Genomic DNA, 57,671 nt, shown 5'->3' with positions numbered 1-57,671 from the left:
TCTATTAAGAAAAATACTATTGCTGTAGAACAAGCACAAATAATGTTTTTAGATAATTTTTTAAAAACAAGTAATAATGAAGCCTTTACAGGTAAACATATTATACAAACTAACAGAGGAAATTTTAAAGTTTGTTTTGAAATAGATAATAGTCTTCCAAATATAGATGCATATGAGCTAGAACTTAAAGCTTCAGAAATTAATTTATCTGCTAAAAATATAAGTGCTTTACGTTATGGTAAACAAACTTTAAACCAATTAATATCTTACGCTAAAGATAAGCACAACTCATTGCCTACCCTTAAAATTAGTGATTGGGCTGATTTTGAAAAGAGAGGTTACATGTTAGATATAAGTCGGAACAAAGTACCTAAAATGGAAAGTTTATATCAGTTAATAGATCAATTAGCAATATGGCGAATTAACGAGTTACAACTTTATACAGAACATACTTTTGCTTATCGTAATCATCCCATTGTATGGAAAAATGCGAGTCCGCTTACAGCCAGCCAAATTCAACAACTCGATTTTTATTGTTTAAAAAAAGGAATAGATTTAGTACCTAACCAAAATTCTTTTGGACATATGGAAAATTGGTTAAAACATGATGAATACTTAAGTTTAAGTGAGTGTGAAACCAATTGTAAAACAAAATGGGGTAATAAAAAAAGGACTGCCCTCGCCCCTACAAACCCTGAATCATTTAAATTAATACAAGAGTTATATGCAGAGCTTTTACCCAACTTTTCTAGCAATTATGCTAATATAGGAGGTGATGAAACTTTAGAGTTAGGTTTAGGTAAATCAAAATCATTATGCGACTCTATTGGTAAAGGAAAAGTATATTTAAATTTTTTAAAAAAGTTAAACACTGAGATTATAAAAAATGGAAAAAAAACTCAGTTTTGGGGTGATATTGTACTAAATCATCCTAAATTAATAAAGGATATTCCTAAAAATATGACTGCTTTAGTTTGGGGTTACGATGCTACTTATCCTTTCGATAAAAATTTAGCTAAATTCCATAAAGCTAACTTAAATTTTTACGTGTGCCCTGGTACGTCTAGTTGGCGTTCTGAAATTGGTAGAAACGCCAATGCCTTTATAAATCTTAAAAAAGCTGCAGTAGCAGGAAAAAAATATAAAGCCAAAGGTTATCTCATAACAGATTGGGGAGATTTTGGGCATTTTCAACCAAAATCTGTCAGTTATCCCTCCTTAATTTTAGGAGCTAATTATGCATGGAATTACTCTGATAAAACAGAAAAAAATTTAGCCTTTCTTTTAAACAAGTTTGTATTTAAAGATGCTACAGGTTATGCTGCCAAAGCTGTCTTAACTTTAGGAAATTCTTACTTAAAAGCTAAAATACCTGAAGGAAATGCTAACGCTTTTCATTTAATGATTAGACGATTTAGATGGACTATAAAAGGACATTACCAAACCAAACATATTACCAAAAGTGGTTTATTAGCTTCTAAAGTTGAAATTAAAAAAGGACTCGCATTATTACATAAAGCACAACCAACAGCTTTAGATTCTTTAATCGTTATTAAAGAACTAGAACAAGCTTCTAAACTGGCTCTTTTTGGAATTGATTTAGGTTTAGCAAGATTAACAGCTAAAAATACGGCTACAAAAAATATTCCCCAGAAAAAAAGAAAGGAATTAGCTTCTGAACTTACAACTTTAATAGAAAACCATAAAACAATTTGGTTACTTAGAAACCGAAAAGGAGGGCTACAAGATTCTACCGAAAAACTAGAAGACTTACTAAATTATTTAAAAGGATGACAGAAAAACAAAAAATGCTAAATGGTGACTACTATAATTCAAGAGATCCTGAATTAATTAAAGTTTACCACAAAGCCAGAAAGTTATTAAAAGAATATAATTTCTTAAATTCAGAGTTAACACTAGAACGAGATAGAATTTTATCTGAACTCTTTGCTTCAAAAGGTAATGGAGTTTGGATAGAAACGCCTTTTTTTTGTGATTATGGTGAAAATATTTCTATAGGAGAAAATACTTTTATAAACACTAACTGTATGTTTTTAGACAATAATAAAATTACCATTGGTAAAAATTGTTTAATAGCTCCTTATGTACAAATTTATACCGCTACACACCCCATAAAAGCTTCTGATCGTATTATTAACTCCAATAACACAACTCATTATCTAACTTCAACCAAACCAGTAACTATTGGAGATAATGTTTGGATTGGTGGTAATTCTATAATTTTTCCTGGAGTATCTATTGGAAATAATGTAACTATTGGTGCTGGTAGTACTGTTACTAAAAACATCCCCAGTGATGTGCTGGCTTTCGGCAACCCATGTGAAATAAGAAAAAAGTTAGATAGTTAACTATTAAAAAATAAAGAAGTTTATTCCTTAATATATTACGAAATCAATATTTTCAATATCTGATCCTCTAAAAGCTCCAGTAATACTATCTTCTAATTTTTGAGGTAAAGTTACCTTTTTTAACTTTTTGCTATCCTTAAAGGAGTCGCTCCCTAAGGTTGTTATGTGCTCTGGAATTGTAAGTTCTTCAAAATTATTTTCAGCAAAACAATCATTACATAATTTAGTGACCGATTTTGGTAAATCTATACTCGTAAGTGCATTTCCTACAAAGCAAAACATATGAATTGTTGTTAATGATCCTTTTATAATGAGTTTTTCAATTTTATTTCTTCCAAAAGCTCCACCTCTTATTTCTGTAACTTTTGACGGTATAACTAACTCTTTAATTTCATTTTTATAAAAGGCATCCTCGTCTATATATTCTAAAAATTTTGGTAAGGTTACTGCTTTGAGCCCTTTATCATCAAAAGCCTCCCTTAATATATACGTTACAGGTTTATTGTTTATATAGTCGGGCATCACAACACTTGTTGATTGTCCTATATAATCTAAAATTGCAATACCTCCGTTGAACTCTCTAAAAGAATACTCTTCATTTTTTAAAATCGTAACCTGCTCTTTCATTCTGTTTATTTTGTTTTATTGATAATTACAAATACTAAAATTATATAGAAGAAAGTGATTTTTGAAAAGTAATTTGTTTTCGTTGCTGTTGTTTTTATATTCGTTTCAAAAAATATTGTTTTATAGTATGAAAAAACTACTCACAACAATATTTCTTATAATTTAAATTTTTCTTTTAGTTAATCAGGAATCAGGCTCTGTAATAACTGATAGTAAAACAAAGGAAAAAATCCGGTATGTAAATTATTTAAATAGTTTAAGTAAAACACCGACAAATTGTTAAAAAAGAAATAATAAACTTTTATCTATGAATAAAATTGAAATAGCAAAAAAATATATAATGCATCTCCAAAACAGAAACATAAAAGAGCTTATTAGTTTATTTAATAGTAATGGGATTGTTGAATCACCTATTTATGGAATAAGAAAAGCCGACGAATTTTATCTTGAATTAAATAATGACACTTCTAACTCTGAACTTTTCATAAAAGGAATTTTTGAACAAAATGACTCTAATAATTTAGCACTCTACTTTACTTACAAATGGACTTTAAAGAATAATAAAAAAGTAGAATTTGATGTTGTTGATATTATTGAGTTTGATTCTGAGTACAAAATAATGAAACTAAAAATAATTTATGACACAGTGACTTCTAGAAAATTAGTCAATGAATTAAAAAAATAAAAACTATGAAATGAATACCATGATTTGCGGAATTGGAACGTCTAAAATTTTAAGTACTGAAATAGAAATAGTAAAGTATCCCTTTAAACCTTCATTAGTATTTCCTAATAAAAAAATTAAAGCTTGTGAAATAGACGCTATATGCTACCAATCTTATCCTCCTTTAATCAAAATTAAGGATGAAGTAATTTTTATCCAAAAAGAAAAAGCTGAACTTTTAAAAAGTTTTGTTAAAAAAAACAATATTACAACCTTTAAAGAGTCTAAAAACTGGAATTGGCTGTTAGAGCCTTACCTTGACACAGTTTATACACATGAAGATGATTTAAATATAATTAACTTGTTAAATACAAACGGTATTTCTACCCCTGAAATCTTGCAAATAAGAAATGAAGTAGGTAAACAAATGTATAAATACAATTTTAACACCATGCTTTGGAATTGGTTTAGCTTAGGGCTGCCTGATGTTTTAGCTGCAATGAGAGTAAAATATAGAGAAAAAGAGTTTGCTAACTTTTATAAAAGAGCAATGGAAATTGAGTTAAGAAAGCCCTATCTAATTAAATAGCACACCAAACTTTTAGGAACTAAATTAGTTAATACTATTTTCACGTAACATTAACACAATTAAATTGCGCACAATTTAATTGTAAGGTATTTTTGTGTTGTTATTTAAGTAAATTATGTCAGAACAATTAAAATTAAAAAATCAAGTATGTTTTCCTGTATATACACTTGCCAAGGAAATTATTAGTTTATACAGACCTTTATTAAAAGAGGTAGATTTAACCTATCCTCAATATTTAGTAATGATGGTTTTATGGGAAGAAGGCAATCAAAGTGTATCTGAAATTGGCACTAAACTAAACTTAGACAGTGGCACTCTTACTCCTTTATTAAAAAGACTAGAGCAAAAACACCTTATAGAAAGGAAAAGAGAAACCACCGATGAACGTGTTGTAAAAATTAACCTTACAGATAAAGGTAAAAGCATACACAAAAAAGCAACTTGTATTCCTGATCAAATGATGACTTCATTAAATGTTTCTACAGAAAAATTAATAGAGCTTAAAAACACAATAGAATATATTTTAAATCAAATCAATAAATAATGAAAACAATTTATAATATCAGCGCCAAAGCAACTGGTGGAAGAAATGGACATGTAAAAAGTGAAAACGGAGTTTTAGAACTTGATGTTAGACACCCTAAAGCCCTTGGAGGCGCTAATGACGACTATCCAAATCCTGAAATGCTTTTTGCAGCAGGATATTCGGCTTGTTTTGACAGTGCATTAAACCTAGTTATTAAAAAATCTAAAATTAACACTGGTACAACTACCGTTAAAGCAACAGTAAGTATTGGCCAAATAGAAAATGGAGGCTTTGGACTTGCAGTAGCCTTAGATGTAAATATTCCTGAAGTTTCTTTAGAAGAAGCTAAAAATTTAACCGAAAAAGCACATCAAGTATGTCCTTATTCAAATGCTACAAGAGGAAATATTGAAGTAACATTAAATACAACAAATAATTAAATATTAATACAATGTCATTAATAGAAAACCTTAACTGGAGACATGCTGTAAAAGCTTTTGACCCAAATAAAAAAGTAAGCGAAGAACATATTGAAAAAATTATAGAAGCTGCTAGATTAGCACCAACCTCATCAGGACTACAACAGTTTAGAGTCATTTCAATATCTAATCAGGAAGTTAAAGAAAAATTAGTACAAGGAGCCTTAAACCCTGACTCTATGAAAGACTGCTCACATGTATTAGTTTTTGCTGCTTGGGATAACTATACCGCAGAAAGAATAGATAAAGTATATGATTTTACTACTGATGAAAGAGGTTTACCTAGAGGAAGATTTAGCAGTTATACAGATATGCTTAAAAAAGCATATTTAAATCTTCCTAATGAAGTTAATTTTGCACATACCTCAAGGCAAACTTATATTGCTTTAGGCTTAGCTCTAGCACAAGCAGCAGAGTTAAAAGTAGACACTTGTCCTGCTGAAGGATTTGACAATAAAGTGGTTGATAAAGTTTTAGAGTTAGATAAAATAGGCTTAAAAAGTGTATCATTGATGTACATTGGATATGCCGATGATGAAAAGGACTGGATTAAACCAATGAAAAAAGTTAGAATTCCTAGAGATGAGTTTGTTATTGATGTAAAATAGTACAGCAATAAACACCGTTTTATTAAAAAGTAAAACACTTAACTAAATGCTTTTCTTACAGCTTTGCCTGTTTATAGAAAAGCATTTGTTTTTTATTAATATAAATTCCATACTTCATTTTACAATGAAATAAGATATAAAAACGCCATGTACTTTTACACTTAAATAAACACGTAAGTAACTATAAACACTTTAGAAAACACATTATTAATCTATTCAATAAAAAAAACGCTCTTTTGCTCATCAATATTTAGATTGGAGTAATAGAGGACATTATATTGCAGGAGCATTGGGAGCTTCTCTTCTCAAAGCAATGATTAAAAAAGATTGGTTACGTAAAAAACCAAACTCTAGAGAAATTATTATTACCTCTTTTGGTAGAATAGAATTGAAAAATAAGTTAAATTTAGAGGTATAAAACATAATACTAACTTCTTTGAAAAAACTACTTTACTTACTTCTCTTTCTTCAACTTCCAGTTCAAGCACAACAAATATTATTCGTTGGAAATAGTTTAACCTATATGAACAACATGCCTAAAATATTGGAGTATATTGGTAAACAACATAACATGGTGTTACTATTAAAACCAAGAGCTTATGTTACCCTAATTACGCTATTATTGATCATATTAACGAAGGAAAACTTCAAAAATTACTAGCTAAAAAACAATTCGATTATCTAATTATTCAACAAGGTCCTTCCTCACAAGCAGAAGGAAAAAGAATGCTAGTACAAGATGGGGCTACAATAAAAGCCTTTTGCGAGCAATATAACACCAAACTTGGTTACTTTATGGTATGGCCATCCGTTAGATATTACCATACTTTTGATAAAGTAATTGAAAATCACAAATCTGCCGCCAAACAAAATAATGCTTTGTTATTTCCTGTAGGTAATCTATGGAAAGAATACAATACTTATAAAGGCAAAGAGTCTTTATATGTCCTAGATAACTTCCACCCTTCTACTGTTGGAAGCTTTTTAGCTGCCCTTACTATTTTTCATCAATTATATCCAACAAAAAACCTTCAACAACTCCCTTTTAAAAAGTATAAAAAATGGGTAGCTGATGAAGATTCTTTTAACTTATTAATTCAGTTGGTACAAAAGTATTAGGACTTCATACACTTTTTCAACACCTGTTCTGCCCTTTGTACATTAAATTTAGGATAAAATTTTTCTTTTATTATTTCCTCCTTACCTAGCTCTATCGCTTTTTTAATATTATTACAAAAAGGCTCTGTAGATTGACCAAAAAAACGTGCTGCTCCTATATCTGACTCTGCTTTACTTAAAATAACTCTCGGATTATTAGGAGCTATTTTCAATGCTTTTTCATACAACGCCACATTTTTCATCGACATCGTCATTCCATATTTCTGTCCATCAAAAGCCATATATGAAACATGCAATAATGCCTGTGTAATTAATATTTCAGGGTTTTCTGATGAAATAGATTTTGCTGTATCTAAAAACTCTTGTGCCTTATTTAATTTAGCTATTAACGTTGGTTCTTCTTTTATTTGAAAACTTTCTAAAATGTTAATCATTCCTGCGTAATAAGACGGCAACCAGTTGTCTTTTTCTGCTTTAGAAATACGTTCGAATAATTGAGCTGCTTCCGTTGTTTTATTTGCTCCCCATAACTCAAATGCCTTTGTCATTCCTTTTTCGTATTTACTTTGTGCTGAAACACTTATTGTAAATACTAATAGTACTAATGTGATTATTTTTTTCATCTTTTTAATCTTAATTGTTTTGTTTTTATTACTCTACAGGAAGTAGGATATCTTCAATACTCTATCAAGTAGCTAATTCTTCTTTTGTTAATTTATATTAATTACTAATGATATGTCTTTATTTACCAAGAATTTGGCGTCTTTATATTTTGGAGGTCCCATAAATCCTTTTGCATCGTTAGAAACTCCTATTGGCTCTTTTGGTATTCCTATAAAGTTTGTATCCATTTTTTTATTATTATTTATATCATGAAAGCAAGAAACCGCATATGTGCCTTTTGGAATATCGTGAAACTCAACCCTAGCCTTTTTATTAGTAATCTTTACGATCTCTCCCTTATACCCTTCTTTTAAAAAACTTTTCTCCGTATTGTATAATGCCACAAATAATGCACCTTTATCTGATTTTATCCCTTTAAAATCAATTGAAACTGTATGTGTATTTTGAGCTACCATAGCTGTTAAGCACCCAAATAAAATTATCATTGTTAAAATTGTTTTTTTCATCTGTCTCGTATTTGTTTTAGATAATATTGATTATTATTTTGACTATTCAAATATCTCTTGATTTTCGTTAATTATATAAAAAAGAATACTGAATCGTTATTTTTAATTACTCAATTGTTGTTATAAGTTATTTAACTGGTTGTCCTTTTTATTATCACTAATCGTCCAAAAGAATCCTACAAAAAAGAAACTATCCGCTGATGGTATTATAGCTTGTCGATTAAAAGTCCCAGCTGGATTTGGTGTGTTTTTATAATTATATCCAAACACATTTTGTGTTCCTAAAACATTATTTACTGAGAAATACAAAATTTTTTGCTGACTAATTAAGTACGCCCAGTTCAAACTTACAGAATTATAATTTTTAGTTTTCTGATTCAAAAACCCACTTTTATTAGGGTTTGTATAACTTCGTCCAGATGCAAAATTATAACTCATTCCTACTTGACTTTTCCAATCTGCAATCCAGTGTTTTGCTACGACTGATAAGTTGTGTTTTGATGCAAAGTTTGGTGTAGCTTTTACTGGGTAGTTTTTATAATCTCTTTCAGTATCTAAAAACGAATAGGAAACCCAATAATCTGTGTTTTTTACATTTTTATTATCTCTCCAAAAAATATCTATTCCTTTTGAATACCCTTCTCCTAAGTTTGAGAAATTTGAATAGGGTAATGCTCTATCAGTATCATATTTTACTAAATCTTGATACTTTTTATAATATCCTTCTATTCTTAAAATCTGTTTGTTTTTAACATACTGATAGTTTGCTATAAAATGAGAAGTATTCTCTGCTTTAAATTGCATGTTGAATTTTAAATATTCATTTTTCGGATTTTGATAAAAGCGTCCGTAAGCAAATGAAAACTGTGCATTTTCTCCTGTTTTATAAGCTATAGAAGCCCTTGGTGAAATGGTGAACTCATCTAACAATTCAGAGTTTTCCATGCGTACTCCTACTTTCGTTGCTAACTTTTTACTAAAAAAGATATCTGCTTCAATAAAACTTCCAAAGATATTATTGTCAAATCCGTACGTAGTATTTCCATTCGTTTCACTTCTATAATCTTCAGAGAAATCGGTTATAAAATATTCTGCACCAAAATTCAGTTTAAATCGGTTTGAAAATCTCTTTTTCAACGTTGCCTTAACATGAGCTGAGTTTTCATTATCTACAACCTTATCATCCAATATGTTTATCTTTGAATTATCATTAGTAAACGATGCTCCTCCTGTAACTGTCCAGTTATTAGTTAAATGTTGTTTATAAGATCCATTGAAATACACGTTTCTATTTTTCAACCCAAAACGAAATCCATCTTCATAATTAATATCCTCTTGAATCATATCAAAATCAGTATAACTATAAGCTCCGTACAACTTCAACAAAGACTCATTTTTAAATCTAAAACGATATACAGCTTCACCGTTTAATGATTGCACTGGCTTATTCCAAGTATTTCTATCGGGAAATAATTTTTGATAGGGTGCTAAATTGATATAGGATGCGTTCACACTTAGTGAGCTTTTTCCAAATATCTGAGTGTTTCCTACTCCTAAACCAACTGTCATTAGTGAGATATCTGTCTTCTCTTTTACTGCTTCGTCATTCGTGTTTAGTAATAAAACACTTGACAATGCTTGACCGTATTCTGCTGAATATCCTCCTGTTGAAAACGTAATTCCTTTAAATAAAAACGGAGAAAATCGACCACGTGTAGGAATGTTACGTGCCGAAGGACTATACGGAGTAAACACTCGAACTCCATCTATAAAAATTTGTGTTTCCTCCGCCTCACCTCCACGCACAAACAAACGTCCATCTTCACTAACCGAAGAAGTCCCTGGCAAGGTTTGCAAGGCTCCAACAAAATCTCCCAGTGCGCTTGCGGTGGTTACTACATCTAAAGGTTTTAACGCTGTTACTTTGGCGTTATCTCCGGCTTCAAAAGTTCCAGCATTTATAGTTACTGCATCCAACGTATTTACATCTTCACGAAGTATTATTTTTAAATTTTTAAACGTTGATACTTCAGCTGTTTTTATATACGTTTCAAAAGAAATAAAAGACACTGTTAATGTTTGTTCTCCTTCTTCTGAAGTTGTAAAAGAGAAGTTTCCTTTTTCGTCAGACGAAGTTCCGTCATAAGTTTCCTCTAAATATACATTTGCTCCTTCAATAGGATTTCCTTTAGTATCAGTTACTTTTCCTTTAATAGTAGTTTGTGCAATTAATAATGTATGCGTTAAAAAACATACAATAAGTAATAAATGTTTCATTTTGTTCGTTTTTGACACCACAAAACTGCTTTCTTTTCAATCTTTAACACAAAAAGAAATACTCAACTGTATAATTTTACGGATGAATTGTTTTGCAAATCAAAACTAAGATTACTTAACTCTCCTTATTTTACCTTTCTTGCTTTTATTTATTCAAATCTTGCTAAATTTTAATATGTAAGGCCTACAATACTTTTGATAAAGTTGTACTTTTACATAGTATAAATTAACAATAATGGCACACGATTTAAGTGACTATAGAAAATCTTACGAAAAAAGAGAGTTACTAGAGAATAATTGTCCTAAGAATCCTATTGAATTGTTTAGGGATTGGTTTTTTGTTGCAGATGAATCTGAAATGGTAGAGGAAGCAAATGCTATGACGATTGCGTCTATCGGGTTAGATGGCTTTCCAAAAAGCAGGGTTGTTTTATTAAAAAAATACACTTGGGAAGGTTTTATTTTTTATACCAATTACAATTCAGAGAAAGGAAAGGCTATTTTAAATAACAATCATGTATGCCTATCTTTTTTTTGGGCTGGTTTAGAACAACAAATTATCATTAAAGGAAAGGCTGAGAAGCTTGCTGAGAATTTGTCTGACGGGTATTTTGAATCGAGACCAGATGGAAGTAAATTAGGTGCTTGGGCTTCTAATCAAAGTGAGGTAGTTACCTCTCGTAATGAGCTAGATAACAATCTTGCTTCTTTTGAAAAAAAGTTTGAGAATCAAGAAATCCCTAGACCTAAACATTGGGGTGGTTTTTTAGTAAAACCAGTTTCTATTGAGTTTTGGCAAGGGCGCCCTAACCGTATGCACGATCGCATTCGATACACCTTACAAAAAGATTTTTCTTGGAAACTTGAACGTTTAGCTCCTTAGTTTTATATTTACATAGCTTTTTATAATTAAATGAAAACACTTTATATTGTTCGTCACGCAAAATCATCATGGAAATATGAGAGCGTTAAAGATATTGACAGACCTTTAAAAGAACGTGGTATTAACGATGCCCATCTTTTATCTAAGTACCTAGCGGAAGAAATAAAAAGACCTGACGTATTTCTTTCTAGTAGTGCCAACAGAGCACTTCATACAGCTGTTATTTTTTGTGAGAACTTTGGATATCCTTTATCCAATCTTAAAATAAAACGTCAATTGTATAGCTTTAGTGATGGTTATTTAGTAAAAACAGTAAAAGCTCTTGACGATAGCTTTAACAGTGCTATTGTTTTTAGCCACGACCATGGTATAAATAGTTTTGTAAATAAATTTGGAAACAAACCTATTGCACATGTAACTACTTGTGGGGTTGTTGGAATAGAGTTTGATACAAAGCATTGGAAAGATATTAAAAAAGGAAACACAGTTTTAGTCGAGTTTCCTAAAAACCATAGATAAATTAGTACATTTTGAAGATAAAGAAGTACGGCGCTATTGATATAGGATCTAATGCAGTAAGGTTATTAGTAGCCAACGTTATTGAAGAAAAAAATAAAGAACCACAATTTAAAAAATCATCCTTAGTTCGTGTTCCTATTCGTTTAGGAGCGGACGCTTTTGTTTCTGGAAAAATATCAGAGGCGAATACTCAAAGAATGCTTGATGCAATGCAAGCCTTTAAATTAATCATGAAAATTCATGGTGTTGAAAAATACAAAGCCTGTGCTACCTCAGCAATGAGAGAAGCTGAAAATGGAGTAGAAGTTGCCGCTACTATTTTAGAAAATACTGATGTTAAGATTGATATTATTGACGGAAAAAAAGAAGCAGCTATAATTTCTTCAACAGATTTAAATCAATTAATAGAATCTGATGCTACTTACTTATATGTTGATGTTGGTGGGGGGAGTACAGAGTTTACTTTGTTTTCTAAAGGAAAAATTATTAACTCTAAATCTTTTAAAATAGGTACTGTACGTTTACTTAATAATACAAAACCTGAAAATAAAGCGCTTTTTAAAAAGGTTCAAAAATGGATTGAAGAAAATACTGGTGACTATAAACGTATTTCTTTAATTGGTTCTGGAGGAAATATTAATAAGCTATTTAAAATGTCTGGTAGAGATAGTGGTAAACCTATTTCATACATTTATCTTAATGCTCAGTACCAATTCTTAAAAAAGATGAGTTATCATGAACGAATCTCGGAATTAAGTTTAAACCCTGATAGGGCCGATGTAATTATTCCTGCTACAAAAATATACTTATCTGCCATGAAGTGGAGTGGTGCAAGAAAAATATACGTTCCTAAAATTGGGCTTTCTGACGGAATAATTAAAAGCCTATACTTTAATAAACTTTAGATTTACTATTACTTTTTATTTGTGACTCTTTTGGAATTGTAGTGTCTTAATAAGTATAAGTAATATTTTATTTACTATACTTCTCTAACAAGTAATCAAAAAAAACCGAGCTATTTGCTCGGTTTTTTATTTTAGTTTCTTCTTATTTGTACTTTGTCTGTTTTTAACTCTTTCTGTATCCAACTTCTCAGTTCGTTTTCATTTTTTACAAGAATAGAGTCCTTTAACTTTGCATTCCATTTTACTGATACTACTGTTGCTGTATCTACTTTTATAAAGTCGCTTGAAGATAGAACTTTAGCTAAACTCATTTCTTTTATATCATTGAATCTAATTTTTGCCTCTGTACTAATTTTACTAAAAGGAATTGAATTCTTATCTCTATATAAAGCTTGTTGTTCAATCGTTTGATTTAAATTAGATATGGTTCTTTTTAAATCATCAATCTCCATATGTAAACCTTTTATAACATTGTCTTTTTCATCTAATTCTTTTACAGCTCTATCATAAGCATCTACTACTCTATCAACACTTTTAGCTTTATTTTCATTTATAACTAAAGAATAAGAATCTATTTTAGGAAAAGCCTTTAATTCGTTACGTAAAAATGACTCTGTTGCATCACTCACATCACCATTAAAAAACAAGCTTATTGTTTTATCTTTAACTTCTAGTCTTTCACGCTGTAGCCATAAGTTAGGATTATCGTATACTTTTGCTTTTAAAAACCTTTTATAGTTTGCGTCTATTACACTCTCATTATACACTCCTACAAAAGTAAATACCGCTGGAACCATTACTAAAAAGGCTATAAAAGACGCTATTTGCGCTATTCTTTTACGTTTGGCTGAATTTACATAACGAATCATAGTAAAACCTAACAGTTTTAATACTAAGAAAGTTGCTAAAGCGATAAAAATAGTATTAATTGTAAACAAGTACATCGCACCAAGAAAGTAGTCAAAATTACCTATTGCCAAACCATACCCTGCAGTACACAAAGGCGGCATTAAAGCTGTTGCAATTGCTACACCAAAGATTACAGAAGCAATTGTTCCTTTTTTGGTTCGTGCAATAATTAATGCTAAACCACCAAAAAAAGCTATTAATACATCTCGAATATCTGGTCTTACCCTACCTAATAACTCCGAAGTTTCTTCACGAAGTGGAAATATAAAGAAAAATAGAAATGCAGTTAATAAGCTCAATACAATCATAGTTGCTAAGTTTATTAACGATTTTCGTAATGTGTCAATATCATTAATAGCAATAGACATTCCTACTCCTAAAATAGGTCCCATTAGTGGAGATATTAACATGGCTCCAATTACTACTGCTGTTGAGTTTGCATTTAAACCAATAGATGCCACAAAAATAGAACAGATTAAAATCCAAGCTGTGGCTCCTTTAAAAGAAATATCACTTTTTATTGCTTCTATTGTTGCTTCTTGGTCTGTATCATCTCTAAAATCGAGTAACTCTAAAATAAACTTTTTTACTTTTTCCCATAAACCTTTTGCATCTTGCTGTATCGCTTGCTTCGATTGCTCCGCTGCTGCTTCTTGTTTATTTTCTTCCATAAATTCTAATTTTTGTTAACTTTGGAAAGATACGAAATTCAGTAATTAGTAAAGGCTAAAAAACTCTGAGAAACAAACTATTTTAGTTTACCTAAATAATTTCGTAACAAAGACTAATCTTTTTTTAATAACCTCACTAAAAAAATTAAGGTTACTCTAAAATAAATAAATCGTTATTATAAACTATTTCTCTGATACCCAGTTTATATGGTAATATTTGTTCAGAGTACTCTTTGTATAAGCTAGGGTTTATTTCTCCTGTAAAGAGTAGCTTTCCTTCCTCGTTATATGTTTGTATTGTTATAATTTCGTCTACTTTACTCATTTTTAAGTATACTTCAGATTGATATCTAGAGTTGGCTTTTAAATATACTATTCCTGTTACTAATTTACCTTTTGAGAAAACTGCAGTATATTTAGGTTTGTTTTTTTCATATTGAACAACTTCTCCTTCTAATTGGTTATTTAATTCCTTATACGTTAATAGCAGCTGGTTTTGCAAATTGTAAACAGTGGTACTCGTTTCTTTTTCTGATATATATTCGGTAATTATTTTTTGATTTTTATTTTGTTCTATTTTCTTTACTAGAGCACCATTTTTATATGTTTTTTTGGTTCCATAAAGGTCATTCTTTTGCCCTTCAAAAGGCTTTCCTTTCTTATATAATAATCGAGATATTTCTTTACCTTTTTCATCATAATAAATACTATATCCTTCTTTTTTATTTTCGTAATAATTTTCTTCTTTTTGTTTTTTACCTCTTTTATAATAAATAAAAGTTCCATGCTTTTTATCGTTTACGTAATTTCCAGTTTCCTTTAAAGTTTTTTCGTCGTATTCAAACTTTTTATAAACTCCTTCCTTCAATCCATTTTTTACATTTATTTCTATTCGATCTTTATAATCATACATAACCCCTGTAGGTTTTTGATTGGTAAAAGTCGCTTGCCCTATTAACTTTTCTTCTTTAGAGTAAAATTTAGCTTCCGAATTAACATCTATATCTTCTCTTAAAACATATTCATTATTCCTTGAGTTATATACTTTTTGATATCTTTTTGATTTTATAAGTTTTCCTTTATTTAACTCTTTAACTTCTTCTATTTGATCTGTTTTATAGAAATACTTGTATTCTGTTCCTGTTTTAGTTTTAAAGTTATAATTAGCGATAACTTTTCCGCTTTTATCGTAATAAATTGCTGTTAACTTTTTTCTGTACGAATTAAGTTGATAGGTTACTTCACTTTTTTTTCCTCCATTAATATAGTAGCTAATGATTTTTGATAAACTTCCATCTTCGTAGAATCTTGTTTCTTTATAAAGAGCGTTACCTTCTTTATAATCATACTTTGTTCTTTCTACTACTTCTCCATCTTTAAAGCTCTCTTTTTCTGAAATTTTGTTTCGATAGTTTTTCTTATACAGAGTACCTTCAATAGGAGTTGGCGAGTAATAACCTGCTTCTAAAGCTCTAGAGTTATAATAACCTTCTTTTAGCTTTACTTTTAGTCTTCCTAACTTCTTTCCTGAAATATCATAATAGGTAATTTCCGAATTTTTTAAATGCGAAAATACCAATGTAGTATCTTTATAATATTCAACTACTTCTTCTGCTATTCCATTTTTGTAAGTAATATCTTGTTTATTACCTCCTTTATTTTTTACAACTCTACCTTCTAATTTATCATTTATTTGTTCTAACACCCCTATTTGAGTACCTTGATCATCGTAGCTTATTACCTTAACAAGGTTCCTTTTATCTCCAAATTCTTCTTTTTTAATTAGAATACCTTGTTTGTTAAATGTTTCAACCTTTTTTAATTTTCCTTTTTCATAAGTATTTATTTTTTTTACCACTGCTGTCTTGGTGAAAAAAAACAAGTATTTCTTTCCTTCATAAGGAGTTTTATAATTTAATTCTTCTTCATACTTGTATTGTATAGCCCCTAACTTGGTGTTTTGTTCATCATAAAATGTTTCTGTTAAAGTACTTTTATTAAAACGATTACGAGTAATTCCATTATGATAAAAGTATTGTGTAAAAACTGGATTTCCTTGTTCATATTCTGCAATATATTTAACACGCATTGGGTTATAATAATAGCTTACTTTTTTACCATCTCTATATGCTCTTTTATCATAAGTTATCTGTCCTATTTTTTTTCCTTTTTTACCATAATATATTTCTTTAGTTATTTTTCCTTTATCATAGTAATGCTCATAACGAATATCATTTTTATCTCCTTCAAAAAATATTCTTTTTGTTATTTTTCCATTCTCGTAGGTAACCTCTTCGATTGCTATAGTCGTTTTTTTGTCTTTACTTTCTGTATAATAAGTAGATATTCCTTTTAGTTGCTTATCATCAAAACTCATTTTCTTTATAAGTTTTCCTTCTTTAGTATACCAAAAGGCTTGTTGCAAATAAATACTATCTTTATACTTAGAAAGTCCTGTCATTTGTAATGTACCATCAATATAAAAGTCATTAACACGATATAGTTTTCCCTCCTTTTGTATAGGGTTTCTATAAAAAGAAGCATTTTCTTTATTGGTTTCTTTCCAGTTTTTATCTAACCAAAGTGTGTCTTTTTGAGCTTTAGCTATAGTTATACAACACAATAATAAAGCAATTGTAAAAAAGGATTTCATGTATTAATTTTATATGTTTTTAATTTAAATGTTAGTTGTGACGTGCAACATTTTTTTTGAGTTTCAAAAATACAGTAATTTCAGAACGTTATTAAAATATACGTAAACCATATTTAGTTACAAATCCAAAAATATAGGGCTTTTGAGTATTACCAAAAGCCCTATATTTATTATTGAAGTTCTACTAATTTTTATAGTAATGTTTAAAAACTATTAAATCTTTAACTTACTTTTTAAATTCGGTGAAACTGCATCTTTATGTAATAAAACAGATATTGTTTTCAATTTAAAATAAGGAACTGACATATATACATACCCCTGATTTCCTTGATTTTTACCCCAAGAGTTCTTTACTTTAAAATAGGTATTTCCTTTTTGATCTTTTACCAAACCTACAATATGCATTAAGTGATCGTCCGTTGTATTAAAGTTTTCAAATTCTGCTTGACGTAAACCTGATGTAATAGTTCTTTCTTCAACTATTTCTTTTAATGCTTTTTCATTTTCTGTGCTACTTGCAGGAATTACTGCTACTCCATTTTTTGATGAAAATGTTTTTTCTGAAACATCACAATCTAACTCTACGGTGTATCCTTTTTTAATTGCGTTTTCTGTTACTGCAACTAATTCATCTAAAGAAACATTATAAAATGCTCCGTTTGAAAAATTATCTGGAATATTTAAGATGAATTGATCATATTTTTTTGCATGCTCAAAAGAACTAATCGTTACATAGTTTGAAGGATCTATTTTTACATACTCTGCAAACGTTTTAGGAGTATATTTTTTTCCTTCAAAAGTAAATTCCTTTTTATTTTTTCCTAAGTATACATCCAAAACACTTTCTACTGATTGCTTCCACTTTGGACTTAATTCTCCTGCTGGATTTTTGATATAAGCATCCAACATCGATTTTAACACCGTAATCATTTCTGCATGATTATGTCTATCTTGGCCAAGATCTAAACCAGTAAAAACTTGCTCAGGTACTAATCCGTATTTTTCTACAGAATTAATAACATCATGTGCCAAACCTCCTTCACTAAATTGTGCTTTTCCTTGGCGGTATAAATAATTATTTGCTTTATCAGAATACGTATTACGAACCGTATACATTTCAGATAAATCGATGTTTTTACCTGTTAATCTGATAATTTCTGATTCTAAAAAAGAGGTTGTAGAAAAGCTCCAACATGTTCCTGTTCTTCCTTGGCTTTTAACTTCAGTATCTTCAATGTCTTTTACTGTTGAAAACTGATACTTTTGTGCTGAAGTTGAAGTTATACTTAAAAAAGTAAATGCTGCTCCTAATAGAATTTTTTTCATATTTAAAAATCTTATGATAATTTAAGCAAGCAATTTACTCTTTTTAAAAGACTATTAAACTTCAAAACTGTTAAAAATCTACAATAACACCTATACGAGGTAAGGCTCTACCTGTTGTACTTTCTATTTCTTCTAGTAAATATCTTGAACTATCGTTAGGATCGGTCACTCTTCCATTTCCATCTTCAATAGGTAATAAAAATGGTTGCTGTTTAGAGCTACTAGCATATATATTTTGAACATCTAAATACAAGTTAATAGCCGCTTTTTTTAAGAACCATGTTTTATCTACACGTATATCTAATTGTGTATACGTATCTAATCTTTCTGTGTTTAGTTTGGTATAATCTAAAATTCCGCCGTTTTGCACATCGTAATTATCTTTTAAAGAAGAAGCGTCTAAATCGTATGGCGTATAAGGTTTACCACCAACTAATCGAAATTTCGTTCCTATTTCCCAGTTTCTGTTTAGTTTTTTTCCTGCTGTAATTGTTAGTAAGTGTTTATTATCCCAAGTTGAGGGAATATAGGCTCCTTGTGCATCTTTAAATTCACTTCTCACAAAAGTATACGACGCTATTCCGTACAATCCACTATACGATTTCTTTTGTGCTAACAACTCAAAACCATATGCTCGACCCTCAGTGGTTGAACTTACTGCTTCGTTTCCTATAATACCAAAATCAGCACCTAGGTTTGCCAGACTTATCTGGTTTCTTATTGAAAATGGATAGTTTTTATATCCTTTATAAAACCCTTCAAAAGTTATTTTTGAACTTGTATCAGGCTTATAACTCAATCCACTTACAAAATGATCTGATTGTATGTACTTCAATCCATTTTTATTCTCAAACTCTCCTATATCATTTTTATATCCTAATACTGTATACGATGGTAATTGATAATAACGACCTACTGAAGAACTCACCGTCCATTTTTCAGATAAATTATAACTTAACGACAATCGTGGTGAAAATTGGTTAAATGGATTTTTCATTTCTGAATTGTAATCAATCCCGTCCATTCTAAAACCAAAAGAAACTCCTAACTTTTCATCTAAATATCTTTTTGATACTTGTCCGAAAACTCCATATTTCACAAAGTCTATGGCTGAATTAAAATTATAAATAATAACTCCATCTGAATTAGCATTTTTTTGATAATTACTATTCGTATACCTCGCTGTTTCTAAATTAAAACCTAAGTTAAAATCAATTTTGTTAACAGTTTCAAAGCTATTTTCATATCGTAATTTATTTTCTATTTCTTTAGATGAATAATCTAACAATAAGTTTGCTGGTATTTCTTCATTTAAAAAGTACTTTACTGCCTTGTTTTTCCATTCATTTCTACTTAATACAACTAAGTGTGTCGAGTTTGGAGCAAAGTACTTATAACTGGCTCCTACCGTATAATTCCATTGACTGTTTACGGGAACAGAGTTTAAAATAACTTTATTTCTCTTTATCGTTTCTAAATCTGTTTCACCATCATTTACCTCTTTATTAATTTCAAAATCATCAATAGCACCCAAAGCAACTATTGATAATTCACTGTTTTTTGATAATTGCGATTTAACATTCACTTGAAAATCGCTGTATGTTGGTAAAAAAGGAAGTTTTATCAACTTAAATAAAAACTGTAAATACGATTGTCGAGCAGAAAACATAAAGGTTGTGTTCTTTCCTAATGGACCATCTAAGGTAATTCCTGCGTCCGAAGTTCCAATAGTTGCCCTTGTATTTAGTGAATTTGGGTTTCCTCTTTTTTGAGTAAACTCTATAACAGAACTTAAAGAGTTACCCCTATTAGCAGGAAAAGCACTTGAATAAAAATCTACCTTACGAATTAAATCTGCATTCATAATTCCAACTGGTCCACCAGTTGCTCCTTGTGTTTGGAAGTGGTTTATTACTGGAACTTCAATTCCATCTAAATAAAACTTATTTTCAGAAGTTGCTCCTCCTCTAATAATAATATCATTTCTAAATCCAGGATTAGAAGCTACACCAGGAAAAGACTGAATTACTTTTAACACATCTCTATTACCTCCTGGGTTCTTTTCTATTTCTGCTATACCCAAACTTTGAAGCGATAAAGGGCTATCTACAGACTCTTTAAATAGTGGTGCTTGTATTTGAACTTCTTTTAACTGTGTTGCATCTTCAATTAACGCTAAGGTTATATATGGCGAATTATCTTTAGTAACTAAATACTCGTCAGAAATTAACGTTTTATAACCTACAAACGATGCTTGTATTTTATTATACCCTAAAGGAACATTACTCAATTCAAACTCTCCATTTTCATTTGAAACTGTCCCTATTTCTGTTCCGTGTACTAAAATATTTACAAAAGGAAGCACTTCTCTTGTTTTAGAATCAATAACCTTCCCTGAAATTCCTCCTTCATTTTGGGACATTCCAGTAAACGACTGAAGTAAAACTAAGAATATCAACACTTTTTTCATATCAAAATATTTAAGATTTAACAAAAATACACATTATGTTTAACAAAAAACAAAAAATATTAAACAACATAATTATACAAATAAAAAAACTCAATCGATATGATTGAGTTTTCGTGGGGAGAGCAGGATTCGAACCTGCGAAGTCGTAAGACAACGGAGTTACAGTCCGTCCCATTTGGCCGCTCTGGAATCTCCCCAAAGCTTTTTAAAAAAAGCTTCTCATTTATTAAGAGAAGCTTTATAGTGACCGGGCTGGGGCTCGAACCCAGGACCCTCTCCTTAAAAGGGAGATGCTCTACCAACTGAGCTACCCGGTCATTTTTTGCTTTTGCTATTCTGCGTTTGCGGGTGCAAATATAGAAGCTTTTATTGTTCCCACAAACATTTTTTAGAAGTTTTTTTGAAAATTTTTTAATGTTTTTTGTTACCTATTAATTAACAGAAAGTTACCTAAACATCATTTAAGTATGCTTTTCTTACTTTTTTAAATAAATTAGATGAATACACAAAATCTACCACTGCTTCATTATCTGTTTTGAAGATTTCTTTATGTGATCCTTCCCATGCTTTGACTCCATTTTTTAGAAAAACAATCTTATCTCCTATTTCCATCACCGAATTCATATCATGTGTATTTATTACTGTAGTAATTTTATACTCATCGGTAATTTCTTGAATTAGGTTATCTATAACAATAGACGTTTGCGGATCTAAACCTGAATTAGGTTCATCACAAAACAAATATTTAGGCTTCATTACAATTGCACGGGCAATTGCTACACGTTTTTGCATTCCTCCAGATAATTCAGCAGGAAACTTTTTATTTGAATTTTCTAAGTTTACACGGTTCAACACAAAATTCACCCTGTCTAGCATTTCACTTTCGGGTTGTTTGGTAAACATTTTTAAAGGAAACATTATATTCTCTTCTACTGTTTGAGAATCAAACAAGGCACTTCCTTGAAATACCATTCCTAATTCTTGACGAAATTGACGTTTATCTTCTATCGTCATATCAGTATTCGCAAGTCCATCATAAACAATGGTTCCTTGCTCTGGTGTGTGTAAGCCAATTAATGATTTTAAAAATACTGTTTTACCTGAACCACTCTGACCAATAATTAAACTTGTTTCTCCTGGTTTAAATGAAGTTGTTATCCCCTTTAAAATCTCAACACCATTAAATCCTTTGTGTAAATTGTTTACTTCTATCATTAGGTTAATAACATTTGAGTTAAGAAATAGTTCGCTATAACAATAAGCACTGTAGTCCAAACTACAGACTGTGTACTTGCTTTTCCAACTTCTAATGAACCTCCTTTTACATAATATCCATGATAGGAAGGCACTGTGGCAATTAAAAAAGCAAAAACCACTGTTTTTATCAACGCATAGGTTATAAGAAACGGATCAAAATCTAATTGAACTCCTGCTATATAATCTGCTCCAGAAAACAAACCCGATAATACCCCTGCCATCCATCCGCCAAAAATTCCTAAAAACATTCCTAGAATTATTAAAAACGGATAAAAGAAAACTGTAGCTATTATTTTAGGAAGCACTAAATAGTTTAATGAGTTAATTCCCATCACCTCAAGTGCATCAATTTGCTCTGTAACACGCATAGTTCCAATACTTGAAGTTATATACGAACCTACTTTACCTGCTAAAATAATAGAACAAAATGTAGGTGCAAACTCTAAAATTACTGATCGTTTTGCTGCAAAACCAATCAACGATTTTGGTATAAACGGACTTTCTAAATTCAATGCTGTTTGCAAGGCGATTACCCCTCCAATAAAAAACGATATAAAAGCTATAATTCCTATCGACTTATGCCCCAACTCATCTACTTCTCTAAATAAAGCTTCCCGAAATACTCTTGCTCTTTGTGGCTTTGAAAAAACCTGTTTTAGCATTGAAAAGTATTTACCTATATGCTCAATGTAATTCATTAAATGAAATATATTTTTTCTTTTTGCTAAAGTATTAAAAAACCATTAACTCATCGCCTTATTTATAAGTTTTAGCTTGCTTTTTATGTACCTTTGAGTTTTAATTTTCAAAAAACAAAATGAGAAAAATAGCTTTTTTAGCAGCTATAATATGTTTAACCAGCTGCTCTGTTAATAAAAAAACAAATACTCGAAAACCAAAACTAGTAGTTGGTGTTGTTGTTGACCAAATGCGTTACGATTACCTTACTCGTTTTGCTAATAGATATGGTAACGACGGTTTTAAACGTTTACTTAGAGAAGGATACTCTTTAGAAAATGCTCATTACAATTATATTCCTACTTACACTGCTGTAGGGCATACTTCTATTTACACAGGAACAACGCCTACTAATCATGGAATTATTAGCAACCATTGGTATGATAAATATTTAAAGAAAACTATTTATTGTGTTGATGATAATAACTATAACACTGTTGGTAATAACGGTGAAGGAGGTAAAAAGTCTCCTTACAGAATGTTAACTACTACAGTAACCGATCAGTTGAAACTAGCTCAAAACATGAATGGCAAAACCATTGGTATTGCCATAAAAGATCGTTCTGCTATTTTACCTGCAGGACACACAGCTAACGCTGCTTATTGGTTTGACGGTGGTGATAAAGGGCAATGGATTTCTTCTTCTTTTTACTTAAATGAATTACCTACTTGGGTACAAGAGTTCAATGCTTCAGGGAAAGCTGATGAATATTTAAGTAAACCATGGGAAACTTTATATGATATTAGTACGTATACCCAAAGTATTGATGATGATAATAACTTTGAAGTAACTTTCAAAGGGGAGGAAAAGCCAGTTTTTACGCACGACATTCCAACGTTAAGAAAGAGCAATAATAATTACAGTATAATAAAAGGGATTCCTGCTGGTAATTCTATTACTACTGATTTTGCTAAAGCGGCTATTATTGGTGAAAACTTAGGAAAATCTGAGTACACTGACTTTTTAGCAGTTAGTTATTCTTCAACCGATTATGTTGGACATCAGTTTGGAGTTGCTTCCAAAGAAATTGAAGATACGTATTTACGCTTAGATCAAGATTTAGCTGATTTATTTAAGTTTTTAGACACACAGGTTGGAAAAGACAACTATACATTATTCTTAACTGCCGATCATGCTGCAGTACAAGTTCCTTCATACTTAGAATCTTTAAAAATACCTGCTGGTTATGTAAAGCCTGTTGCTTTCAAAAACTTTTTAAATGAAATTACCTTAAAACATTTTAAATCGGATGAAATCATTGAAAACGTTTCAAACTTTCAAGTGTTCTTAAATAAAGATAAGATTAGAGAGTTAAACCTTGACTATGAAAACGTAGCACAAGCTATAGCGGATGAAGCAATTAATCATAAAAAGATTTATAAATCGGTAACTGCTAGAACCATGCAAACTACTACGTTTACTAACGGAATTTTACATGTTTTACAAAATGGTTACAATCAAAAGTTTTCGGGTGATGTTATTTTAATCCCTAATCCGTCAACTATTGCTAGTAGTTCAAAAAAAGGGACTACGCATGGTTCTGGATACTCGTACGATACACATATTCCGATGATTTTTTATGGAAACGGAATTAAGCAAGGTGTTTCTAAAAAGAAATACGAAATTGTAGATATTGCTCCAACGATTTCTAATTTATTACAGATAGAATTCCCTAACGGATGTTCTGGAAAGATTATTGAAGAGGTTCTTGAATAGGAAACTTAGAAATGAGAAAAGAGAGACTAGAGAATAGACCGTAAAAAAACTCCAATTTGATGAAATCAAATTGGAGTTTTTTCATTGATACATTTTCAAATTACCAAATTGCTACATTACACAAAACTAATTTGGATTGTTTAATATAATTAGCGCTGCTATAACTCCTGGGACCCATCCACAAAGTGTTAATAAAAACACTATTATAATTGATCCACAACCTTTACCTATCACTGCCAACGGTGGAAAAAATATTGCTAATAAAACTCTTAATAAACTCATAGTACTTTTTTAGTTAGTATACTTAAAAGACGAGTTAATTAGAATTTTGTTACACTTGTGTTAAAAACATATAAGTTTACTTAATCTAACTAATATATTCTGCTAATGCATGCAAACTGCTTTAAAAGGAAATTATTTGCTGTGATATAGGAATGTCAATATATTTGAGAATTATTTAAATTTAAATTCAAAAAAATTGACATTTTCGAAAAAGAATATTTTGTATCTATTAAGAGTATTTTGTAGGTACTACATTGCCCTTCAAATGTTTTCTTATGCATTTGCTAAAATCCTTAAAACACAATTTAATTTAGGTTTTTCATCAACCATTGATGAGAATGTAAACAGCTTTAATGGTTTAATGCTCACTTGGCATTATTATGGTTATTCTAGAACTTATGGATTAATCATTGCTGGCGTTCAAATAGCATCAGCTTTATTCTTATTATTTAGAAAAACTGAACGTATTGGAGTCATACTTTTTCTCAGTTTCATGGTTAATATCTTATTGATAAATTACTTTTATGAAATTGATGGCGCTAAACCTATGTCAATTAGATTGACAATCATGGGGTTCTTCCTTTTGCTTTCAGATTGGAAAGCCTTGACAAACTACTTTTTAAAATCTACCTCAAAAGAGTCTCTTATTCCTGAATTAATACCTACTAAACTAAAAGTTTTTTATTGGGGTAAATTTCTAATCATTCCTTGTATGATACTATATGGGTATATACACATCAATAACCTCAAAGAAGAATACATGGTTAAAAACGAGCTTTTTGGAGTATGGGAGATTACCCCAAGAAATACTAAAACCAAAATTGACAAACTTTATATTGAATTTAACAATAGAGTAAAGGTTAGGGATACATCTGATAATTTCTATTATGGAAAAATAGAACTCGATGATAAAAACAAAAATTTAAAGCTAAAAGTAAAACATTACTCCGATAGAGCCTATAACTTTATTCAAGATAGTTTAAAAAAATTGACTATTAAAGAAGATAATCTTAAAGAAACTAAGAGTAATATTCGAGAGTATTATAACTCCAGAAAAAATACGCTACCCATAGAACTGTGTTTTAAATATGAGTTAAAAAATGATTCTTTGAATTTAATTGGAAAAAGAAGAAACACTTATTTAAATATTACTCATATGTATAAAAATTAATACTTTATCAACATAAATAATAGCTGCTTAATTTTAAGCAGCTATTACACTACTAGTTTATATCCACCTAGCCTACACAAACCACTACATCAACTTTCCAAAGAAGACCGCATTTATCAATAGTTTATTCGTTCCAAACCAAAAACCTCTAAAATTGGTATTGTCTGTAAAAACGATTACCCTTCCACTACCTAAGCGTCCTGCTTTAAATGGAACGGTGTTTTTCAATTCCTTTAAATTTTCTTTTGAAATATAACCACTCAATAACGGATTGCTTGTATACTGAATTGGATTGTTAAAACTCTTCGCATCTGGTTGAATAAACTGTTTTGTATTTCTAAACAAAGCTATTTTATCATTTTTGTATCCAAAATTGATTGGATGTGAACGATCAATCTTTGCTTCAAAAATTGCTCCTCCAATTACTTGCGCTCCAAATTGTAACGAACGATTTTCAAATGATACATTATTTACAGAATCTATTTTAGCTTTATTAAACTTTACATTAATAAACCCTCTGTTAGACAACCAATTTACTGTATTTCTATACCCGATTAGCACTCCTCCATTACGTACCCATACTTTTAGTTTCTCTACTAAATTCTTATCAATAGAGCGACTATTCGGAACAATAATCGTAGTATACTTATCTAGATTTACTCTCGAAGCATAATCGGTATCTAACTTTGTTAGTTTCATGTCGTAACGTTGATCTAATAAATGCCAAATTTCTCCTGCATCATAACTTGTTACTCCTTTTCCAACCAACATCGCTACTTTTTGCTTTTTTACAGCTTCAAAGTTTCTACTTCCTAAATCAATTCCTTCATTTAATCCTGTAGACACACCTTTAATTTCAATATAATTTTCATTGGCTACTTTTCCTAAGAAATCGAACAACTCATTTCCATTTAATTTTTGATTTTGAGCTGGAATAAAAATAGTTCCGTAATCATACGAATTACCATCGTTTACAAACTCTTTCATCGCTACCTTCGCTCGCAATCCTTTTTCTAAAATCGTATTTAACGCTTTAGGTGTGCTATACTCATTCCAAGAAAATAAGTAGCCTACACTACTTTTTTGTTGAATTGTTCCTTGTTTTGGTTGTAATTGAGTCACCTCAGCTCCTGCTTTCGATAATGATACATTATCAGCATAATCAACTCCAAATGCATAATTAAAGGTCCAAGCAGATACATCATAAAACAAACTATCTTTAAATGTAGTTCGTACATCAAACATTGCTTTTACCAACCTGTGATTTTTTTGGTTCATAGGTACGACATAACTATACCCTTTTTTGAAACGTTTTCCATTCGATGTAAAATCTTCTTTTAACTCGTGGAGTTTTATTTGATGACGTTGTAAAACCTCAGCTAAGTGATTTGTTTTCGTCGCATCTTTTTCATCACCAAATACTATCGCTTTGTTTGTTTCTGAGCTTCTTGAATTTTTATAAAAACCTTGTTGATACTGTAAGATTTTAGTTCGCATGTTTTTAGCAGCTTCTAGTGTTGACAATGCTGCTGTAAACTGATTTCGAATAGTAAATGGAAACGTTAAAACTCCGTTTTCACTTTCTTGTGCATGCCCACGAGAACTTCCTTGTTCAAACAAAATCCCGATTCCTCCATTAATATCTGGAAAAGTTGACCCTTTTCCGTAGTAAAAATCATCAAAACTTTCCTCTGAATAATAGGTTGAACCTATTTTATCGAATGCTTTTGCATGATAGGTTGCTATTTCTTTAGTTAACTCCTGATTCATTTTTGGAGTTAACGGATTTGTTCTACTCGGAATTCCTGGTTGGAAAAAAAAGGTAGAATTTGTTCCCATTTCATGGTGATCGGTTAAAATATTAGGTAACCACTTGTGAAAAGTTCTAATTCTAGCTCTACTCTCAGGTAATTGAACTGGTAACCAATCGCGATTCATATCAAACCAATAATGATTAGTTCTTCCCCCAGGCCAAACTTCGTGATATTCTCTATCATTCGGATCAGGATTAATATTATTTGCCTTATTTGTATTTGCCCAATATGCAAAACGTTGTAAACCATCTGGGTTCATTGCTGGATCAAAAAGTATTACTGAGTTATTTAATAATCCCTCTATTTTTTGCCCTTCTGCTGCTGCTAAATAATACGCTGCTGCCAAGGCTGCATTTGAACCACTTGCTTCATTTCCGTGAATTGAAAACCCTTGGTATACCACAATTGGACTATTAGAAACATCTATAGAAGCATCGTTTGTTGCTTTTATATGATTTTCTCGTATTTCTTCTAAATTTTGATGGTTTTTAGAGGAAGTAATTGTTAGCAATACTAAAGGCCTTCCTTCATAAGTTGTTCCTCTGTTTTCAAGCACTACTCTATCTGAAGCATTCGCAAGTGCTTTCATATATTCTACCAACTTATCATGTGTAACATGCCACTCTCCTACTTCATGTCCTAAAACAGATTTTGGAGTGGGAATATTGGAGTTATATGAAACATTTTTTGGCAAGTAATAATTCAAATCGATAGTTTGAGCCGTTACTGTTGCACTAACAAACAGTAGTGATAGTAATAATTTCTTCATTATTTTCTTGGTTTCATTTTGCGATTGGTTATAAAATTAGGTAATTAATAGCACTAATAGACAAAATCCCGCATAAACCGCGGGATTTATTAGTTTTAAATATTTAACTGTTAATTATTTGTTTCTTTTATCTTTAATAGAGCAACCTATTGCTCTTGTATCAGTTTTTGTTGGTTTTTCTCCTTTTATCAAAGCATCTACAGCATTTTCAACAAAACGTTCTTTTACATTGTTTTCATCTCGAGAATTATCGTCAATAGCTCCAATATATTCTACAATTAATTTATTATTTACTTTATTTAAAATATAAACATGTGGGGTTCTTGTTGCTCCATATTTAGGATATACTTTTTGTCCTTCATCAAACAGATAAGGAAATGTAAATCCTTTTTCTTTGGCACGTACCTTCATTGCTTCAAAACTATCTCCTTTTGATACTTCTGGGTCATTTGGGTTGATAGCTATGACAGGAAAGCCTTTCTTTTTATATTTTTTATCTAGAGCAATTAATCTATCTTCATTAGCTACAGAATACGGACACATATTACATGTAAACACAACAATAAATCCTTTTGCGTCTTTATAATCTGCCAAAGAAACCATTTTATCATCTATATTTTTTAATGTAAAATCAGAAGCTTCATCTCCTACTTTATAACCTCTAGAGTTATTACTAGTAAATGCTGAAATAGATGCCACCACCAATAACATCAATATTATTTTAATTGTCTTCATAATTATTTAGTTTAAAAAGGTTTGTAATTCGTTTTGTAACTCTACATAGCTAAAAGTTCGTTCATAAAATTTTCTTTTTTGCTTATTGTAAATTAGGGTTGCTGGTATTGAACCTGACCAGCTTTCTGCAATATCTCTAATCCAAAACTGCTCATTTGAATCTTCAAAATGAAGTATTTTAGATTGTAGTTTTTTCTTTTTGATAAATGGTATCAAATTCGTTTCTATTTGCTTAGAAAAATCTAAACTTACCAAAACAACTTCAACATTTTTATCTTTATATTTCTTATGAAGTTTTTCAAAAGCAGGTAACTCTTTTACACAAGGCATACACCATGTAGCCCAAAAATTAACTACATACGTTTTATCATTGCTTTTATGTAAAAATGGTTTTAACTCTTCGTAATTTAACGTAGTAATTTTAACTTTTTTAGATGTGTCCTTTACCTGAGCTTTGGCTGTTGTTCCACTAAAAAAAGCGGTTATTATAAGTATGAGTAAGAATTTACTTCTATGCATTTTAAAACGATTTCTCTCAAAATTAACTGTTTATCGTATTAAAAAGATAGAATTAACTAAATATTAACAAGAAAAAAGCTCGGAAAATATATTTCCGAGCTCTTTATTTTATCACTGTATTTTGTTGTACTAACAAAAAATTTCATTCAGTAATTTAGCTAAACGTAAACCTCCTTTTTGTAACTGTTCTCTCACTACAGGAAAGTATACATACGAATAACGGTAACGTAAGTTCTCTCCTACTTCAGCAGATTTATATACTTCTTTAGTGATCTTATGTGTGTCATGTAACCAATCTACAACAGTTCCTTTTTGAATTACTTTGATTTGTTCTTTAGATAAATCTCTTGCATTATCAGCTAATTCAACATAACTCATGTCCCATTTATTAATTAAATCTTCATCCCAAACTCTGTGTAAATTAGAGCCTTTTCCATGCCACTGAACCTGAATTTTATTACCTCCTAAATCTTCTTTTTGCCCAACATGCATCGGTTGATGTAAATCACCTACCAAGTGTACTAGCATTTTTAAGTAAAAACGTTTGTCTTCAATTGAACTATTTTCATCCTTTAACACTTTTACACATTGCTCTATACCAGTAATCATATCTCCTTTCGGATTTTTTTCGGTATCTTCATAACGAGCATCTAACGGCATGTTTACATAATGCCAAGTATAAAACTTTCCATATTTCTTTCTATCAGATTTTATTTCATCTGCAAAAGTAGATACAAATGCTAAGCTCTCACCTTGTAATAATTTTTCAATTTTCTTTCTAGCTTTCTTAGTCAAATGTTTTTCTGCAATTTTTCCAGTAGCTCTGTGACCTGTTGGCCCCCAAACATCTTCGTTATTAGCTATTGATGAAATACTCACTAACAATGCAACTAGTACTATTAAAAATTTTGTTTTCATGAATGGTTTAAATTATAATCGGAAGCTAAATTATAAAATATAATCATCAAAAATTTGGATTTAACAAAAATTAATTTATATCTTTATGATATCATTTTAATATCAATTTAATTAAAGCAAATATGAAGGCAGAAAAAATTATCAAACCAGCAAATGGGTACCTAATGTTTTTTATTGTACTTATTCTTTTTATTGGCGGAATCGCATTAGCCGTTAAAACAGAAAATCCAATATTTATATTAATGTCTGTAATAGCATTTATTTTAGCATTGGGCTTTATTTTAGTAAACCCTAATTCTTCAAAAGTTCTATTATTCTTCGGTAAATATGTAGGTACTGTGAAGCAAAATGGTTTATACTGGGCTAATCCATTATACAAAAAGAAAACTGTTTCGTTAAGAGCTAGTAATTTTGATAGTGAGCGTTTAAAGGTTAATGATAAACTAGGAAACCCGGTAATGATAAGTACTATTTTAGTTTGGAGAGTTACCGAAACCTATAAGGCTGCTTTTGATGTTGATAATTATGAGAATTTTGTTCGTGTACAAACAGATGCTGCTGTACGAAAACTAGCTAGTATGTATCCATACGACAATTTCGCAGATGAGGGACACGAAGAAGATATTACACTACGTTCTAGTGTAAATGAAGTAAGTGAAGCTTTAGAAAAAGAGTTAGAAGAACGATTAGCCATTGCAGGTATTGAAGTTTTAGAAGCACGAATTGGTTATTTAGCCTATGCACAAGAAATTGCAAGTGCCATGTTAAAGCGTCAACAAGCTACAGCCATCGTTGCTGCTCGACATAAAATTGTGCAAGGTGCGGTGGATATGGTGGACATGGCTTTAGAAGAGCTAAACAAAAAAGAAATTGTGGAGTTAGACGAAGAACGCAAAGCTGCCATGGTTAGTAACTTATTAGTTATTTTATGTGGAGACAAAGAAGCGTCTCCTGTGGTAAATGCTGGTACTTTAAACCATTAAGTTATCAATACAAAATCAATTAACGTGGCACAAATTATAAACACTATTATAGTATATATCTTAATTTTTATGAGCTCTTTACTATAAACTAAAAGAATTTTGAAATTGTATTTTTGTAACCATTTTTGCGTTTCAAAAAACACTATTATAAAACACAACATGGCAAAAAAGAAAGCTTTTGCACTCCGTATTAATGAAGAAATGTTAAAAGCCATTGAAAAATGGGCTTCCGATGAATTTCGATCTACCAATGGACAGATTGAATGGATGCTTATGCAAGCCCTTAAAGAAGCTAAAAGAGAGCCAAAAAAGAAAGAAGAAGAATAACAAATCTTAAGAACTTGTTAAAAAAAACGTCCAATTTTATTGGACGTTTTCTATTTTGTACATTGTACAATCTTAAATTACAAGCAACTAACTCTTATGAAAAACCTTTTTTATCTACTATTTATAACCTTCTCTTGCGCTACTTTTTCTCAAGAATTCTCAATGGATTTAGTCAAAAACATGAAACCGCGAAACATTGGTCCCGGTGGAATGAGTGGACGTGTCACGGCCATTGATGTTGTTGAATCCAATCCTGATATTATGTTTGTTGGTACAGCTTCTGGAGGTATTTGGAAATCTACTTCAGGAGGCATTAAATGGGAGCCTATTTTTGATAAAGAAGTAACAGCCTCTATTGGTGCTTTAGCCATACAGCAATCCAATCCTAGCGTAATTTGGGCAGGAACAGGTGAGGGAAACCCTCGTAATAGTTTAAATGGTGGTTACGGGATTTTCAAATCTCTTGATGGAGGAAGATCGTGGAAATCGATGGGATTAGAAAAAACACGTCATATACATCGTGTAGTGATACATCCAGACAATCCAGACATTGTTTACGTTGGTGCTATTGGATCACCTTGGGGTGAACATAAAGAACGTGGTGTGTATAAAACTACCAACGGCGGTAAAACTTGGAAACAAATTTTATTCAATAATAATAAAACCGGTGCTGCAGATTTAATTATGGATCCATTCAATCCAAACAAGCTAATAGCTGCTATGTGGGAACACAAACGTGATCCTTGGTTTTTTAAATCAGGAGGTAAAGGAAGTGGTTTATACATTACCCATGATGGTGGAGAAAACTGGAAAAAAATTACCGAAAAAGAAGGTTTTCCAAAAGGAGAATTGGGGAGAATTGGAGTAGCAATCGCTCCCTCTAACCCAAACACTGTTTATGCTTTGGTAGAAGCAAAGAAAAACGCTTTATATAAAAGTGAAGATGGTGGTTTTTCTTGGAAAAAAATTAATGATAAAAAAGGCATTGGAAATCGCCCTTTTTATTATTCAGAAATTTACGTAGATCCCCAAAACGAACACAAATTATACACTGTTTTCACCTATGTAAATGTTTCTATTGATGGAGGAAAGAACTTTAAGCAACTCATGCCTGCTTATGGTGTTGATAATGGTATTCACCCAGACCATCACGCTTGGTGGATTCATCCTAAAAATGGAAAATTCATGATTGATGGAAACGATGGTGGAATGAATGTTACCAAAGATGGAGGTAAAACTTGGCGTTTTATTGGGAATTTGCCTGTTGCACAATTTTATCATATTAATGTAGATAATGAGTTTCCTTACAATGTGTATGGCGGTATGCAAGATAATGGCTCTTGGCGCGGACCTGCTTATGTATGGAAAGACCAAGGAATAAGAAATTCATATTGGCAAGAGATTAGTTTTGGTGACGGTTTTGATGTTATTCCAGACAAAGATGACTCGCGTTATGGTTGGTCTATGAGTCAACAAGGTTATGTATCTCGTTACGATTACAAAACAGGTAATAATTACACTGTTCGTCCTACACATCCGGATGCTAACCTGAAACTACGCTTCAATTGGAATGCAGCTATTAATATTGACCCGTTTGATAACAGCACTTTATATTTTGGAAGCCAATTTGTACACAAATCAACCGATAAAGGTTTAACGTGGAAAGTAATTTCTCCAGACTTAACTACGAATGATAAAAGTAAACTCAAACAATCAGAAAGTGGTGGGTTAACCATGGACGCTACCGGAGCAGAAAATCACTGTACTATCTTAGTAATTGAACCTTCTCCCCTAGAAAAAGATATGTTATGGGTTGCTACGGATGATGGACAAGTACATATTACTAAAAATGGAGGTACAACTTGGACAAATGTTGCCAAAAACCTGAAAGGTTTACCTGAAAATAGTTGGGTTACTCAAATAAAAGCATCTAACAAAAATAAAGGAGAAGCTTTACTAGTTGCCAACGATTATCGTCGTTTTAACTATAAACCTTATGCTTACAGAACAAAAGATTACGGAGTAACATGGGAACGTATTGTTGATGAAAGCGATGTAAAAAGCTTTACACAATGTATTATTGAAGACCCAATTGAGCCAAATTTACTATTCTTAGGAACTGATGACGGTTTATATATTTCTATCAACGCAGGAAAAAAATGGACTAAGTGGACGGAAGGCTTCCCTACTGTTCCTGTAAAAGATTTAGTAATTCACCCAAGAGAACACGATTTAGTTATTGGTACTTTTGGTAGAGCTGCTTGGGTGTTAGATGACATTCGTCCTTTAAGAGCAATAGCTGAAGACAAAAACATTCTTTCCAAAAATATTGAATTATTCACTCCGCCAACAGCCTATCAAGCTGCCTATCAGCAACCCACTGGTAGCCGATTTGGTGCTGACGCTATGTTTAATGGAACTAACAGAGGTCGTGGTGCTTTGGTTCAATTTTATGTGAATAAACCAAAATCAACAAAAAAACCTGAAGTAAAAGGCAAAAATTCTATTAAAAAAGAAGACGAGAATACCATAAAATGGGATTCTATCAAATTTGAGGTGTTTGATGGTAATAGACTTATTAGAACCCTTAAAAGAAAAACCCCTAAAGAAAACGGCATCCATAAAGGTGTTTGGTTTATGAGTGAAAAAGGTGTTGCCAGACCTTCTAGAACTATCAGGAAACAAAAAAGAGAACCTAGAGGTGTTAGAGTAAAACCTGGAACCTACAGCATAAAAGCTACGTTTGGTAATCAAACATCAGAACAAAACATTACTGTAAAGTTTGACCCTAGACTGCATATTTCTCAGAATGCAATAAATCAAAAATATGCAGCAGCCAAAGATCTTGAAGCTCAGCAAAAAATTATAGCTGATGCAGTAAAACAGTTAGTTGAGAGTAAAAATATTGCAAATAGTTTCAACCAAAAACTATCTAAAAAAGACAAAAAACTTTATAAAGAATCAATTAAAGATTCTAAAGATATTATTAAGAAAATAGATACACTTTTAGCTGTTTATTTAGGAAAGGTAGATAAAAGACAAGGAATTACACGAAATCCTGAAATGAATGTTATGCAACGTTTAGGAACTGCTAGTAGATATGTTAATAGTAGATTTGGCGAACAAACTTCTACAGAAAAACAGTTAATTATTCAATTTAAAGAAGCTTTAAAACCTGCTTTAGAAAAAACCAATGCTTTCTTTAATAAAGATTGGAAAGAGTATAAGGCAGAAGTTGAGAAAATAGATTTATCTCCTTTTAAAGAAACCAAGCAGTTTAGCTTAGAATAACAAACCCTATCAAAAAAACGAAATTAATAACCCAAACACACACTTATGAAAAAACATTTCTTATTACTTGCCATTGCCGTTTCGGTAATTGCTTGTAAAACGGATAAAAAAGAATCTGTTAAAACCAGTACAGCTCCCAAAAAATATTCTATTGAGCAAATGATGGATAACGAAAACGTTTTTGGTGGAAGTTTTTCTCCTGATAATTCTAAGTTACTTGTAACTAGTAATCGTTCGGGAATCTATAACATGTACACCGTTTCAACATCTGGAGGAGAATTTGAACCTATTACAAAATCAGATAGTTCTTCCGTTTTTGCAACATCTTATTTCCCAAAGGATGAAAGAATGTTATTTAGAATGGATAATAATGGAGATGAAATTTATCATATCTTTTTAAGAGAACTTAACGGTGATATTAAAGATTTAACACCTACTAAAGGTGCCAGAGCAGGCTTTTTTGGTTGGGCTAAAGACGAAAAGAGTTTCTTTTTCACTTCAAACGAAAGAGACAATCGTTTTATGGATCTCTATGAAATGGATTTGGAAACGTTTACTCCTAAAATGATTTATGAAAATAAAGAAGGTTATAACGTAGCAGCAATATCAAACAATAAAAACATACTAGCCCTAAGCAAAACGGTTAACACTAACGATAGTGATTTATTTTTGTTTGATAGAACCACCAAAGTAATCACCAAAATTAACCTAACATTGAGTGGTAATTCTGCTGCTGATTTTTCTATTGATGATACAGAGTTCTACTATACAACAGATGCTGAAGGTGAATTCGCTACCTTAATGAAATATACAATTAGTACTAACGAAACAGAAAAAGTATTAGCCAAAGATTGGGATATTTCCGGAAGCTACTTTACCAATAATGGTACCTATAGAGTAACATATATTAATGAAGATGCTAAAAACGTCATTGAAGTTTATGATGTCAAAGCTGGTAAAAATATTGAGCTTCCTAATGTTGATGGAAAAAGCATTACTAGCGTTGGTTTTTCTAGAGACGAAAGTATGATGCGTTTTTATGCTGGTGGTTCTAACACTCCTTCAAACTTATATGTGTATGACTTAAAAACAAAAAAACAAACGCAGCTAACCGATGTGTTAAATAAAGAAATTAATCCTGCTGATTTAGTAAAAGCGAAAGTAATTCGTTACCCTTCTTTTGATGGAGTAACTATTCCTGCAATTTACTATATACCTCATCAAGCTTCAGAAGATACTAAAGTTCCTGCTTTAGTTTGGGTTCATGGAGGTCCTGGAGGACAATCACGTCAAAATTTCAGTTCTAGAATTCAATATTTAGTAAACCATGGCTATGCTGTTTTAGCGGTTAACAATCGAGGTAGTAGCGGATACGGTAAAACCTTTTTTACTATGGATGATTTAAACCATGGAGAAAAAGATTTGCAAGATTGTGTAGAAGGGAAAAATTGGTTAGCAAAACAACCAGAAATTGATGCTGAAAAAATAGGTATTATTGGAGGATCTTACGGTGGTTATATGACCATGGCTGCTTTAACATACACTCCAGAAGAATTTGCTGTTGGTGTAAACATTTACGGAGTTACAAACTGGATGCGCACCTTAAAAAGTATTCCATCTTGGTGGGAATCTTTTAGAGAGGCTTTATATAAAGAACTAGGAGATCCACACTCTGCAGACTCAGTAAGGTTGAAAAGAATTTCTCCTTTATTCCATACAGACAAAGTAACCAAACCATTAATGGTATTACAAGGAGCTAAAGACCCAAGAGTTTTACAGGTAGAATCTGATGAAATTGTAGCTGGTGTTAAGAAAAATGGAGTTCCTGTAGAATATGTGCTGTTTGATGATGAAGGGCATGGTTTTGTTAAAAAGGAAAATCAAATAGAAGCTAATAGTAAAATCTTAAAATTTTTAGACACCTACTTAAAGAAAGAAGAACCTATAAAAAACGACCAATTATAAATAAACTCGAAGAACTTTAACAATATAACTTTTCATAAAAATTATTGAGTTTATATTTTTGTCAATACAACATAAAATCTCCCGTATATTTATTTATGTGGGAGATTTTTAATATGACAAAGAACTACAACACTATTATTATGCGAAAATTATTCTTATTAATTGTCTCTTTACTTTCATTAAACAGTTTTTCACAAAATCAACCTGATCCAACCAAAGAATTAGGGGTTTGGTACATGTATAACGGATCACACCAAATTTCAGATAAATTTGGTTTAAAATCTATGGCACATTTTCGCTTTTTTGAAGTTGGAGATGACATGCAGCAGTTTATCGGGCGTTTGGGAGCTAATTATAAGTTCAATAAAAATATCAACGCTACTATAGGGTATGCCTTCTTAAACACTGATGAAACTTTTAATGTTAATGCAGGCGACTTTAACGAACATCGTATTTATGAAGACCTAAATGTAAATCATAAAATAGCTAGTTTAAACCTGGCACATCGTTTTAGAGGTGAACAACGTTTTTTTAAATCAACTACCAGTAATTTCTTTCGATATCAACTTGCATTGGGACATCCTATCAATGAAAAATGGTCTACATACCTATACAATGAAACCTTTTTAGATTTTGAGGGAGAAGCTTATAATCAAAACTGGTTTGGAGCTGGTTTTAAATATAAAGTATCTGACGTAGTTAAGCTTCAAGCAGGATATCAACTAATACATGTAAACGAGGTTGGTAACTTTAATAGAATTCAATTAGGAGTTGCAATAAGTACAGATCATAGAAAATAGAACTAACTAATATTTCATACTTTAGCGACAAATTATTTTTAAATGGAAGCACCTCTTTTTACAAACGATGCAATCGTATTTGGTATTTTAATGATTTCGTTAGGTTTTGTATTTTATACAGAATCAAAAACCTCAGGATTTTGGCCTAAGTTTTATAAAATAGTCCCAGGTTTATTCATAGCGTATTTTATCCCTGCAATATTTACTACTTTGGGAGTTATTTCTCCAGAGTGGGAAACTACCAGTGCTGCTGGCGAAGTCGTAAAAAACAAATCACAACTATACTATGTTTCTAGTAGGTTTTTATTACCTGCTGCCTTAGTTTTAATGACATTAAGTATTGACTTAAAAGCTATTTTCAACTTGGGCTCAAAAGCATTAATCATGTTTTTTACAGGAACTGTTGGTATTGTTATTGGAGGACCAATTGCCATTTTATTAATTTCTACTGTTTCACCAGAAACAGTAGGAGGAGCTGGATTTGATGCTGTTTGGAGAGGACTTTCTACCTTAGCTGGTAGTTGGATTGGTGGTGGAGCTAACCAAACTGCTATGCTAGAAATTTATCAATACAATCCAGCTAAATATGGAGGAATGGTGTTTGTTGATATCGTAGTAGCTAATATTTGGATGGCTATCATTTTAATTGGAATTGGTAAAAAAGACAAAATAGATAAATGGTTAAAAGCTGATACTTCAGCTATTGAAGATTTAAAACAAAGAGTTTCTAACTTTACACAAAGTGTAAAAAGAACTCCTACTTTAACCGACTTTATAATTATGCTTGCCATTGCTTTTGGTACTGTTGGTTTTGGTCATTTTGCAGGAGCGTATTTAAGTGACGTTTTTGCTTCGTTAACAGCAACTATGGAATCTCAAACTACAAAAAACATTTTCTCTTTCTTAGGATCAAGCTTTTTCTGGTTAATTAGTATATCAACAATTGTTGCTGTTGTTTTATCTTTTACGAAAGCTAAAAATTATGAAGGCGCTGGAGCTAGTAAATTAGGAAGTATTTTTATTTACGTACTAGTAGCAACTATTGGTATGAAAATGGACTTAACGCTAATTTTTGATAATTTCAATTTAATTTTTATTGGTTTGGTATGGATGGCAATTCATGCTGGATTATTAATCTTAGTAGCTAAATTAATTCGCGCTCCATATTTCTTCTTAGCAGTAGGAAGTCAGGCAAATGTTGGTGGAGCTGCTTCTGCTCCAATTGTAGCACAAGCTTTTCACCCTTCTTTAGCAACTGTAGGTGTTTTATTAGCTGTTTTCGGGTACGCTATCGGTACCGTAGGCGCAATCCTATGTACAATTTTAATGGAAATAGCCTCAAAAGTTTAGGAGAAATCTGCATATTTGCAACAGACAAATTTTGAATTCAATGAAGAAAATTATTGCTCTTTTCGCAATTGCACTTGTTGCTTTTGCTTGTTCCTCTAAAAAAGAAGGAAACATGGTTGTTAAAGGTCAGATTAAAGGATTAAAAAAAGGTACTTTATATCTTCAAAAGATGAAGGACACATTATTGATATCTGTTGATTCTATGGCGTTGTTAGGTGATGATAAATTTATATTAACAGATAATGTTGAGTCTCCTGTAATGTATTACTTAACTTTTGATGGTAATACAACAGATAAACACATTATGTTTTTTGGGGAAGAAGGTGAAATTACCATCAACGATAAAATTGAAGAGTTTGGTTTTAAACCTGAAATTAAAGGTTCTAAAAATCAAGAAGTAATGAATGAGTATCGTAAAATAAACCAACGTTTTATGGAGCAACGTCTAGATTTTGTAAAAAAAGAAGTAGAAGCTCGTCAAGCTCAAGATGAGGTACAATTAGAACAAGTAGAAGCAGATTATAAGAAAATGGTACGTCGTCGTTTCTTATTCTCTACAAACTTTGCTATTGCAAACGCTGATAGTGAAGCTGCACCATATATTGCTTTATCTGAACTGTATGATGCTAATATTCAACTTTTAGATACAATTAATAATAGCTTAACTGATAAAGTTAAAAATTCTGAATACGGTAAACGTTTACAAAAGTTTGTAGATGATATAAAAACTAAAGAAGGAAAGTAAATATTCTTTTCTTTAAAAGAAGTAAAAAAGCTCATTCAGTTTGAATGAGCTTTTTTACTTTTATATTCTAAATTTTAAAAGACAATACTGGTAACTTACTGTGATTGGCAATATCTTCTGAAATACTACCTTCAAAAAAGTGTGCTATTCCCTTTCTACCATGCGTAGCTACTACTAAAACATCTGAGTTTATTTTGTCTGCGTAATAGAACACTCCCTTTTCTACAGAATAATCAGAAATTATTTTTACTTTATGAATGTTTTCATCATAGCTTTCATTTGTTTGATTAAAAAAATGCTTCATTCTTTCTTCTAACTCTTCGGTACTTTTAAACTTAGACGTTGGTGTACTTACATATACCAGCTCCATATCTGCATTAAACTTCTTAAGAAACTCTTTCGCTTCCATATATGGTTTTACATCGTCATCAGAAAAATCACAAGCAAACAGTATCTTTTCTATCTGTTTTACTATCGGTTCTTCTTTTATTACTAATACAGGTACATGCGCATAACGGATTACCTTTTCTGTATTAGAACCAATAAACATTTCTTTTAAACCACTAGCTCCTTTAGATCCCATAACAATCAAATCTGCTCCTTCATTTCTTGCCAACTGGTCTATTTCGCTAAAGATTTTAAAATGCTTTATAATTGGAGTTACTTTTATACCCGATAAATACTCTTTCTCTAAAAATTCTGCTAACTTTTTCTCAGACATTTGTAAATAAAACAACATTTCTTGTTGTAAATAACTTTCTGATCTACTTAAAACAGCATTAGATAACTCAAGCATATGTACTACCAACACCTCAGCGTCTGACTTTTTTGCTAAAAAAGCTGCTGTTTGTAAAGCATTTTCAGAATATTCAGAAAAATCAACTGGGACTATAATTTTTTTCATGATTAATTACTTTTAGGTTCTACATCTTCTATAAAGTTACCTAAATTTTGTCAGTAAAGCTATGATTTTTGTCACTTTATAAACCACTATATATTCTATACATTTGCTTTCTTAAATTTTACATTTGTTATGGATAAAAACTCTTCTAAATTTGTAGGCGTTGTTGTACGTGCCTTTATTTCTTTAATGGTCGTTTCTATTTTAGGTATTTTATTAAAGTTTTTTATTACCATACCCAATCGTATTTTTTTTAATAGATCTATAGCATATACTAGTACACATTATTCATATAAACCAGGACAAAATGGATGGACTTTTGATTTTTTTGTATTAAACAATGATGGTTTATATGTAGCCTTACCCTTACTTCTAGTGATTTTTATTGCTTTAGTTTTTTACTTTGGAGTATTTTCTGCTATTGCAACATTTTTAAATTTTAAAGCACAAAACACGCAATTAGCCAAAAGAGATTTTATTTTAACACTACTTGTTGTTAGCTTCTACTTTATGCCCAAATACATAAATATTGATTCTTTTTTAAACATCAATGAAAGAGGTGATTATGTACTTAAAGAGCGCATATATAATCCTAATAATGAAATTTGGGAAATAGGTGTTCAAAAAATAAGAGGTAACTATATTAAAGAACATAAAACCGTAAGCAATGACTCTTCATTTTTAGTTGTAAGAAAATTTAACACTAAAAAAATAGATACAGTTTTATTTGAAAAATTAGTTATTCCAGGCAATAATGTTTACGTTTTTAGTGCAAAAGATACCTTATGGTTATTTGAAACTTCTAATAATTATATAAAAGCTTTTAACATGGTTAACAGCAACATGGTTATAAAAAACAAAGAAGACTTAAACCGTATGATGCCCAAAAAACATCAAAAAAGTGGTATTGCCGAATTAAGTTATTCTCCTGCTCAAAAAAATAGTGTCTATGTAAAAACTAATTACGGTGAGGTGTTATACTTGCATACAGATGATAATTTAATTACTGATAGATACAAATACACTAACAGCACATACTATCTAAGACGCATAAACGAACATAGATATAAATTATATGCAAAAAAGAAACAGCTAGCTACTACCTTACAAGAAACTATCTTTTTAAATGCTGAAATTATTTCTTATAGAAATAATGTTGTTGTTATTAGACACAAAGTCAACATAAAAAAAGAAACTCCTTATATCATTTCAGCATATGATACTATAACAGGAAATAAACTATGGGATTTTAATGAAGAAAACAATCCTTTTTTAAATAATGCTTATGGTAAAGTTACTGTGAATGCAACTTTTTTACCAAACAAAACAATTCTTAGTTTTTATGATGTTTTTACATTAAAAGGAAATGTAATAATAGACAATCAAGGAAACTATATAAAACAGGAAATTAACATAACCAACTATTAAACAAGTTTTTTACACTTTTCAAAATTATGATTAATGGCAACCTTCAACTGAATTATGAAGATCAGATACAGGAAGTGGAGAAACATAAGGTATTCCTAACCCTAGTCCTCTAAGAATAAACAATACTCCAATAATAATTACAACATAAGGTATTGCTTGTTGAATTCTTTTTCGCACCAAACCATTTGCAAAATTCCCTACATAAACCACTGCCGTCATTAATGGTATTGTTCCTAATCCGAAGAGAAACATATATAGGCTTCCTGATAACATATTAGTTGTACTCAACGCTCCAAAAACTGCCATATAAACTAATCCACAAGGCAAAAATCCATTTAGAAAACCGATGGTAAAAAAAGTATCGTTTCCTTTTTTCTTCAACTCTTTTCCTAAAGAAGATTTTACTTTCATTACCAACCTATTTATTGGATTTGAAAAGTTATACCTTTGAAAGGTTTTTGGTACAAGGATTGCCAAAATCATTAACACTCCTACAATAATAGAAAGTTGTTGCTGAAACCCGAAGAAATAAAACCCTTTACCTAGTAAACCAAATAAAAAGCCTATTAAACTATAAGTAAATAAGCGTCCTAAATGATAACTAGTTATTTGAAAAAACTGTTTTACTTTATTCGTTCTGTCTACAGGTAACATAAAGGCTATAGGACCACACATGCCTATACAGTGAAAACTACCTAATAAACCAAATATGATTGCTGAAAGAAACATTAAAACACTAACTCTTTCTGAAATAAATAATCTTTATTTTTGTAGTTCCAGGAAACTGTTATGTTCCAACGACCACCCAACAAACGTTTCTCAGGCACGAGCAAATATGTTTCGGAAATCGAAATAGGTATTTCGAAATCCAATTGTTTATCAGATGGTCTGTATAGGAACACTTTTCCTTTTATATCTTTAGGGTTAAAGTCCGTTGGAAAATGGACTTTAATTCCTTCAGTTACTTTTTCTATTTTAATATTCTTTTTTAATGCTTTCGCATTTTTAGTAGCATCTAATTTGTTCTGAAATTCTAATTCTTGTTGGTAGTATTTTTCAGTTACTAAATCGTGATTAAAGTTTTTACCTGTACTCATCGTAATTACGAAATACATAATAAAGCCTATAAATCCTATTATTGCTATTACTATACCCGTGCCCCAGTTTAGTTTCATTTTAATTTGTTTTTAGTCTTTGGTTCTTAATCTTTATTCATACTTACTCCTAAAAGCTAATGAACTTTAGACTGATTTATCTATAACTTCTTGGTCCTAAAAAGTTGGTTGTAGTAGTTTCAATAAGTTTATCACCACTATACACTCCTATTTTTAGTTTTTCTTTTTCATTTTTCATTTCAGACTGATGTAACTCTATAAATAAGGTTCCTTCTGCTAATCCTTGTTTAGGTACTTCAAAATCTTGATGTGTTACTGTTTCTATTTTTCCTTTATGAGATAACAATTTATAACTCACATTATCTATTTGTTTTGTTGTTTTATTTACTACTTTAAAAGTGTAAATATTACTAATAACTCCGTTTTCTTTGTGTTGATACAACTGCCCTGGCAATCGTAAAATTGTTGCTTCTACATCGTTCCTCAAAAACAGCATCCCTATTAAAATTCCTATTAAAATAAACAAAACTGCTGAGTACCCTTTCATTCTTGCAGTGAATTTAAAAGGTGCTTTCTTTACAATATTTTCTTCACTTGCATAACGAATAAGTCCTTTTGGCAATCCTACCTTTTCCATTATATGGTCACATTCATCAATACAAGCTGTACAGTTTACACATTCTAATTGCGTACCGTTTCGAATATCTATTCCTGTAGGACATACATGCACACATTGAAAACAATCTATACAATCTCCTTTTCCAGACGCTGCTCTATCTTCTTTTTTATTAAACTTTCCTCTCCCTGCTTTTCCTTCTCCTCTTACATGATCGTAAGCCACATTAATAGTTTTATTATCTAACAGCACTCCTTGCAGTCTACCATAAGGGCAAGCTATAATGCAAACTTGCTCTCTAAACCATGCAAAAATAAAATAGAAAACTCCTGTAAAAATTAGCAATGATATTAAAGTACTAATATGGTCTAATGGGTTACCTGTTATGTAACTTATTAATTTATCACTTCCTATTAAATATGCTAAGAAAACGTTTGCTATAATAAAAGAGATGATAAAAAAGACTATCCATTTTAAGACTCTTTTTCTTATTTTTTCTGCATTCCAAGCTTGTTTTGCTAAACGAATTTGTTTTCCTCTATCTCCCTCTATTAAATATTCAATTTTCCTAAAAACCATTTCTAAGAAAATAGTTTGCGGACAAATCCAACCGCAAAAAATTCGACCAAAAACAACAGTAAATAGAATGATAAACACCACTCCTATTATCATTGAAATTACCATTAAATGAAAGTCTTGTGGCCAAAAAGGAAATCCGAAAATGTTAAATTTACGTTCTAAAACATTAAATAGTAAAAACTGATTTCCGTTAATTTTAATAAACGGTGCTAGTAATAAAAACGCTAATAAAAAATAGCTTATATAACTTCGATACTTATAAAACTTTCCGCTTGGTTTTTTTGGAAACACCCAAGCCCTTTTTCCTTCATCATTTATAGTACCAATACTATCTCTGAATTGTTCGTTTTTGGGTGTTTCCATAATCAACTATTAAAAACTAATTTGTAACTTCTATTTTTTTATTGAATACTATCTTTTACTTGCTCTTCTACTGGTTCTGCAACAGTTGATGCTTGACCTTCTTCTTTATATAACTCTCCTTGAGGTTCTTTTGGTTTTGCTGGAGTAGTTCCTTGTAAAGAAATTATATAACTCGCAACCTTTTGAATGTCTTTAGGTTTTAATGTTTTGTTCCAAGCAACCATACCTTTACCGTCTCTACCTCCATTAGCAACTGTATTAAAAATATTCTTCATTCCTCCTCCTAAAATCCAATACTCATCTGTCAGATTAGGTCCTATACCTCCTCCTCCATCAGCCATATGACATGCTGCACAGTTTAAATTAAATACAGCTTTACCTCTACTTAAATCGGCATCAGAAGTTAATACTGTAGCAGTTTCAGCATCAATAATAGCTTCCTTTGAGTTTGATTTAAATGCTGCTAATTCTCTTTTAGCTTCTGCTACTGCTTGAGCATACTCCATTTCTTGGTTATCTGCTCCTAATACATGATATCTTACTAAATATACTGCTGCAAAAATGATTGTTGCATAGAACATATATAGCCACCATGGTGGTAAGTTATTGTCTAACTCTTTAATTCCATCATAATTATGATCAAGAATAATTTCATCTTCTTGCTCAATTGCTTTAGCCTCTGTCCATTTACTAATAAGTTTTTTAGCCCAAGCCCATTTATCAACTTCTTCTGGTTTAATTCCATCTTTTTCCATTTGAAGTTGCTCTGCTCTTTGCTGAGCCACAATATTTAAAACTTCTTTTAAAACGACAACAGTTATAAGCCCTACAATCGCTATCCAAACTAATGGGTGTTCATATAGACTAAATGGATTTTGATATGATTTAATTGCAGTAGCAATAGCAAAAAAGGTTACTGCAACAAAAATGATATATACTATAGACTGAAAATATTTTTTCATCTTTTTAAATTTTACTAATTATCTAAAGGCAATTCACTTACCCTACTTATATATTCTTTCTTGGCTGTAAATACCCACCAAAACAACACTACAAAAAATGTAAAGAATATGGTTAGTGAAATAATTGGGTATATTTCAATACCTGCAATAGTTTCCATATGATTTTTTACAAACTTTAACATAATTTCTAGTTTTTAGCGCTTAATTGGTCTTGAACATCTTTAATCTTAATATCGGTACCTAATCGTTGTAAATAAGCGATTAAGGCTACGATTTCCCTATCTTTCATTTCTATGAAAGTTTGTCCATTTTCTTGAGCATACTTTTTATCTGCTTCATAGTTTGTTGCAAAGTCTGGATCAGCATACAAGTTCTCTTGAATTTTAGCTCCTTGCTCTTCCATGCTTGTTTGTGCATTTGCAATATCTTCTTCCGTATAAGGAACTCCTAAGCTAACCATTGCTTTCATTTTGCTTTCGGTATCACTCTTATCTAACTTATTTCTTACTAACCATTGGTATGCTGGCATAATAGATCCTGGAGATGTACTTTGTGGATCATACATATGATTTAAATGCCAACTATCGTTATACTTTCCTCCAACTCTTAATAAATCTGGACCTGTACGTTTAGAACCCCATAAAAACGGATGGTCGTATACAAACTCTCCTGCTTTTGCAAATTCTCCATAACGTTCTACTTCCGATCTAAATGGACGTACCATTTGTGAGTGACATCCCACACATCCTTCACGGATATAAATATCTCTACCTTCTAATTCTAGAGGAGTATAAGGTTGTACGCTTGTTATTGTTGGAATATTAGATTTTACTAATAATGTTGGAATAATTTGAACAACTCCTCCTATTAAAATCGCCACTGTAGCATATATAGTTAATTTTACAGGCCTTCTTTCTAACCAAGTATGCCAACCTTCTTTAGAAGTTCTGTATTTAGATACTTTTGTTAATGCCGCTGCTTCTGCTAGTTCATCTGTTACTCCACTTCCTGATCTTACCGTTTTAACAATGTTATATAACATTACAAATGCTCCAAGGATAAATAAGCTTCCTCCAATAGCACGCATCCAATACATTGGAATAATTTCGTTTACTGTTTCTAAGAAGTTACCATAAGTTAACGTTCCATCTGGATTAAACTGTTTCCACATTGAAGCTTGTACAAATCCTGCAACATACATTGGTAGCGCATACATAATAATACCTAAAGTTCCAATCCAGAAATGGAAGTTAGCCAATGCTGTAGAATATAATTTTGTTTTGAACATTCTTGGTACTAACCAGTATAACATACCGAAAGTTAAGAATCCGTTCCAAGCTAAGGCTCCTACGTGTACGTGAGCGATAATCCAATCACTAAAGTGCGCAATTGCATTTACATTCTTTAATGATAACATTGGTCCCTCAAAAGTTGCCATACCATAACCTGTAATTGCAACTACCATGAATTTTAATACTGGATCTACTCTTACTTTATCCCAAGCTCCACGAAGAGTTAACAATCCGTTAATCATACCTCCCCAAGATGGTGCAATTAACATTACTGAGAACGCAACTCCTAAATTTTGAGCCCAATCTGGTAATGATGTATATAATAAGTGGTGAGGCCCTGCCCAGATGTAGATAAAAATTAATGACCAAAAGTGCACAATAGATAACCTATATGAATATACTGGACGATTAGCCGCTTTAGGAACAAAGTAATACATTAATCCTAAGAACGGAGTCGTTAAGAAGAATGCCACAGCGTTGTGTCCGTACCACCATTGTACCAGTGCATCTTGAACCCCTGCATACACAGAATAACTTTTCATGAAACTTACTGGCAACTCTAAACTATTAAAAATATGTAATACTGCTACGGTTACAAAAGTTCCTAGGTAAAACCAAATTGCTACATATAAATGACGTTGTCTTCTTTGTAAGATTGTCCAAATCATGTTAGCACCAAAAGCCACCCAAACTAGGGCTATGGCAATATCGATTGGCCATTCTAATTCAGCGTATTCTTTTGAAGTGGTATACCCTAGCGGAAGTGTTATGGCTGCTGCAACAATTATTAACTGCCATCCCCAAAAGTTAAAGTTACTTAAAAAATCACTCGCCATACGGGCTTTCAGTAATCGCTGTAGTGAGTAGTAAACTCCTGCAAAAATGGCATTTCCAACGAATGCAAAAATTACTGCGTTCGTATGTAATGGTCTTAAACGTCCAAAACTTAACCACGAAATACCGTCAGTTAAATTTGGGAATAAAAACATAAAAGCCAATAACAATCCCACTGAAAAACCTACTATTCCCCATAGTAAGGTTGCGTAGATGAATTTTTTTACGATCTTATTATCGTAATAAAATTGTTGCATTTCCATAATCTATTTGAATTTAATATCTATTGTTAATTGTTAGTTCTTTGTTTCCTCTTTTACCAATTCATCATCAAACAACATGCGAACCGACGGCGTGTACGAATCATCGTACTGCCCTTTTTTTACTGAAACAATAAATGCTATAAAGAAAATAATAGCCACTAAAATACTTAGTGATAATAGTAAGTAAATAACGCTCATATCTTGCCTGATAATTATAGTTCAAAGATACTTGTGAAGATTCTCTTAAAATATGACTTTTGTCATGTTTCAAGTTTTTTACACAAAAAAACTCGAAGAAAAAATCTTCGAGTTATTTGTTGTTTAAATTGTCATTGAAAACAGTTGGGTTTCAGGTTGTTTTTTGTGTAACTTTTTATCAAATGCCATACAAATATTACGCACATAGGGTCTTGCCTTTTCTGGAACGGTTAACTTACTCCCTTTTATAGAAACTAAACCATCAGCCATCATTTCTTCTAATTTTTCTATATGCGTTTCTATATTGTCAATCTGTAACTGCTCTTCTTCCCACGAAGTGGAAAAGTGGCACATGATATTTAAAATATGTTTTCTAATTTTTAAATCTTCTTCAGATAATATATGACCTCTAAACACAGGAATTTCTCCTTCGTTTACAACGCTTTCATACTCTTTTACCGTTTTTACATTTTGTGCAAACCCATACCAAGAATCAGATATTGACGACATTCCTAAACCAATCATTAATTGTGTTTTATTGGCGGTATACCCCATAAAATTACGATGCAACGTTTTCTTTTTTGTGGCTTCATACAAGCTATCAGTAGGTAATGCAAAATGATCCATTCCTATTTCTATGTAACCCATTTCTGCAAACAATTTCTTTCCTATTTCATACAACTCTCGCTTTTCTTCATTTTTTGGTAGGTCATTTTCATTAAATCCTCGCTGTCCAACTCCTTTTACCCACGGAACATGCGCATAACTATAAAACGAAATTCTATCAGGTTCTAGCTCTTTTGTTTTATTAATGGTATGAATTACATTTTCCTTGGTTTGAAACGGAAGTCCAAATACCAAATCGTGACTGATAGATGTATATCCTATTTCTTTTGCCCAATTATGTACGTTTTGAACATTTTCAAAAGGCTGAACTCGATGAATTGCTTCTTGTACTTTTGGATTGTAATCTTGCACTCCAAAACTTACTCGTGTAAATCCTAAGTCATACAAAGTTTGTAGGTGTTCTTTTGTGGTGTTGTTTGGATGCCCTTCAAAACTAAATTCATGATTGGGATGTTTTTCTGCGTTCATAAAAATCCCATCAATTAATCTTTTTAATTGTTTTTCTGAAAAGAATGTTGGAGTCCCTCCTCCTAAATGGATTTCTTTTATTATAGGTGTTTCATCTACCAAATTAACATATAACTGCCATTCTTTTAAAACAGTTTCTATATACGGATCTTCCATTTCATGACGTTTTGTTATATGTTTATGGCATGCACAAAACGTACATAAACTCTCGCAAAATGGTAAGTGAATATATAAGCTAATTCCTTCTGATGAGTTGCTTTCGATAAACGATTGTTTAAAAGTTTTAATCCATTTTTCTTTTGAGAAGCTATCATTCTCCCAATACGGAACGGTTGGATAACTTGTATATCTTGGTCCTGGAATATTATATTTTTGAATAAGTGAATTCATATTCTATACTACTGTTTTGTTTCATTCTTCATCAAAACCTTTTAAAATGACGATTAAGCCAATTCTAAAGCGATTTCAATCATTTCTTTAAAGGTTTGTTCTCTTTCTTCAGCGGTTGTTCTTTCTCCAGTAACTAAACTATCTGAAATGGTTAAAATTGACAGTGCATTTACTTTGTGTTTTGCTGCAACAGTATATAATCCATTTGTTTCCATCTCAACACAAAGCACCCCATAATCTGCCCACTTTTTATAGCTTTCAAATTCATCAGCATAAAACTCATCTGAACTTAAAATATTTCCTGATTTTAGCGGAATTCCTTTGTTTTTTGCTACATCAACTGCTTTTTGGAATAGTTCAAAACTTGCTGTCGGCGCATAGTCGGCTCCGTTGAAACGTATGGTATTTAATCCAGAATTTGTCGATGCTGCCATGGCTATAACAATATCTCTAATTTTTACATCTTCTTGATAAGAACCAGCTGAACCTACTCTTATTAAATTTTTAACTCCATACTCTGTAATTAATTCATGACAATAAATTAATGTGGAAGGAATTCCCATTCCAGTTCCTTGAACAGATATTCGCTTTCCTTGATACGTCCCTGTAAAACCTAGCATTCCACGAACATCATTGTAACACGTTGGATTTTCTAAAAATGTTTCTGCTATCCATTTTGCGCGCATAGGATCACCTGGTAATAAAACAGTTTCTGCTATTTCTCCTTTCTTTGCTTCTATATGTACGCTCATTCTTTGTTCTTTTAGATTTTGAGTTATTAAAAACTTATTTTAATACTGATTCTTATCTGAAATACCACTCGTTACTAATGAAACACCTGACGAGGTTCCTAAACGAGTTACTCCCATTTCTATGTACCTCTTAGCTGTTTCAATATCTCTAATACCACCAGCTGCTTTTATCTGTGCTTTTCCATCTACAACACTATCCATTATCGCTACATCTTTAAAAGTAGCCCCTCCAGTACCAAAACCTGTAGATGTTTTTACAAAATCAGCCCCGGCTTCTACCGCTAATTGACTTGCTATTTTTATTTGTTCCTTAGATAGATAACAGTTTTCAAAAATTACTTTTAATATATTTTCTCCTATTTCTTCTTTAATCAACCGAATTTCTTTTTCTACATAATTTTCTTCACCATCTAACAACTTACCTATATTGATAACCATATCTATTTCAGAAGCTCCATTTTTTATACATTCTTTGGCTTCAAAAATTTTAGTTTTGGTAGTCATTGCTCCTAAAGGAAAACCTACTACAGCTGCTATTTTTACATCCGAATCTTTTAACTCTTTAGCTGCCAATTCTACATAACATCCATTTACACAAACTGCATAAAAGTTATATTTTTTGGCCTCATTACACAGCTTTACTATATCTGCTTTAGTTCCTGTAGGTTTTAATAAAGTATGATCTATATATTTATTAATCTGCATCTTTTTATTTTATTTTTCTACCTAAAATATTGGTAGCTATTGTTGTAAATACTACTACACTAATTGAACTCAACGGCATCAAAATAGCTGCTATTACTGGCATCAACTCCCCCGTTACCGCAAAATAAAGTCCAACAACATTATACATTAAAGATAATAAAAAACAATACTTAATAATTTTTATCGCTTTTTGCGATGCTTTTATATAGTTTCCTATTTCACTAAACTTTGTGGCATCTAAAATAGCATCGCAAGCAGGTGAAAACACATTGATATTTTCCGATAAAGCTATTCCTACATTGCTTTGAGCTAACGCTCCTGCATCATTTAATCCGTCACCAATCATCAATACACTTTTGTTTTTTTCTTGTAGTTCCTCTACATAATGTAGCTTATCTTGCGGTTTTTGATTGAATAAAAATGTTGTTTCTTTAGGTAATAACTCTTCTAAAAACTTCTTTTCCCCTTCATTATCTCCAGAAACTACAGATAATTCATATTTTTTATTTAAGCTTGAAAACAGGTTTTCAACTCCTTTTCTATAAGCATTTTTAAACACAAACTTTCCTTTATACTCATCGTTAACACTAATATGAACCGAAGTATCAAAATTTAATCGTTCTTCTGCATTTTTTACAAAAGAAGACGAACCTATTTTTAATCTTGTTTGTTGATAACTTGTCTCAATTCCCTTTCCTACATATTCTTGGTAATTATCAACTGGTAACATTTCTTCTTCTAAAGAAGCATATAACATTCTACTTAGTGGATGATTTGAGGCTCTTAATGAGCTTTTTAATATCGCTTTTTGGAGTTTATTTAGATCTTCACCTTTATATGTTATCGTATTTTCTTTATTGGTGGTAAGCGTACCTGTTTTATCAAAAATAACTGAGTTTATAGCTGCTAATTGTTCTACTACTGTAGCATTCTTTAAATAAAATTTCTTTCTCCCAAAGATTCGTAGGATATTCCCTAAAGTAAACGGTGCTGCTAAGGCTATGGCACACGGACATGCAATAATTAGTACTGACGTAAATACGTTTAATGCTACACTTGAATCATAGTATAACCAAAACGCTGTAGACAAAAACGCTATTGACAATACGATGATGGTAAAATTCTTACTGATTTTATCAGTTAACGTTTTAAACGATGAATTTTTATCTTTTTGAAATACATCATTACTCCACAACTGTGTTAAATAGCTTTGTGAAACCGAAGCTAGTACCTCCATCTCTATACTTCCTGACAGTTGCTTTCCTCCTGCAAATAATTTATCTCCTGACTTTTTATTTACAGGAACAGCCTCACCTGTAACAAAGCTGTAATCTATTTTCGCTTCTCCATTAATTAAAATTCCATCAACAGGAATTAATTCTTGGTTTCTAATTAATAATCTGTCTCCTTTATTGACATCATAGATTTGCGTGTTTTCTTCTTTTTTATCCGTAGTTATTCTTGTTACTGCAATTGGGAAGTACGATTTGTAATCGCGTTCGAATGACAAGAAATTATAAGTTTTTTGTTGAAAAAACTTCCCTAGTAATAAGAAGAACACTAGCCCTGTTAAACTATCAAAAAAGCCTGTCCCTAAATCCAACATAATCTCTGCTGTACTACGTACAAATAGCACTAAAATTCCAAGAGCAATAGGAACATCAATGTTTAAAATTTTAGAGCGAATTCCTTTGTATGCTGAAATAAAATAATCAACTCCAGCATAAAACACTACAGGTAACGAAAATATAAACATTAACCAACGGAAGATTCCTTTGTATTGCTCTAACCAATATTCTGATACTTCAAAATACTCCGGGAATGATAAAAACATAACATTTCCAAAAGCAAAACCTGCTATTCCTAGTTTATAAATTAAACTACGGTCTACCTTCTTTTTCCCTACCTCATAATCTTCAAGACTTATGTAAGGTTCATAACCAATAGAACTTAATAGTAATACTATTTCTTTAAGTGATGTTTTTTCGGAATTGTAAGTAATTCGTACTGTTTTCTTTGGGAAATTAACTTGAGATGAAGATACAAACTCTTGTAGTTTGTGTAAGTTTTCTAATACCCAAATACATGAACTACAATGTATATGTGGAATGTATAAATTTACCACTTGTACATTACCATCGTTAAACTCTAATAGTTTATCTACAATGGATTCATTATCCAAGAAATCATATTTTCCTTGTATCTCTTCAGGTATTGCTCCTGGGTTGTTTTGAAAATCGTAATAACAAGTTAAATCGTTCTCTGAAAAAATTTCATAAACCGTTTTGCATCCATTACAACAGAAAAATTTATCTTCTTTTGTAATTGTTTTTGTGTCGCACTCGTTACCACAATGAAAACATGTTGTGCTTTCCATATTTACTCTTTTGCCTAGTACAAATGTCGGATAACATCTCAAATTAAAACATGATAATTATCAGGTTTTCCGTATATTTGAGTAGCAAAAAAAAGGGCATATCTATGAGCAAGTGTGAGCAATGTATCATCAGAGAATTTAATTCTTTAAAGGCTTTAACAAAAGATGAATTGATAAGAATAACAGGATGTAAAACGTCTAAAAAAATAAAAAAAGGAGAAGTTCTCTTTGATGAAGGCGAATACATAAATGGTGTTTTTTGTGTTAAAGACGGTGTTTGTAAAGTGTCTAAAATGAGTGATAATGGTAGAGACCAAATTATTCATTTAATAAAAAAAGGAGATATTTTAGGAGAGCGAAGTTTGATTAACAATGAAGCTTCCAATTTAAAAGCTATTGCTGTGAATGACATGGAGGTTTGCTTTATTCCTAAAGAAGAAATTATTAGAGATTTAGAAAACAACTCTAACTTTTCTATGGACATTTTGAAAAAAATGGCCAATTCTTTAAAGAAAGCAGATGATATTATAGTAGATATGGCTCAAAAAACCGTAAAACAACGTTTAGCTGCTACTCTTTTACTTTTAGACTCTAAGTTTGACAAGAACGAAAATGGCTCTATAAATATTAATTTATCTCGAGAAGATATGGCTAATATTATTGGAACAGCAACGGAAAGTGCTATTCGTTTACTTTCAGAGTTTAAAAAGAAAAAACTAATTGATTTAAAAGGTAAAGAAATCTATATAACTGATATAAAAGCTTTAAAAGAGCTTTCGGAAGGTTTTTAAAACAAAAAAATCGTCTATATAGACGATTTTTTTTAAGCTTCCCCTGTGGTTCCACCAAAGTTCATTGGAATTGGTGGTTGCTCATAATCTTTTATTTCTCCATGTGCTTGTTCAAACTTACGAATATTGTCTGCTAACGCTTTTGACAAACGTTTAGCGTGTTGTGGAGTTAAAATAATTCTTGATTTTACTTTTGCCTTAGGAACTCCTGGCATAATATTAATAAAATCTACTATAAACTCAGAAACTGAATGGTTTATAATAGCTAAATTACTATACGTTCCTTCTGCTATTTCTTGGTCTAGCTCTATATTTAATTGCGGCTCTTTCTTATTATCTTCCATAATTAAGTCTCTTAATATATTTTAGTTAAAAAAATAAGGGTTTAGAGTTCTAAGAACTCTAAACCCTTGATATTATTTATAAACTTAAGTTTTTATAAACTTTGTTCAATCTCATCCTTAGGTCCAACTACGATATCTTCGTAAGCTCTCATTCCTGTACCTGCTGGTATACGTTTACCAACAATTACGTTTTCTTTTAATCCTTCTAAGGTATCAATTTTACCATTTACAGCGGCTTCATTTAATACTTTAGTTGTTTCCTGGAATGATGCAGCTGAGATAAATGACTTCGTTTGTAACGATGCTCTTGTAATACCTTGTAATACTTGCTCAGCTGTTGCTGGTTGAGCATCACGTGCTACTACTAAGTTTTTATCTTCTCTACGTAATAAAGAGTTTTCATCTCTTAATTGACGGGCTGAAACTATTTGTCCTGGTTTCAAGTTAGCAGAATCTCCTGAGTCTTCAACAACTTTCATTCCGTAAATAGCATCATTTTCTTTGATGAAATCCGTTTTATGAACTAATTGATTTTCTAAGAATAAAGTATCTCCTGAATCAATAATCCTAACTTTACGCATCATTTGACGTACTACTACTTCAAAGTGCTTGTCGTTAATTTTTACCCCTTGTAAACGGTATACTTCTTGGATCTCGTTTACTAAGTATTCTTGAACTGCTGAAGGTCCTTTGATATTTAAGATATCAATAGGAGTAATTGCTCCATCAGATAATGGCATTCCTGCTTTGATAAAGTCGTTTTCTTGAACTAAGATTTGATTAGATAACTTAATTAAGTATTTCTTAATCTCTCCTGTTTTAGATTCGATAATAATTTCACGGTTACCACGCTTAATCTTACCAAATGACACAACTCCATCAATTTGTGCTACTACAGCTGGGTTAGAAGGGTTACGCGCTTCGAATAACTCAGTTACACGTGGTAAACCTCCTGTAATATCTCCTGCTTTACCAGACTTACGAGGAATCTTAACTAATGTTTTACCAGTTTCTACTTTATCTCCATCATTTACCATTAAATGAGCTCCTACAGGTAAACTATACGAACGTAAAGCATTACCATCAGCATCTTCAATAATTAATGAAGGAATGATTTTTTTATTCTTAGAATCTGTTATTACTTTTTCTTGGAATCCTGTTTGTTCATCGACTTCTACAGAATAGTTAATTCCTTGTTCTAAATTGTCGAACTTAACTTTACCTCCAAATTCAGAAACAATAACTCCGTTAAATGGATCCCATTGACATACTGCATCTCCTTTCTTGATCGTCTTTCTTTCTTTATCAAAGATAATAGAACCGTAAGGAATTATGTTAGTACTTAATACGATGCCTGTTTTCTTATCAGTAATTTTAATTTCTGCAGTACGAGAAATTACGATATCTACTTCTTCGCCTGCTGAATCTTTACCTTTTACAGTACGTAAGTCATCAATAGTTACAGAACCGTCGAATTTTGCGATTAACTTATTGTCTTCAGAAATGTTTCCTGCTACCCCTCCAACGTGGAATGTACGTAATGTTAACTGTGTACCTGGTTCTCCAATAGACTGTGCAGCAATTACACCAACTGCTTCACCTCTTTGAACTTTTTGACCTGTTGATAAACTTTGTCCGTAACATTTCTCACAAATTCCTCTTTCAGATTCACATGTTAATGCTGAACGAACTTCAACTTTATCTACGCCTGATGCTTCAATTTTGTCAGCTAAAATTGGAGTAATCAACTCTCCTGCTTCAACTAATAATTCATCTGTAGTTGGAGCATAAACATCATATAATGCTGTACGTCCTGAAATTCTTTCACTTAAAGGTTCAACGATTTCATCGTTTTTCTTTAAGGCAGAAACTTCTAATCCTCTTAATGTACCACAATCTTCTTCGTTTACGATAACATCTTGAGATACGTCTACTAAACGACGTGTTAAATATCCTGCATCGGCTGTTTTTAATGCGGTATCGGCAAGTCCTTTACGTGCACCGTGCGTGGAGATAAAGTATTCTAAAATTGATAACCCTTCTTTAAAGTTCGATAAAATTGGGTTTTCAATAATTTCTCCACCTCCTGCGGTCGATTTTTTAGGTTTTGCCATTAATCCACGCATACCAGTTAACTGACGAATCTGCTCTTTCGATCCACGTGCTCCAGAATCTAACATCATAAACACTGAGTTAAATCCTTGCTGGTCTTCACGTAAACGCTTCATAGATAATTCAGTTAATCGGTTGTTGGTAGATCCCCAAACATCAATTACCTGATTATAACGTTCTTTTTGCGTTAACATACCCATGTTATAATTCATAACAATTCCATCCACTTCTTCGTTCGCTTCAGCAATCATGGTATGTTTTTCTTCCGGAATAATGATATCTCCTAATGAGAAAGATAAACCACCTTGGAAGGCAAATTTATACCCCATTCCTTTGATATCATCTAAGAACTTACCTATTGATGGAATATCTGTTACTTTTAGGATATTACCAATAATTCCACGTAATGATTTCTTTGTTAATACCTCATTAATATACCCTGCTTGTTC

General features: G+C 31.3%; 51 protein-coding genes and 2 tRNA genes (2 of these 53 only partly in view). 22 read left to right on the top strand and 31 right to left on the bottom strand.

Annotated elements, in window-relative coordinates; all coding sequences use genetic code 11:
* Both MHM83_RS12830 and MHM83_RS12825 read left to right on the top strand, forming a co-directional pair.
* Positions 1–1,794 carry the 3' portion of a beta-N-acetylhexosaminidase gene (locus tag MHM83_RS12830; protein ID WP_047790152.1) on the top strand. It extends 105 nt beyond the left edge of the window, so 1,794 of the gene's 1,899 nt are visible here — the last part of the coding sequence; its start codon lies off the left edge, out of view; its stop codon occupies positions 1,792–1,794.
* A complete protein-coding gene (locus tag MHM83_RS12825) occupies positions 1,791–2,369 on the top strand; it encodes a sugar O-acetyltransferase (RefSeq protein ID WP_073184447.1) in 579 nt (192 codons plus the stop codon). Before MHM83_RS12830 ends, MHM83_RS12825 begins: the two co-directional genes overlap by 4 nt.
* Positions 2,370–2,396: 27 nt before the next feature.
* Here the strand turns inward: MHM83_RS12825 and MHM83_RS12820 are convergent, their stop codons facing one another.
* Positions 2,397–2,996, bottom strand: coding sequence for a leucine-rich repeat domain-containing protein (locus MHM83_RS12820; protein WP_047790150.1), 600 nt, complete (start codon positions 2,994–2,996; stop codon positions 2,397–2,399).
* A 307-nt stretch (positions 2,997–3,303) separates the two neighbouring features.
* Between MHM83_RS12820 and MHM83_RS12815 the strand changes: the two genes are divergently transcribed.
* The 6 genes from MHM83_RS12815 to MHM83_RS12790 all read left to right on the top strand — a co-directional run bounded on the left by MHM83_RS12815 (position 3,304) and on the right by MHM83_RS12790 (position 6,981).
* Positions 3,304–3,681 (top strand): nuclear transport factor 2 family protein, encoded by a 378-nt coding sequence (locus MHM83_RS12815; protein WP_239180130.1) that lies wholly within the window; start codon positions 3,304–3,306, stop codon positions 3,679–3,681.
* 10 nt (positions 3,682–3,691) lie between these two features.
* Positions 3,692–4,249: a hypothetical protein gene (locus tag MHM83_RS12810; RefSeq protein ID WP_083574841.1), complete on the top strand. Its 558-nt coding sequence runs from the start codon at positions 3,692–3,694 to the stop codon at positions 4,247–4,249.
* 115 nt (positions 4,250–4,364) lie between these two features.
* Positions 4,365–4,793, top strand: a complete 429-nt coding sequence (locus MHM83_RS12805; RefSeq protein ID WP_047790148.1) for a MarR family winged helix-turn-helix transcriptional regulator — start codon at positions 4,365–4,367, stop codon at positions 4,791–4,793.
* Positions 4,793–5,215 (top strand): organic hydroperoxide resistance protein, encoded by a 423-nt coding sequence (locus MHM83_RS12800; protein ID WP_047790147.1) that lies wholly within the window; start codon positions 4,793–4,795, stop codon positions 5,213–5,215. The genes MHM83_RS12805 and MHM83_RS12800 overlap by 1 nt, the downstream gene beginning before the upstream one ends.
* 11 nt (positions 5,216–5,226) lie before the next feature.
* Positions 5,227–5,862: a nitroreductase family protein gene (locus tag MHM83_RS12795; protein WP_047790146.1), complete on the top strand. Its 636-nt coding sequence runs from the start codon at positions 5,227–5,229 to the stop codon at positions 5,860–5,862.
* Positions 5,863–6,588: 726 nt separating this feature from the next.
* Positions 6,589–6,981: a hypothetical protein gene (locus tag MHM83_RS12790; protein WP_239180128.1), complete on the top strand. Its 393-nt coding sequence runs from the start codon at positions 6,589–6,591 to the stop codon at positions 6,979–6,981.
* Here the strand turns inward: MHM83_RS12790 and MHM83_RS12785 are convergent.
* The 3 genes from MHM83_RS12785 to MHM83_RS12775 all read right to left on the bottom strand — a co-directional run bounded on the left by MHM83_RS12785 (position 6,978) and on the right by MHM83_RS12775 (position 10,388).
* Positions 6,978–7,604 carry a tetratricopeptide repeat protein gene (locus MHM83_RS12785; protein ID WP_239180126.1) on the bottom strand — a complete coding sequence of 209 codons (627 nt, stop codon included), beginning with the start codon at positions 7,602–7,604 and terminating at the stop codon, positions 6,978–6,980. The two genes, MHM83_RS12790 and MHM83_RS12785, sit on opposite strands and share 4 nt — an antisense overlap.
* 87 nt (positions 7,605–7,691) lie before the next feature.
* Complete coding sequence (locus MHM83_RS12780) at positions 7,692–8,111, bottom strand: DUF2141 domain-containing protein (RefSeq protein WP_239180124.1); 420 nt, start codon at positions 8,109–8,111, stop codon at positions 7,692–7,694.
* A gap of 120 nt (positions 8,112–8,231) precedes the next feature.
* Positions 8,232–10,388, bottom strand: a complete 2,157-nt coding sequence (locus MHM83_RS12775) for a TonB-dependent receptor (protein ID WP_239180122.1) — start codon at positions 10,386–10,388, stop codon at positions 8,232–8,234.
* Between the two features lie 235 nt (positions 10,389–10,623).
* On the opposite strand from MHM83_RS12775, the gene pdxH reads away from it, so the two are divergent.
* Genes pdxH through MHM83_RS12760 form a run of 3 tightly spaced genes read left to right on the top strand, consistent with a single transcriptional unit; the run spans position 10,624 to position 12,695 of the window.
* Positions 10,624–11,271 carry a pyridoxamine 5'-phosphate oxidase gene (gene pdxH / locus MHM83_RS12770; protein WP_047790142.1) on the top strand — a complete coding sequence of 216 codons (648 nt, stop codon included), beginning with the start codon at positions 10,624–10,626 and terminating at the stop codon, positions 11,269–11,271.
* Between the two features lie 30 nt (positions 11,272–11,301).
* Complete coding sequence (locus MHM83_RS12765; protein ID WP_047790141.1) at positions 11,302–11,790, top strand: SixA phosphatase family protein; 489 nt, start codon at positions 11,302–11,304, stop codon at positions 11,788–11,790.
* A gap of 8 nt (positions 11,791–11,798) precedes the next feature.
* Positions 11,799–12,695 carry a Ppx/GppA phosphatase family protein gene (locus tag MHM83_RS12760; RefSeq protein WP_239180155.1) on the top strand — a complete coding sequence of 299 codons (897 nt, stop codon included), beginning with the start codon at positions 11,799–11,801 and terminating at the stop codon, positions 12,693–12,695.
* Positions 12,696–12,826: 131 nt separating this feature from the next.
* Here the strand turns inward: MHM83_RS12760 and MHM83_RS12755 are convergent, their stop codons facing one another.
* The 8 genes from MHM83_RS12755 to MHM83_RS12720 all read right to left on the bottom strand — a co-directional run bounded on the left by MHM83_RS12755 (position 12,827) and on the right by MHM83_RS12720 (position 22,679).
* Entirely contained in the window at positions 12,827–14,275 is a 1,449-nt protein-coding gene (locus MHM83_RS12755; protein WP_047790139.1) for a DUF389 domain-containing protein, read from the bottom strand.
* Between the two features lie 151 nt (positions 14,276–14,426).
* The gene (locus MHM83_RS12750; protein ID WP_239180120.1) at positions 14,427–16,928 is read right to left on the bottom strand and encodes a toxin-antitoxin system YwqK family antitoxin; all 2,502 of its coding nucleotides are present in this window, start codon (positions 16,926–16,928) and stop codon (positions 14,427–14,429) included.
* A gap of 213 nt (positions 16,929–17,141) precedes the next feature.
* Complete coding sequence (locus tag MHM83_RS12745) at positions 17,142–18,254, bottom strand: aminopeptidase C (RefSeq protein WP_239180118.1); 1,113 nt, start codon at positions 18,252–18,254, stop codon at positions 17,142–17,144.
* Between the two features lie 70 nt (positions 18,255–18,324).
* Positions 18,325–20,724: a TonB-dependent receptor gene (locus tag MHM83_RS12740; protein ID WP_239180116.1), complete on the bottom strand. Its 2,400-nt coding sequence runs from the start codon at positions 20,722–20,724 to the stop codon at positions 18,325–18,327.
* Between the two features lie 114 nt (positions 20,725–20,838).
* A tRNA-Tyr gene (locus MHM83_RS12735) sits at positions 20,839–20,921 on the bottom strand.
* 47 nt (positions 20,922–20,968) lie between these two features.
* Positions 20,969–21,041: transfer RNA gene (locus MHM83_RS12730), tRNA-Lys, on the bottom strand.
* Positions 21,042–21,174: 133 nt separating this feature from the next.
* On the bottom strand, positions 21,175–21,939 hold the full coding sequence (locus MHM83_RS12725) for an ABC transporter ATP-binding protein (RefSeq protein ID WP_047790135.1): 765 nt from the start codon (positions 21,937–21,939) through the stop codon (positions 21,175–21,177).
* Positions 21,939–22,679, bottom strand: coding sequence for an MlaE family ABC transporter permease (locus MHM83_RS12720; RefSeq protein WP_047790134.1), 741 nt, complete (start codon positions 22,677–22,679; stop codon positions 21,939–21,941). The genes MHM83_RS12725 and MHM83_RS12720 overlap by 1 nt, the downstream gene beginning before the upstream one ends.
* A 119-nt stretch (positions 22,680–22,798) precedes the next feature.
* On the opposite strand from MHM83_RS12720, the gene pafA reads away from it, so the two are divergent.
* Positions 22,799–24,436, top strand: a complete 1,638-nt coding sequence (gene pafA, locus MHM83_RS12715; RefSeq protein WP_239180114.1) for an alkaline phosphatase PafA — start codon at positions 22,799–22,801, stop codon at positions 24,434–24,436.
* Between the two features lie 126 nt (positions 24,437–24,562).
* On the opposite strand, the gene MHM83_RS12710 is transcribed toward pafA, so the two are convergent.
* The gene (locus MHM83_RS12710) at positions 24,563–24,718 is read right to left on the bottom strand and encodes a YqaE/Pmp3 family membrane protein (RefSeq protein ID WP_073184478.1); all 156 of its coding nucleotides are present in this window, start codon (positions 24,716–24,718) and stop codon (positions 24,563–24,565) included.
* A gap of 265 nt (positions 24,719–24,983) precedes the next feature.
* Between MHM83_RS12710 and MHM83_RS12705 the strand changes: the two genes are divergently transcribed.
* Positions 24,984–25,889 (top strand): hypothetical protein, encoded by a 906-nt coding sequence (locus MHM83_RS12705; RefSeq protein ID WP_239180112.1) that lies wholly within the window; start codon positions 24,984–24,986, stop codon positions 25,887–25,889.
* Between the two features lie 84 nt (positions 25,890–25,973).
* On the opposite strand, the gene MHM83_RS12700 is transcribed toward MHM83_RS12705, so the two are convergent.
* From MHM83_RS12700 to MHM83_RS12685, 4 genes are all read right to left on the bottom strand, one after another.
* A complete protein-coding gene (locus MHM83_RS12700; RefSeq protein WP_239180110.1) occupies positions 25,974–28,472 on the bottom strand; it encodes a M14 family metallopeptidase in 2,499 nt (832 codons plus the stop codon).
* 114 nt (positions 28,473–28,586) lie between these two features.
* Positions 28,587–29,207, bottom strand: coding sequence for a thioredoxin family protein (locus MHM83_RS12695; RefSeq protein ID WP_239180108.1), 621 nt, complete (start codon positions 29,205–29,207; stop codon positions 28,587–28,589).
* A 6-nt stretch (positions 29,208–29,213) separates the two neighbouring features.
* The gene (locus tag MHM83_RS12690) at positions 29,214–29,726 is read right to left on the bottom strand and encodes a TlpA disulfide reductase family protein (protein ID WP_239180106.1); all 513 of its coding nucleotides are present in this window, start codon (positions 29,724–29,726) and stop codon (positions 29,214–29,216) included.
* 129 nt (positions 29,727–29,855) lie between these two features.
* Entirely contained in the window at positions 29,856–30,644 is a 789-nt protein-coding gene (locus MHM83_RS12685; protein ID WP_047790129.1) for a S1/P1 nuclease, read from the bottom strand.
* Between the two features lie 122 nt (positions 30,645–30,766).
* Between MHM83_RS12685 and MHM83_RS12680 the strand changes: the two genes are divergently transcribed.
* From MHM83_RS12680 to MHM83_RS12650, 7 genes are all read left to right on the top strand, one after another.
* A complete protein-coding gene (locus tag MHM83_RS12680) occupies positions 30,767–31,627 on the top strand; it encodes an SPFH domain-containing protein (RefSeq protein WP_073184482.1) in 861 nt (286 codons plus the stop codon).
* A gap of 159 nt (positions 31,628–31,786) precedes the next feature.
* Positions 31,787–31,954: an Arc family DNA-binding protein gene (locus MHM83_RS12675; protein ID WP_073184483.1), complete on the top strand. Its 168-nt coding sequence runs from the start codon at positions 31,787–31,789 to the stop codon at positions 31,952–31,954.
* A 96-nt stretch (positions 31,955–32,050) separates the two neighbouring features.
* On the top strand, positions 32,051–35,245 hold the full coding sequence (locus MHM83_RS12670; protein WP_239180104.1) for a VPS10 domain-containing protein: 3,195 nt from the start codon (positions 32,051–32,053) through the stop codon (positions 35,243–35,245).
* 45 nt (positions 35,246–35,290) lie between these two features.
* Positions 35,291–37,210: a S9 family peptidase gene (locus MHM83_RS12665; RefSeq protein WP_239180102.1), complete on the top strand. Its 1,920-nt coding sequence runs from the start codon at positions 35,291–35,293 to the stop codon at positions 37,208–37,210.
* 140 nt (positions 37,211–37,350) lie between these two features.
* Positions 37,351–38,010 (top strand): DUF2490 domain-containing protein, encoded by a 660-nt coding sequence (locus tag MHM83_RS12660; RefSeq protein WP_073184598.1) that lies wholly within the window; start codon positions 37,351–37,353, stop codon positions 38,008–38,010.
* Positions 38,011–38,052: 42 nt separating this feature from the next.
* Entirely contained in the window at positions 38,053–39,360 is a 1,308-nt protein-coding gene (locus MHM83_RS12655) for a DUF819 family protein (protein WP_239180100.1), read from the top strand.
* A 40-nt stretch (positions 39,361–39,400) separates the two neighbouring features.
* Complete coding sequence (locus MHM83_RS12650) at positions 39,401–40,105, top strand: DUF4369 domain-containing protein (protein ID WP_239180098.1); 705 nt, start codon at positions 39,401–39,403, stop codon at positions 40,103–40,105.
* A 67-nt stretch (positions 40,106–40,172) separates the two neighbouring features.
* Here MHM83_RS12650 and MHM83_RS12645 read toward each other — a convergent pair whose 3' ends face one another.
* Positions 40,173–41,009, bottom strand: a complete 837-nt coding sequence (locus tag MHM83_RS12645; RefSeq protein WP_167714188.1) for a universal stress protein — start codon at positions 41,007–41,009, stop codon at positions 40,173–40,175.
* A 129-nt stretch (positions 41,010–41,138) separates the two neighbouring features.
* Here MHM83_RS12645 and MHM83_RS12640 point away from each other — a divergent pair, with 129 nt between their 5' ends.
* Complete coding sequence (locus MHM83_RS12640; protein WP_239180096.1) at positions 41,139–42,434, top strand: hypothetical protein; 1,296 nt, start codon at positions 41,139–41,141, stop codon at positions 42,432–42,434.
* A 30-nt stretch (positions 42,435–42,464) separates the two neighbouring features.
* Here the strand turns inward: MHM83_RS12640 and MHM83_RS12635 are convergent, their stop codons facing one another.
* The 11 genes from MHM83_RS12635 to MHM83_RS12585 all read right to left on the bottom strand — a co-directional run bounded on the left by MHM83_RS12635 (position 42,465) and on the right by MHM83_RS12585 (position 53,975).
* The gene (locus tag MHM83_RS12635; protein ID WP_239180094.1) at positions 42,465–43,163 is read right to left on the bottom strand and encodes a sulfite exporter TauE/SafE family protein; all 699 of its coding nucleotides are present in this window, start codon (positions 43,161–43,163) and stop codon (positions 42,465–42,467) included.
* Entirely contained in the window at positions 43,163–43,609 is a 447-nt protein-coding gene (locus MHM83_RS12630; RefSeq protein WP_047790120.1) for a FixH family protein, read from the bottom strand. The genes MHM83_RS12635 and MHM83_RS12630 overlap by 1 nt, the downstream gene beginning before the upstream one ends.
* 76 nt (positions 43,610–43,685) lie before the next feature.
* Positions 43,686–45,107, bottom strand: a complete 1,422-nt coding sequence (gene ccoG / locus MHM83_RS12625) for a cytochrome c oxidase accessory protein CcoG (RefSeq protein WP_073184494.1) — start codon at positions 45,105–45,107, stop codon at positions 43,686–43,688.
* Between the two features lie 38 nt (positions 45,108–45,145).
* Positions 45,146–46,069 carry a cbb3-type cytochrome c oxidase N-terminal domain-containing protein gene (locus tag MHM83_RS12620; RefSeq protein ID WP_047790118.1) on the bottom strand — a complete coding sequence of 308 codons (924 nt, stop codon included), beginning with the start codon at positions 46,067–46,069 and terminating at the stop codon, positions 45,146–45,148.
* A gap of 14 nt (positions 46,070–46,083) precedes the next feature.
* Positions 46,084–46,251 (bottom strand): cytochrome c oxidase subunit IV, encoded by a 168-nt coding sequence (locus MHM83_RS12615; protein WP_047790117.1) that lies wholly within the window; start codon positions 46,249–46,251, stop codon positions 46,084–46,086.
* Between the two features lie 5 nt (positions 46,252–46,256).
* Positions 46,257–48,458, bottom strand: a complete 2,202-nt coding sequence (gene ccoN, locus MHM83_RS12610) for a cytochrome-c oxidase, cbb3-type subunit I (protein ID WP_073184496.1) — start codon at positions 48,456–48,458, stop codon at positions 46,257–46,259.
* A gap of 33 nt (positions 48,459–48,491) precedes the next feature.
* On the bottom strand, positions 48,492–48,656 hold the full coding sequence (ccoS, locus tag MHM83_RS12605) for a cbb3-type cytochrome oxidase assembly protein CcoS (protein WP_073184498.1): 165 nt from the start codon (positions 48,654–48,656) through the stop codon (positions 48,492–48,494).
* A gap of 123 nt (positions 48,657–48,779) precedes the next feature.
* The gene (gene hemN / locus MHM83_RS12600) at positions 48,780–50,141 is read right to left on the bottom strand and encodes an oxygen-independent coproporphyrinogen III oxidase (protein ID WP_239180092.1); all 1,362 of its coding nucleotides are present in this window, start codon (positions 50,139–50,141) and stop codon (positions 48,780–48,782) included.
* 53 nt (positions 50,142–50,194) lie between these two features.
* On the bottom strand, positions 50,195–50,893 hold the full coding sequence (gene deoD / locus MHM83_RS12595) for a purine-nucleoside phosphorylase (protein ID WP_159613869.1): 699 nt from the start codon (positions 50,891–50,893) through the stop codon (positions 50,195–50,197).
* Between the two features lie 39 nt (positions 50,894–50,932).
* Positions 50,933–51,598: a deoxyribose-phosphate aldolase gene (deoC, locus tag MHM83_RS12590; RefSeq protein WP_239180090.1), complete on the bottom strand. Its 666-nt coding sequence runs from the start codon at positions 51,596–51,598 to the stop codon at positions 50,933–50,935.
* 4 nt (positions 51,599–51,602) lie between these two features.
* Positions 51,603–53,975: a heavy metal translocating P-type ATPase gene (locus MHM83_RS12585; protein ID WP_239180088.1), complete on the bottom strand. Its 2,373-nt coding sequence runs from the start codon at positions 53,973–53,975 to the stop codon at positions 51,603–51,605.
* 104 nt (positions 53,976–54,079) lie between these two features.
* Here MHM83_RS12585 and MHM83_RS12580 point away from each other — a divergent pair, with 104 nt between their 5' ends.
* Positions 54,080–54,766, top strand: a complete 687-nt coding sequence (locus MHM83_RS12580; protein ID WP_073184509.1) for a Crp/Fnr family transcriptional regulator — start codon at positions 54,080–54,082, stop codon at positions 54,764–54,766.
* A gap of 32 nt (positions 54,767–54,798) precedes the next feature.
* Here MHM83_RS12580 and MHM83_RS12575 read toward each other — a convergent pair whose 3' ends face one another.
* Positions 54,799–55,110, bottom strand: a complete 312-nt coding sequence (locus MHM83_RS12575) for a DUF3467 domain-containing protein (RefSeq protein ID WP_047790111.1) — start codon at positions 55,108–55,110, stop codon at positions 54,799–54,801.
* Between the two features lie 92 nt (positions 55,111–55,202).
* Positions 55,203–57,671: the 3' portion of a DNA-directed RNA polymerase subunit beta' gene (gene rpoC, locus MHM83_RS12570; RefSeq protein WP_047790110.1), read on the bottom strand. It continues 1,806 nt past the right edge of the window; 2,469 of the gene's 4,275 nt are visible here — the last part of the coding sequence; the start codon falls outside the window, past its right edge — the gene reads right to left on this strand; it ends in the stop codon at positions 55,203–55,205.

This window comes from Tenacibaculum sp. Mcav3-52, assembly GCF_022347665.1.
In the GTDB taxonomy this organism is placed as follows: Bacteria; Bacteroidota; Bacteroidia; order Flavobacteriales; family Flavobacteriaceae; genus Polaribacter; species Polaribacter mesophilus.
Note: the sequence above shows the minus strand (reverse complement) of the source record. Positions and strands in the feature narration are given on the sequence as shown.

Excerpts from the sequence above, each read along its gene's own strand:
- MHM83_RS12825 (WP_073184447.1), top strand. The coding sequence starts at position 1,791 with ATGACAGAAAAACAAAAAATGCTAAATGGTGACTACTATAATTCAAGA.
- MHM83_RS12820 (WP_047790150.1), bottom strand. The coding sequence starts at position 2,996 with ATGAAAGAGCAGGTTACGATTTTAAAAAATGAAGAGTATTCTTTTAGA.
- MHM83_RS12815 (WP_239180130.1), top strand. The coding sequence starts at position 3,304 with ATGAATAAAATTGAAATAGCAAAAAAATATATAATGCATCTCCAAAAC.
- MHM83_RS12810 (WP_083574841.1), top strand. The coding sequence starts at position 3,692 with ATGAATACCATGATTTGCGGAATTGGAACGTCTAAAATTTTAAGTACT.
- MHM83_RS12805 (WP_047790148.1), top strand. The coding sequence starts at position 4,365 with ATGTCAGAACAATTAAAATTAAAAAATCAAGTATGTTTTCCTGTATAT.
- MHM83_RS12800 (WP_047790147.1), top strand. The coding sequence starts at position 4,793 with ATGAAAACAATTTATAATATCAGCGCCAAAGCAACTGGTGGAAGAAAT.
- MHM83_RS12795 (WP_047790146.1), top strand. The coding sequence starts at position 5,227 with ATGTCATTAATAGAAAACCTTAACTGGAGACATGCTGTAAAAGCTTTT.
- MHM83_RS12790 (WP_239180128.1), top strand. The coding sequence starts at position 6,589 with ATGCTAGTACAAGATGGGGCTACAATAAAAGCCTTTTGCGAGCAATAT.
- MHM83_RS12785 (WP_239180126.1), bottom strand. The coding sequence starts at position 7,604 with ATGAAAAAAATAATCACATTAGTACTATTAGTATTTACAATAAGTGTT.
- MHM83_RS12780 (WP_239180124.1), bottom strand. The coding sequence starts at position 8,111 with ATGAAAAAAACAATTTTAACAATGATAATTTTATTTGGGTGCTTAACA.
- MHM83_RS12775 (WP_239180122.1), bottom strand. The coding sequence starts at position 10,388 with ATGAAACATTTATTACTTATTGTATGTTTTTTAACGCATACATTATTA.
- pdxH (WP_047790142.1), top strand. The coding sequence starts at position 10,624 with ATGGCACACGATTTAAGTGACTATAGAAAATCTTACGAAAAAAGAGAG.
- MHM83_RS12765 (WP_047790141.1), top strand. The coding sequence starts at position 11,302 with ATGAAAACACTTTATATTGTTCGTCACGCAAAATCATCATGGAAATAT.
- MHM83_RS12755 (WP_047790139.1), bottom strand. The coding sequence starts at position 14,275 with ATGGAAGAAAATAAACAAGAAGCAGCAGCGGAGCAATCGAAGCAAGCG.
- MHM83_RS12750 (WP_239180120.1), bottom strand. The coding sequence starts at position 16,928 with ATGAAATCCTTTTTTACAATTGCTTTATTATTGTGTTGTATAACTATA.
- MHM83_RS12745 (WP_239180118.1), bottom strand. The coding sequence starts at position 18,254 with ATGAAAAAAATTCTATTAGGAGCAGCATTTACTTTTTTAAGTATAACT.
- MHM83_RS12740 (WP_239180116.1), bottom strand. The coding sequence starts at position 20,724 with ATGAAAAAAGTGTTGATATTCTTAGTTTTACTTCAGTCGTTTACTGGA.
- MHM83_RS12725 (WP_047790135.1), bottom strand. The coding sequence starts at position 21,939 with ATGATAGAAGTAAACAATTTACACAAAGGATTTAATGGTGTTGAGATT.
- MHM83_RS12720 (WP_047790134.1), bottom strand. The coding sequence starts at position 22,679 with ATGAATTACATTGAGCATATAGGTAAATACTTTTCAATGCTAAAACAG.
- pafA (WP_239180114.1), top strand. The coding sequence starts at position 22,799 with ATGAGAAAAATAGCTTTTTTAGCAGCTATAATATGTTTAACCAGCTGC.
- MHM83_RS12710 (WP_073184478.1), bottom strand. The coding sequence starts at position 24,718 with ATGAGTTTATTAAGAGTTTTATTAGCAATATTTTTTCCACCGTTGGCA.
- MHM83_RS12705 (WP_239180112.1), top strand. The coding sequence starts at position 24,984 with ATGTTTTCTTATGCATTTGCTAAAATCCTTAAAACACAATTTAATTTA.
- MHM83_RS12700 (WP_239180110.1), bottom strand. The coding sequence starts at position 28,472 with ATGAAGAAATTATTACTATCACTACTGTTTGTTAGTGCAACAGTAACG.
- MHM83_RS12695 (WP_239180108.1), bottom strand. The coding sequence starts at position 29,207 with ATGAAGACAATTAAAATAATATTGATGTTATTGGTGGTGGCATCTATT.
- MHM83_RS12690 (WP_239180106.1), bottom strand. The coding sequence starts at position 29,726 with ATGCATAGAAGTAAATTCTTACTCATACTTATAATAACCGCTTTTTTT.
- MHM83_RS12685 (WP_047790129.1), bottom strand. The coding sequence starts at position 30,644 with ATGAAAACAAAATTTTTAATAGTACTAGTTGCATTGTTAGTGAGTATT.
- MHM83_RS12680 (WP_073184482.1), top strand. The coding sequence starts at position 30,767 with ATGAAGGCAGAAAAAATTATCAAACCAGCAAATGGGTACCTAATGTTT.
- MHM83_RS12675 (WP_073184483.1), top strand. The coding sequence starts at position 31,787 with ATGGCAAAAAAGAAAGCTTTTGCACTCCGTATTAATGAAGAAATGTTA.
- MHM83_RS12670 (WP_239180104.1), top strand. The coding sequence starts at position 32,051 with ATGAAAAACCTTTTTTATCTACTATTTATAACCTTCTCTTGCGCTACT.
- MHM83_RS12665 (WP_239180102.1), top strand. The coding sequence starts at position 35,291 with ATGAAAAAACATTTCTTATTACTTGCCATTGCCGTTTCGGTAATTGCT.
- MHM83_RS12660 (WP_073184598.1), top strand. The coding sequence starts at position 37,351 with ATGCGAAAATTATTCTTATTAATTGTCTCTTTACTTTCATTAAACAGT.
- MHM83_RS12655 (WP_239180100.1), top strand. The coding sequence starts at position 38,053 with ATGGAAGCACCTCTTTTTACAAACGATGCAATCGTATTTGGTATTTTA.
- MHM83_RS12650 (WP_239180098.1), top strand. The coding sequence starts at position 39,401 with ATGAAGAAAATTATTGCTCTTTTCGCAATTGCACTTGTTGCTTTTGCT.
- MHM83_RS12645 (WP_167714188.1), bottom strand. The coding sequence starts at position 41,009 with ATGAAAAAAATTATAGTCCCAGTTGATTTTTCTGAATATTCTGAAAAT.
- MHM83_RS12640 (WP_239180096.1), top strand. The coding sequence starts at position 41,139 with ATGGATAAAAACTCTTCTAAATTTGTAGGCGTTGTTGTACGTGCCTTT.
- MHM83_RS12635 (WP_239180094.1), bottom strand. The coding sequence starts at position 43,163 with ATGTTTCTTTCAGCAATCATATTTGGTTTATTAGGTAGTTTTCACTGT.
- MHM83_RS12630 (WP_047790120.1), bottom strand. The coding sequence starts at position 43,609 with ATGAAACTAAACTGGGGCACGGGTATAGTAATAGCAATAATAGGATTT.
- ccoG (WP_073184494.1), bottom strand. The coding sequence starts at position 45,107 with ATGGAAACACCCAAAAACGAACAATTCAGAGATAGTATTGGTACTATA.
- MHM83_RS12620 (WP_047790118.1), bottom strand. The coding sequence starts at position 46,069 with ATGAAAAAATATTTTCAGTCTATAGTATATATCATTTTTGTTGCAGTA.
- MHM83_RS12615 (WP_047790117.1), bottom strand. The coding sequence starts at position 46,251 with ATGTTAAAGTTTGTAAAAAATCATATGGAAACTATTGCAGGTATTGAA.
- ccoN (WP_073184496.1), bottom strand. The coding sequence starts at position 48,458 with ATGGAAATGCAACAATTTTATTACGATAATAAGATCGTAAAAAAATTC.
- ccoS (WP_073184498.1), bottom strand. The coding sequence starts at position 48,656 with ATGAGCGTTATTTACTTACTATTATCACTAAGTATTTTAGTGGCTATT.
- hemN (WP_239180092.1), bottom strand. The coding sequence starts at position 50,141 with ATGAATTCACTTATTCAAAAATATAATATTCCAGGACCAAGATATACA.
- deoD (WP_159613869.1), bottom strand. The coding sequence starts at position 50,893 with ATGAGCGTACATATAGAAGCAAAGAAAGGAGAAATAGCAGAAACTGTT.
- deoC (WP_239180090.1), bottom strand. The coding sequence starts at position 51,598 with ATGCAGATTAATAAATATATAGATCATACTTTATTAAAACCTACAGGA.
- MHM83_RS12585 (WP_239180088.1), bottom strand. The coding sequence starts at position 53,975 with ATGGAAAGCACAACATGTTTTCATTGTGGTAACGAGTGCGACACAAAA.
- MHM83_RS12580 (WP_073184509.1), top strand. The coding sequence starts at position 54,080 with ATGAGCAAGTGTGAGCAATGTATCATCAGAGAATTTAATTCTTTAAAG.
- MHM83_RS12575 (WP_047790111.1), bottom strand. The coding sequence starts at position 55,110 with ATGGAAGATAATAAGAAAGAGCCGCAATTAAATATAGAGCTAGACCAA.